The sequence below is a fragment of the Kocuria sp. LUK genome (assembly GCF_021012935.1).
Classification (GTDB): Bacteria; Actinomycetota; Actinomycetes; order Actinomycetales; family Micrococcaceae; genus Kocuria; species Kocuria flava.
This window is the reverse complement of record NZ_JAJMZI010000006.1, coordinates 57,672-115,115: the sequence shown is the minus strand read 5'-3', so window position 1 is coordinate 115,115 and position 57,444 is coordinate 57,672. Positions and strand designations below refer to the sequence as shown.

Genomic DNA, 57,444 nt, shown 5'->3' with positions numbered 1-57,444 from the left:
GCAGGAGGGCGACCCGCACCTGCGGCACGGACGACCACGTGGCGTCGCCGGCGACCGCGAGCAGGGCGTCGGCCGATCGGACCTCCCCGCCGAGCAGCAGGGCCAGCGCCCCCGCCCGGGCGCGGCGCCGGAAGAGGGCCTGCTCCGCGGTGCGCTCCGCGTGCAGGGACAGCAGGGCCACGGCCGTGGCGACCACGCCCGTGCGCAGGGGGTCGGCGGGGCCGGGCAGCACGACCACGAGGTAGCCGCGCGGCAGGTCGCCGACCCCCAGGGGGTGGACGAGCACGGTGCCGTCGGGCCCGGACTCGCTCAGGGATCCCCGCAGGCCCGCGGGCCGCAGCCGCGCCAGCAGCTCGGGGAGGCTCCGGCCCGAGGGCAGGGCGGGCGGTCCCGGCGCGGAGGCCTCGAGGACCTCGGCGTCCGGGGTGCAGACCCCCGTCCACCCGCCGAGCGCGCCCGCGAGCTCGCGCACCACCCGGGCCGGACCGCCGGCCCCCACGGCGGCGCGGGTGAGGGCCCGCTGCTGGGCGAGCATGGACTCCAGGGCGGTGCGCTCCTCGGCGGCCCGCATCTCCGCGGTCGCGCGGAGGATCCCCAGGAAAGGGGTCGCCTCGGGCACGCTGAACAGGGTCAGGCCGGAGGCCCGGCACGCGGCGGCGAGCTCCGGCGGCACGGCGGGGTGGGTCAGCCGCTCGCCGACGCCCAGCCCGAGGGCCACCACCCCGCGCGCGGCGAGCCGGTGGGCGTACCCGTCCCAGGACCGATCGCCGTGGCCCGTGCGGATGCCGGTCAGCAGCACGACCTCCCCGCCCTCGAGGAACGGGGTGGGGTCGGGCAGCTCGCTGGTCACCACCCAGCTGACGGGCAGCGAGGTGTCCGCCTCGACGACCGGCTCGAGCCCGAGCCCGGGCAGGCGCAGCACCTGCTCCACCGTGATCACCGGGGTGCACCTCCTCCCGGGCGCGAGCGGGCGCGCACCCGGGGCCAGCCTAGGCGCCGCCGGGCGGGGCGCCCGGCCCCGGGTGCCCGGCCGCGGTGCGGTGCCCGGCTCAGCCGCGGTCCCCGGTCCGGCCGCGGTCCCGGCCGCGCCGCCGCTCGACCTCGGCGACGAGCCGGTGCTCGGCGTCGGCGCCCGGGCGGATGCCGGTGGGGATGCGCAGCAGGAACACGAGCCCGAGCAGCCACCACAGCCCGAAGATCGTCCAGGCCGGGGCGCTGAGGAACGCGGGCATCCCGGGCAGGTAGAGGCTGATCAGCCCCAGGCACAGCACCACGGAGAGCCAGCCCAGGACCACGCCGCCGGGACCTCGCCCGCCGATCCGGAACGGCCGCTCCATCCCCGGCTCCCGCCGGCGCAGGAGCACGAAGACGACCGAGACCAGGGCGTAGGCGACCACGATCGAGGGCGAGCCGGAGTCCACGAGCCACCCCAGCATCTCGGCGCCGAAGAAGGGCGCCACGAAGGAGATGGCCCCCACGAACAGCAGGGCGTTGGCAGGAGTGCCGTACCGGGGGTGCAGCCGGCCGAACCAGGCCGGGACCATCCGGGAGTTCCCCAGCGCCCACAGCAGGCGGGACGCGCCCATGAGCAGGGAGTTCCAGGAGGTGAGGATGCCCGCGAGCCCGCCCGCGATGAGCAGGTTGGCCACGGCCGTGCTGCCGAACATGGCGCCCATGGCGTCGGCGACGGCGATGTCCGCGCCGGCGACGTCGGCGGCGGACATGGCCGAGGACGTGGTGAGCACGACCATGACGTACCACGCCGCGGCGAGCAGCACGGAGACCACGATCGTCCCGCCCAGCTGCCGGGCCGGCAGGTGCATCTCCTCGGAGACCTGCGGGATCACGTCGAAGCCGACGAACAGGAAGGGGACGGTGACGAGCACCAGGAAGAAGCCGGTGGTGCCGCTCGTGAAGAAGGGCTCCATGGTGGCGACCGAGCCCCGGGTGAACGCCCCGAAGAGCATCATCAGGCCCACGATCAGCAGGAAGAGGATCACGAAGATCTGCACCGTGGACGCGTGCTTGACGCCGCGGATGTTGATCGCGGTGATGAGCACGGCGGTCAGCGCCCCCACGAGGGCCCAGGTCAGGTTCACCTCGAAGCCGGCGACGGTCCACAGCGGGACCTGGCTCAGGCCGGGGAAGATGTACTGCACCGTGCGCGGGACCGCGACCGCCTCGAAGGCCACGATGGTGATGTAGCCGCCCGTGATGGCCCACGAGCCGACGAACGCCCACCGCGCGCCCATGCCCCGCAGCAGGTAGTTGTGCTCCCCGCCCGCGTAGGGCATGGCGGCGACCAGCTCGCCGTAGACGAGGCCGACGACGGCCATGATGAGCCCACCGGTCAGGAGGGCGAGGACGGCGCCCATGGTCCCGGCCTCGAGCAGCCAGTCGCCGGTGAGGATGACCCAGCCGAAGCCGATCATCGCGCCGAAGCCCAGGCCGATCGCGTCGAGCCGGCCGAGGACGCGCTTGAAGCCGTGGTCCTCGCGCTCGGGCGCCGCCGGCGGCACTCCTGCGGGGTCGATGGTGCTCATGGGCGGTTCCTCCCGTCCGGGGACGCCGTGGGGCGTCCGGCTCCTCGTGCCGGCGGGCTCTCCCGCGGCGCGTGAAACATAGACGGAAAATGTTTCGATCGTGTGAGCGGGCGGGCACGATCCGGCATCACGCCCTCGACGAACACCGGCGGGAGGCCTCGTCCGCGCCCCGGACCGGCCCCTAGGGTCGGGACCATGACCTACGCAACCGTCAATCCCGCGACCGGCGAGACCGTCGAGGAGTTCCCCACCGCGACCGACGCCGAGGTCCGCGACGTGATCGAGCGCTCCCACCGCGCCCACCTCTCCTGGCGCCGGACCCCCCTCGAGGAGCGCGCCGGGGCCGTGCACCGGCTCGCCGGGCTCTACCGCGAGCGCAAGCGGGAGCTCGCCGCGCTGATCACCGAGGAGATGGGCAAGCCGGTGCGCCAGGCCGTCGGCGAGGTGCTGCTCGTCGCCGACATCTACGACTTCTACGCCGAGCACGCGGCACGGTTCATGGCGGGGGAGCGGCTGGAGCCCTCGACCGGCGGCGACGCCGTGGTGGTGCTCGAGCCGGTCGGCACGGTCCTGGGGATCATGCCGTGGAACTACCCCTACTACCAGGTGGCCCGGCTGGCCGCGCCCAACCTCATGCTGGGCAACACGGTGGTCCTCAAGCACGCCCCCTCCGTGCCGCGCTCCGCCCGCGTGCAGGAGCAGCTGTTCCGGGAGGCCGGCTTCCCGGAGGACGTCTACCGCAACGTCTTCGCCTCCGACGAGCAGATCGCCGAGATCGTCATCCCCGCCCCCACGGTCCGGGGCGTGTCCCTCACAGGCTCGGAGCGCGCCGGCTCCGCGGTCGCCGCGGTCGCGGGCCGGCACCTGAAGAAGGTCGTGCTGGAGCTGGGCGGGTCCGATCCCTTCGTGGTGCTCGACGCCGAGGACCTGGACGCCGTCGTGGAGCGCGCCGTGCAGGGCCGTCTCGGCAACGCCGGGCAGGCGTGCACCGCCGCCAAGCGCTTCATCGTCCTGGAGGAGGCCTACGAGCCGTTCCTGGAGGCGTTCACCGCCGCGATGGGCGCCGTCGAGCCCGGGGACCCGCGGGAGAAGCGGACCGTGCTCGGCCCGCTGTCCTCCGTGGCCGCCCGCGACGGCGTGATGGCGCAGGTCGAGGACGCCGTGGCCAAGGGCGCGACCGTGCACACCGGCGGCCGGCGGCTCGACCGCCCCGGGGCGTGGATGGAGGCCACCGTCCTCAGCGGGGTGACCCCGCGGATGCGGGCCTGGGACGAGGAGATCTTCGGGCCGGTCGCGGTCGTGCACCGGGTCGCGGACGCCGACGAGGCCGTCGAGCTCGCCAACGGCTCGCCGTTCGGGCTGGGCGGGTCCGTGCACGGGGCCGACGTCGAGGCCGCGCGCCGGGTGGCCGAGCGGATCGAGTCCGGGATGGTCTTCGTCAACGAGCACACCGGCACCGCGCCCGACCTGCCCTTCGGCGGGATCAAGCGCTCCGGCGTGGGCCGCGAGCTGGGCCGCTCCGGGATCGAGGAGTTCGCCAACAAGAAGCTGATCCACACCCCGAAGCGCGGCTGAGCCCGGCCCCGCCGCCGGGGTGCCCCGCGCGGCGGGGGCGTCCCGGCGGCCCCTGGGGCGCACTAGGCTGGTGCGGGAACGACCGGCACGACGAGAGGACCGACCCGTGGACAACGTCGACAACCTGCCCAGCGCCTCGGTGGAGGAGATCCCCGAGGGCGCCGCGATCCTGGACGTGCGCGAGGCCTTCGAGTGGGAGGCCGGGCACATCGAGGGGGCCCACCACATCCCTCTCGGACAGCTGCCCGAGCGCTACGGCGAGGTGGACGCGGACCAGGACGTCTACGTGATCTGCCGCTCCGGCGGACGCTCCCTGAAGGCCACCGCCTGGCTGCAGCAGTACGGCTTCGACCCGGTCAACGTGCTCGGCGGGATGGGCGCGTGGGCGGACGCGGACAAGCCCATGGTCTCGGAGTCGGGCGAGACGCCGACCGTCCGGTGAGGTACGCCTACCTGGGACCCGCCGGGACCTTCACCGAGGCCGCGCTGCTGGGGGTGGAGGGTGCGCGGGAGGCCGAGCGCGTGCCCGTGTCCTCGGTGCCCGTGGCCCTCGCCGCGGTGCGCGCCGGCGAGGTCGACGCCGCGATGGTGCCCATCGAGAACTCCGTCGAGGGCGGGGTTACGGCCACGCTCGACGCGGTGGCCACCGGCAGCGAGCTGCGGATCGTGCGCGAGGCCCTCGTGCCCGTGCGGTTCGTGCTCGTGGCGCCCCCGGGGGCCGCCCTCGCCGACGTGCGCACGGTCTCCACCCACTCCCACGCCTGGGCCCAGGTCCGCGGCTGGATGGACCGGCACCTGCCCGGGGCCGACTACGTCCCGGCCTCCTCGACGGCCGCCGCGGCCCTGGCGCTGCTGCCCGGGACGCAGGACGGGCCGCGGGCGGCCGGCTTCGACGCGGCCGTGTGCTCCCCGGTGGTCGTCGAGCAGCACCCCGAGCTGACGGTGCTCGCCGAGGACATCGGGGACAACCGGGGCGCGGTCACCCGCTTCATCCTGGTCGCCCGCCCGGACGCGCCCCTGCCGCGCCGCACGGGCGCGGACCGCACGACCCTGGTCGTCCCGCTGTGGGAGGACCGGGCCGGCGCGCTGCTGGAGATCCTCGAGCAGTTCGCCACCCGGGGGGTCAACCTCTCGCGGATCGAGTCCCGGCCCACGGGCAACTACCTCGGCGAGTACTTCTTCAGCATCGACGTCGACGGCCACGTCCGCGACGCCCGGGTGGCCGACGCCCTCGTGGGGCTGCGCCGCGTGTGCCCCAGCACCCGCTTCCTGGGCTCCTACCCGCGCGCCGACCACAAGGACACCGGGGTGGCCGGGCAGCACTCCGACGGGGCGTTCCGCGAGGCCCAGGCGTGGGTCGCCGCGCTGCAGGGGCAGCGGCCCGCGTAACGGGGCGTCGCAGCCCGCCCCCCGGCTTGTTGGCCTTTGCGAACGCGGGCAGGATGGGCGGCACGGGCGCGACCGCGCCCGTGCCCCTGCCACCGGTGTCGACCGACCCCCCGGGTCGGGACCGGGCCCGACCCGGAGGTGCCGCCATGTCCGCTCCCGCCGTCCGCCGTCCCGCCCTGGCCCTCGCCCCCGTCCTGCTCGCCTGCGGCGCGGTGCTCGTCCCGCCGGCCGCGGCCGCGCCGCCGGCGGCCCCGGCGGCGGTCGTGCGCGCCGAGGTCGCACCGGCCCCCGGCGAGGACGCCGCCTCCCGCGGCGACGCGCCGGGCGCCGAGCGGGCCCGCACGGAGCCCGCCTCCCGGGTCACCGGGCCCCTGAAGTCCCCGGTCGCCGACCGCGGCCGCGGCCCGCTGGCCGTGGTCGCGCTGGCGGTGCTCGCCCTCATGGGCGTGTTCGTCGTGGGGCTCAGCCGCCGGCCCGCGCCCGCCGAGTGAGCCCGGCCCGCGCGCGGCCCGGCCCCTAGGAGGGGCGGTCGGCCTGCGAGGGCGGCACCCGGACCTGGAGGGCCCCGGGGCGGATCTCCGACTCGAAGGCCGTGAGCACGCCCGTGCCGTCCCCGTCCACCTGGGACTCGATCGGCTCGTGGAACTCCACGCGCACCTTCCGCGCGGCGAAGAACTCGATCACGGGCAGGTCCCGGCGCTGCCGGAAGACCACCTTCGCGGCCATCAGCGCCCACTCCAGGGTGCTGCGCGGGGACATCACGACGACGTCGAGGACGCCGTCGTTGATCTTCGCCTGGGGCACGAGCACCATGCCGGCGGTGAGGATGCCGCAGTTGGCGGCCATCACGGAGCGCACCCGGCGGCTCTGCCACTGCCCGTCGTCGATGCGGAAGCGCGCCCAGCGCGGCGGGGCGAAGAGGTGGCGCACCCCCGCCTCGCCGTAGGCGGCCCAGCCCACGAGCCGCTTGAGCTCGTCGCGGGTGTCCGTCATGATCTGCGCGTCGAAACCCGCACCGCCCATCACGCAGAACGCGTGGTCGGCCACGGTGCCGTCGACGAGCTCGGTGCGGAAGGTCGCCATGTCGATCGCCCGCTCCTCGCCGAAGAGCGCGATGTCCACGGTGCGGTGGGGGTCGCCGAGGTCCGCCCCGAGATTGCGGGCCAGCAGGTTGCCGGTGCCGAGGGGCAGCAGCCCCAGGGGGACGCCGGTGCCCATCAGCGTCTCGGCCACGGCGCGGACGGTGCCGTCGCCGCCGGCGGCGATCACGAGGTCCACCCCGTGCTCGAGCGCCTCCCGGGCCATCGAGAAGCCGGGGTCGTCCTCCTCCGTCTCGAGGAACACCGGGTCGGGGAACCCACCCTTGCGGCACGCGATGACGATCGCGTCCCGTGCGGCGCCGGCCTCCTCCTTGATCGGGTTGACGACGACGGCGACCCGCTGCGGGGCGGGGGGCGTGAGGTCCACGGACGGCTCCTCGGGTCTCGGGGCGGGAAGACCGCACGGGTGCGGCGGCAGGCCCAGCGTAACCCGGCCCGCCGGGCGGACTTCGGTACGCTGTCGGGGTGATCGACATCAACCAGCTCCGTGAGTACCCCGACGTCTTCCGCGACTCCCAGCGCGCCCGCGGCGCCGACGTCTCCCTGATCGACCGGATCCTGGAGGCGGACGTCGAGCGCCGCGCCCTGATCACCGCCGCCGAGGGGCTGCGCGCCGAGCAGAACGCGTTCGGCAAGCAGGTCGCGCGGGCCCAGGGGGAGCAGAAGCAGGCCCTGCTCGCCCAGGTCAAGGACCTCGCCGGGCGCGTCAAGGAGGCGCAGGCCGCGGCCGAGGCCGCCGGGGCCCGGCTGGAGGAGCTGGTCTCCGTCGTGGAGAACCTCGTGCTGCCGGGGGTGCCCGTGGGCGGGGAGGACGACTACACCGTGCTGCGCACCGTCGGGCAGCCCCGCGACTTCGCCGCGGAGGGCTTCGAGCCCCGCGACCACCTCGCGATCGGGGAGGCGGTCGACGGCATCGACATGGAGCGCGGGGCCAAGGTCTCCGGCGCCCGGTTCTACTTCCTCAAGCGCGACGTCGCCCGGCTCGAGACGGCCCTGCTGCTCATGGCCCAGGACCTGGCCCTCGACGACGGCTTCGTGCCGATGACCACGCCGAACCTCGTGCGCCCGGAGGTGATGAGCGGCACGGGCTTCGACGTCGCCCACTCGGAGGAGATCTACCACGTGGGCAAGGACGAGCTCTACCTCGTCGGCACCTCCGAGGTGCCCCTGGCCGGCTACCACGCCGACGAGATCCTCGATCTCGCCGAGGGCCCGCTGCGCTACGCCGGGTGGTCCTCCTGCTACCGGCGCGAGGCCGGCTCCGGCGGCCGGGACACCCGCGGGATCATCCGCGTCCACCAGTTCAACAAGCTGGAGATGTTCGTCTACTGCGCCCAGGAGGACGCCGCGGCCGAGCACGCCCGGATGCTGGCCCGGGAGGAGGAGATGCTCGCCCGCTGCGAGCTGGCCTACCGCGTCATCGACACCGCGGCCGGGGACCTCGGCGCCTCGGCGGCCCGGAAGTTCGACTGCGAGGCCTGGGTGCCGACCCAGGGCCGCTACCGCGAGCTGACCTCGACCTCGAACTGCACCACCTACCAGGCGCGCCGGCTCAACGTCCGGGAGCGGATGCCCGCGACCACCGGACCCGACGGCCGGCCCCGCAAGGGCGGGACCCGCGCGGTGGCCACGCTCAACGGCACCCTCGCCACGACCCGCTGGCTCGTGGCGATCCTCGAGACCCACCAGCAGCCCGACGGCTCGGTCCGGATCCCGGAGGCCCTGCGCCCCTACCTGCGGGGCCAGGAGACGATCCCCGTCCGGCGCTGAGCCGTCGCCGCGCGTTCGTCGCACGTTCACCGATCGCGGACATCCTGGCCACCCTGTCGGTGTGGTGTGGCACCATGTCCCGCATGACTCAGGAAAAGACCGCTGGCACCGAGGACCAGCACGAACTCGTCGGCATCAACTCCACCGTCCCGCTGCGGGTGGAGCACTCGGACGACCTCACCGAGCACGCCGGCGGCACCGCCGCGCCCACCGGGCACCGCTCCGCCGCCGACATCCACGTCCCCCTCCGGATCCACCCCGTGCGCACCAACGGATGGCGCAAGGAGACCGGGGTCAGCTACCTCGTGGCCCTCGACGTCGACGGCACCCTCGTCGACCACGACGGCCACATGTCCCCGGCCGTGCGCGAGGCCGCCCGGGCGGTGCGCGCCGCCGGCCACCACGTGGTCGTCTCGACCGGCCGGTCGAAGGGCGCCACCCTGCCCGTCGTCGAGCTCATCGGCCAGGAGAGCGGCTACGCCGTGTGCTCCAACGGCGGCATGACCCTCGAGCTGGACCCCGCGCTGCCCGAGTACCACCGGGTCCTTGAGTGCGTGTCCTTCGACCCCGGCCAGGCCCTCGAGGCCCTCGAGCGGCGCCTGCCCACCGCGAAGTTCGCCCTCGAGACCGAGGACGGCTCCTTCTACTCCACGGAACGGTTCCAGGACTCCTCGTTCGGCATCGAGGCCGTCGGCGTGGACCTGCACGAGCTCGCCGGGATGAAGGCCGTGCGCATGGTCGTCTACAGCACCGAGCACACCCCCGAGGAGTTCGCCCTCGCCATCGACGAGGCCGGCCTGCACGGGGTGACCTACTCCGTGGGCTGGAGCGCCTGGCTCGACATCGCCGCCAACGGCGTGAGCAAGGCCAGCGCCCTCGAGCAGGTCCGGCGCCGCCTCGGCGTGGACCCCGCCCACACGATCGCGATCGGCGACGGCCGCAACGACATCGAGATGCTCGACTGGGCCGCCCGCGGCGTGGCCATGGGCCAGGCCCCGGACGAGGTCGTGGCCGTGTGCCACGAGGTCACCCACAGCGTCTACGACGACGGCGCCGCCACCGTCCTGCGCACCCTGCTCTGAGCGCGCCCGGGCCCACGGTCCGGTCCGCGGCCGGCCCGGCGGATCCGGAAAGCGCACCCGTGCCGGTGTAACGTGGACCACCACGCCGGTGGACGAGCTGCCGGCCCCGAGGCGAGGAGCGGACCGTGCTCGAGTACGTCGCCGACCGCTGGGAGCAGATCCTCTTCGCGAGCTGGCAGCACTTCTCCCTGGTGCTCCAGTGCCTGGTCCTGGCGACCGTCCTCGCCGTGGCGGTCGCGGCCCTGTGCTACCGCTCCCGGCGGCTGACGAGCGTGGCCAACAACGTCTCCGCCGTGGGGCTGACCATCCCCTCCTTCGCGCTGATCGGCCTGCTCATCGCCCCGCTGGGCTTCGGGGTGGCCCCCGCGGTCGTGGTCGTCACCTTCTTCGCCGCCCTGCCGGTCCTGCGCAACGCCCTCGTGGGTCTCGCCGGGGTCCCGCACGAGACGGTCGAGGCCGCCCGCGGGCTGGGCATGAGCCGCGCGGCGACCTTCCTGCGCGTCGAGCTGCCCATGGCCTGGCCGGTGATCCAGGCGGGGATGCGCGTGTCCGCGCAGATGGTCATGGGCGTGGCCGCCATCGCCGCCTACGTCCTCGGTCCGGGCCTGGGCGGGTTCATCTTCTCCGGGCTCTCCCGCCTCGGCGGCGCCAACTCCCTCGCGTCGGTCGTCACCGGCGTCGTCGCCGTCGTCGTCGTCGCACTCCTCCTGGACGGGCTGCTCGTGCTGCTCGGCCGGCTCACCACATCGCGAGGTATCCGTGTCTGATCCCGTTCCCGCCACCGGCCGCGACTCCTCCGTCACCGGGGCCCGCATCCTCCTGGAGAACGTCTCCAAGCGCTACCCCGGGCAGGCCCGGGCCGCCGTCGACGGCCTGACCCTCGAGATCCCCGCGGGCAGCACCGTCATGCTCGTCGGGCCCTCGGGCTGCGGCAAGACCACCACGCTGAAGATGATCAACCGCCTGATCGAGCCCACCGGGGGGCGGATCGTCATCGACGGCCGGGACGTGACCGACATGAACGGCGACGAGCTGCGCCGCGGCATCGGCTACGTCATCCAGGCCGGCGGGCTGTTCCCGCACATGAGCGTGGCCACCAACATCGGCATGGTCCCGAAGATGCTCGGCTGGGACAGGCAGCGCATCGCCGCCCGCGTGGACGAGCTCCTCGAGCTCGTCTCCCTCGACCCGGCCGTCTACCGCGACCGCTACCCCCGGGAGCTCTCCGGCGGGCAGCAGCAGCGCGTCGGCGTGGCCCGGGCCCTCGCCGCGGACCCGCCCGTGCTGCTCATGGACGAGCCCTTCGGCGCCGTGGACCCGATCACCCGCCAGCGGCTGCAGGACGAGCTGATCAACATCCAGCACGAGCTGCAGAAGACCATCGTGTGCGTCACCCACGACTTCGACGAGGCCGTCAAGCTCGGCGACTGGATCGCGGTCTTCGACGAGGGCGCCCGCGTCGTGCAGTACGACGCCCCCGAGCGGATCCTCGCCGAGCCGGCGGACGAGTTCGTCGAGGACTTCATCGGCTCGGGGGCGGGGCTCAAGCAGCTGACCCTCACCCGCGTCCGGGAGGTCGACCTCGTCCCGGCGGTCACCACCCGCCCCGGCGAGGACGTCCGGGCCGTGCTGCGCCGGGCCGACGAGGCCGGCACCCGCGACGTCGTCGTCGTGGACGACCGCGGCCGGCCGCTGTCCTGGCCCTCCCGCCGGCAGCTGGAGCGCGTCGGGACCGTCCCGGGGGAGCGCAACGAGCGCCTGCCCCTCGTCGGCACGAACTCCACGCTCAACGACGCCCTGGACACGATGCTCGTCTCCAGCACGGGGGCCGCGCTCGTGGTCGGGGCGCGGGACCGCTTCGAGGGCGTCATCTACGTCGAGACCGTCATGGCGGCTATCACCGAGGCCCGCCGCTCCGTGGCCGCGGAGGACGCGCCCCTCGGGCACAACACGGGGGAGCTGCCCGCCGTCGACGCGACCCCGGGGGGTGGGGGCCGGTGAGCACCCGCACCGAGGGCCCCGCCGCCGCGGAGCAGGACCCCGCCGGCACCCCGGCCGGGGGCCGGGCCCCGGCGGACCCGGACCGGCGCACCTGGAAGGGCCTGCTCCTGCAGCCGCTGGCGATCCTCGCCGCGCTGGGCCTGCTCGTGCTGTGGCTGTCCACCGCGGAACTGACGGAGACGGAGGCCGTGACCCTCAGCCCCGCGTCGCTGTGGGGGCTGACCGTGGAGCACCTGCAGCTGACGGCCGTGGCCACGGCCGTGGTCCTGCTCATCGCGATCCCGGCCGGGATCCTGCTGACCCGCCGGCCGCTGCGCGTCCTCACCGGCCCCGTGATCGCGCTGGCCAACGTCGGGCAGGCCGCCCCGGCGGTGGGCCTGATCGTGCTGTTCGCCTTCTGGTCCGGCTTCGGCTTCCGGGCGGCCGTGGTCGCCCTGATCGTCTACGCGCTGCTGCCCGTCCTGAAGAACACCATGGTCGGGCTCGACGGCGTGGACCGCAGCCTCGTCGAGGCCGGGCGCGGCATGGGCATGAGCGCCGCCTCGGTCCTGCTGCGCGTCGAGCTGCCCCTGGCCGTGCCCGTCATGCTGGCCGGGGTGCGCACCGCGCTGATCCTGGTGGTCGGCACCGCCACCCTGGCCACCTTCGTCAACGGCGGCGGGCTCGGGCTGCTGATCACCACCGGGGTCAACCTCAACCTCGTGCGGGTGCTGGTCGCCGGCTCGATCCTCGTGGCGCTGCTGGCGCTGAGCATCGACTGGATCGGCCGCGTCGTCGAGCACGTCGCCCGCCCGAAGGGACTGCGATGAGAACCCCCCGCGCCGCCGCCGGCGCCCTGCTGGTCTCCGCCGCGGGCCTGCTCCTGAGCGGGTGCGGGCTCGAGCCCTCGACCGCGTACATCCCCGCCGCCGAGCCCGGCTCCATCCCGGTCGTCGAGGGCGCCGAGGACACCGAGGTCCGCGTGACCTCGAAGAACTTCACCGAGCAGCTGATCCTCGGCAAGATCGCGGTGCTCGCCGTCGAGGCCGCGGGCTTCGAGACCGAGGACATCACCAACGTCCCCGGCTCCCAGCCCGTGCGCGAGCTCATGCTCGCCGGGGACGCCGACCTGACGTTCGAGTACACCGGCACGGCCTGGCTGACCTACCTCGGGAAGGAGACCGGCATCCCGGACCAGCAGGAGCAGTGGCGGGCCGTGCGCGAGGCCGACCTCGCCAACGGGCTGACGTGGGGCGAGCCCGCCGCGCTGAACAACACCTACGCCATGGCCGTGCGCTCCGAGTACGCGCAGGCCAACGGCCTCGAGACGGTCTCGGACATCGCGCGGCTGCCGGTGGCCGAGCGCACCTTCTGCGTCGAGTCCGAGTTCAACTCCCGCAGCGACGGTCTCACCCCGCTGCTCGCCCACTACGGCCTGGACCGCGGCAGCGAGGTCCCCGAGGACAACATCGGCATCTACGACACCGGGGCCATCTACTCCGCCACCGACGCCGGCGAGTGCAACTTCGGGGAGGTCTTCTCCACGGACGGGCGCATCCCGGCCCTGGACCTGACCGTCCTCGAGGACGACCGCCAGTTCTTCCCCGCCTACAACGCCGCACCCGTCTACAGCTCGCAGCTGCTCGCCGAGCACCCCGGGCTCGAGGACGTCATGGAGCCGATCGCGGCGGCGCTCACCGACGACGTCATGCAGGAGCTCAACCGCCAGGTGGACGTCGAGGGGCGCGACCCGGCCGACGTCGCCTACGAGTGGATGGTGGCCGAGGGGTTCCTGGTCGAGCCCTGAGCCGTCCCGCCGGGGCCGTCGCCCGCCAGGCACAGCTCCAGCAGCCGGGCGGCCGCGGGGCGGGCGTCCTGCTCCTCCTGCCACAGCGACCGGGCCACGGCCTTCGACACCGCCTGCGGGGTGATCCCCAGCTCCGCCGCCACGACCTTCTGCTGCCCGCGCGCGCCGGGGACCAGCAGGTCCACGACCCGCCACTCCGCCGCGGAGCGCTCCACGACCAGCCGCCCCAGCAGCCGCAGCACCGCCTCGGCCCGGGCCGCGGCCGCGGCGTCCTCGGCGGCCACGCACACGGGCACCCGCCCGCCGGCGCGGGCGGCCCCGGCGGCCCGCCGGGCGTGGTCGACGCCCGGGCCGCCGGCCCGCAGCCCGCTGCGGCCCTGCGGGTCGGTCGCCGGCTCCAGGTGGACCGGGCCCACCCCGAGGCCCACGCGCGCCCCCTCCCGCAGCCCGGCCAGGGCGGCGGCCACGGCGGTGCCCGCGTCCTCGACCAGGCCCTGGACCACGTGCTCGCGCACCCGCTGGAAGGGGGCGGCGGCGTCCAGGCCGGCGAGCCGGCGCAGCAGGGGCGGGACCGGGTCGGCGGGCCCGCGGCGGTGCTGCTCCAGGGTCACGACGTACACCCTCCCAGTATCGGGCACGCGCGGGCGCCGTCCCGGCGGCGGGGCCGGGCTCACTCCCAGAACCGCGGCTCGATGTCCGTCCCGCGGGCGATCAGCTCGTCCTCGAGCGGCTCGCGGCAGATCAGCGGCAGGCGCAGGCACCCGATCCGGTCGTCGGGGCCGAAGTAGGCGCTGAGCCGGTCGAAGCCCAGGCGGAACAGGGCCAGCTCCTTGCACAGCTCGGCGACCTCCAGGACGTCGGCGTCCGCGCCGAGCACCCAGAAGGAGTCCGGGTCGGTGAGCTGCAGCAGGCCCACGGGCGAGCCGGCGTCGTCGTTCTCGGTGCCCGCCCACCCCGGCACGCGCAGCCACCCGCCCGGGGGCGCCGCGCCCAGGGCCGGGGCGAGGGGGTCGTACTCCCAGGCCCGGGCCCGCTGCAGCCACACCGGGGGAGCGGGCAGGTAGAGCGGGTCCTCGAGGTCCGCCGGCCATCGGGCGGTCGCGAACACCCCGGCGTCCACCCGGTCCCAGAACTGTGCGGCGGTCAGGTCCGTGCCCACGCTGTTGAGGGCCGCCCCCGGTTCCCCGGCGGACATCCCGTGCCAGTGCGTGGGACGGGTCTCCGTGCCCCCGGCGCGCAGCAGGGCGTCGAGCTCCTCGAGGTGGGCCGGCTCCCCCAGCACCACGGTGCGGGCCTCGAAGTGGAGGACGTAGGGCACCCGCGCGCCCCGCCGGGTGCTCACGGCGTCCCCGCGGGCTCCCCGCGCCGGCACAGCCGGGCGAACCGGCCCAGGACTCGCAGCCCCTCCGGGGTGGCCGGCAGGTGGTCGGTCAGGCCGGGGGAGCGCACGAGCACGGCGCACCACTGGCCCCGGGAGACGGCCACGTTGATCCGGTTGGGCATGAGCAGGAAGTCCGCCCCGCGACCGCTCGCGGCGCTCGAGGCGGCCATGGTGACGATGACGACCGGCGCCTCCTGGCCCTGGAACCGGTCCACGGTCCCCACGCGCACGCCCGTGCCGTCCGGCGCCCGCAGCCCGGCGCCCTCGAGGGCCCGGGCCACGAGCTCCACCTGGGCGTTGTAGGCGGCCACGACGAGCACGTCCTCGGGGCCCAGCGGCACGGGCGGCTCGTCGGGGCCCGGGTGCCAGGGGGTGCCCACGAACCCGCGGGCGAGCGCCACCACGCGCTCGGCCTCCTCGGGGGAGGCGGTGGCGTTGCCCGTGTGGGGCACGTAGCACGTGCGCAGGCCCGGGGCCACGCCGGTGAGGGCGCGGCGGGAGGCGGCCGGGGCGGAGCCGAGCCGGCCCGCGTAGGAGAGCTCGGAGACCGGCTCGCACAGCCGCGGGTGCATCCGCCAGGTGCGGTCCAGGAAGTACCCGTGCTCGGCGGGCAGGGTCGGGGCCCCGCGGGAGAGCCAGCCCAGGGCGGACTCGTCCACGGGCAGCGGGTGGGTGCCCTGGGAGACCTGCGGCAGCTGCTGGGGGTCGCCCAGCAGCAGCAGCCGGGGCGCGGCGCGGGCGACCGCGAGCGTGTTGGCGAGGGAGAACTGCCCGGCCTCGTCGACGACGAGCAGGTCCAGGGCGCCCTCGTCGAGGTTCTTCGCGCTGGAGAAGTCCCAGGCGGTCCCGCCCACCACGGCACCGCCCTCGTCGAGGAACCGGGCGAGGTCCTTGCCCGCCACCCGCTCCCAGGCCACCTCCCGCTCGGCGGTCTCACCCGCGGCGGGCTTCTTCGCGACCCGCTCCCCGGGCACCCCGCCGCGGCCGACGACGCCGGTCAGCAGGTTCTCGACGACCGCGTGGGACTGGGCCACGACCCCGATCCGCCAGCCCGCCGCCACGAGGCGGCCGATGACGTGGGCGCCCAGGAAGCTCTTGCCGGAGCCGGGCGGGCCCTGCACGGCCAGGCAGCCGCGCTCGAGCCCGCGCAGGGCGGTGACCGCGGCCGTGATCGTGCCGTCGGCCCCGGGCCCCGGCACGGGCAGGGGCCCGCCGGCCGGGCGCGGGGCCCGGCGCAGCAGCAGGTCCACCCCGGGGTGGTCGGGCAGCTGCGGCAGGGCGTCGGCGGTGCGGGCCGCCAGCGCCTGCAGCGACTCCTCGAGGGAGGCGGTGGCGACGGGCGTGGCCGGGGTCAGCGCCAGCGGCAGCCCGGCCCACGGCTCGGGGGCGGGGGCACCGCGGGGCCGGCGCAGCCGCTCCCGCACCACGACCACCGCGCCGCCGTCCGCGCGCTCCTCGACCTCCTCGACCCGGCCCGTCCACTCCCCGGCGCGCCCGCTCGCCCGGGCCGCGGCGTCCTCGGCCAGGTGCGCGGGCACCGGCGGGCCGTACAGCAGGAACAGCCCGTCCGTGCCGGGGCGCACGGTGGAGCCCTCGCCGAAGCGGCCCGACAGGCGCAGCAGCCGGGTCGGCGCGGCCCGGGGGCGGTCGGGGTCCGCGGCCCAGTCCCGGAGCACCTCGCCGCGGGAGACCACGAAGACGTCGCGGGTCTCCTCCCAGTCCTCGACCGGGGCCTCGAGCCGGTCGTAGTGCGACCACCAGTACTGCTTGCGCTCCCGGCGGTGGTAGCCGGTGGCCGAGGCGACCATCGCCACGGCGGTGCGTCCGGCCTCGCCCAGCGCCCCGGCGCACCCGGGGTCGTCGAGGGCCTCCCGCAGCCGCCGCTCGGGCTCGGGCAGCTGCTCCCCGGGCACGTCCCCGGGGGCCCCGAGGACCTCCTGGACCGGGCGCCCGGCGTGGTCGGCGGGGTCCGGGGAGATCCCCGCGAGCCCGAGCAGCCAGTCGCGCAGGCGCAGGGTCGAGAGGCAGTCGTAGGCGTTGTAGTCGGCGATCCCGGCCAGGATCCGCCGGGCCTCCTCCTCGCGCCCGGCGTCACGGGCCGCGCACCAGTCGGCGTGGGCGACCACGGAGGCCCCGGCGTCGACGACGTCGCCGGTGCGCAGCCGCTCGCCCATGTAGAGCGGCTCGAGCTGCTTGATCGAGTAGGAGCTCGCCGAGACCCGCAGGCTCGCCCGCACGGTGTCGTAGAGGTCCACGAGCACGCCCTCGCGCAGCAGCTCGTCCACGGCGTCCTCGCCCACGGCGTGGGCCAGGGACAGCCGGCGCAGCGCCGCCTTCTCGTAGTCGGCGTAGTGGTAGACGTGCATCCCGGGGTGCTCGGCGCGGCGCCGGGCGAGGTAGTCGAGGAACTCCCGCAGGGCCTCGCGCTCGCCGTCGCGGTCGTGGGCCCAGAAGGCGCGGAAGACCGGCTCCGCGCCGGGGGAGGGGGGCTGCTCGACGACGCCGAAGAGGTACTCCAGGCCCCAGGACGACGGGTCGTGCGGGTCCTGCCACAGCGGGTCGCCCTCGAAGTCGAAGAACACGTCCCCGGGGTCGGGCGCCGGCAGCCGCCGGACCGGCTCGCGGGAGACCACCCGCCACGCGACCCTCCGGCGCGCCCCGTCCCGTTCGTACTCCACGGCGCCGTCCTCGCGGCCCCGCCCCGTCTGCATCGCCGCCTGGTCCCGCAGCCGCCGCAGCGCGGCGGGCAGGCGGCCCCCGGGCGGATCGGGCAGGACGGCCAGCTCGTCGACCGTGCGCACGCCGTGCTGGTCCCGCAGGGTGCGCCGGGCGCGCCCGGACATCCCCGCCGTCAGCAGCAGGTCGCGGTGCCCGGCGACGGCCCGCGCGCAGTGCTCGCAGCGCCCGCAGCGGCCCACGGCGTCGTCGTGCCAGTCCACGGGCGACTCCTGGGCGCGGTGCGCGGCCGCGGCCGCGGCGAAGCGCTCGCGGTGCTCGCGGTGGACGGCGAGGAACTCGGCCACGGGGAAGGAGGCCTCGGTGCGGTCGCCCAGCACGAGCACGACCTCCGGGGCCACGGGGACCCCGGCGCGCTCGAGCTGGTCGGCGTAGGCGGCCAGCTGCAGCAGCGCGGTGACCTTGGCGTGGCGGGCGAGCTTGGTGTCGTGCACGGCGTAGGAGCCGTCGGGGCGGCGCACGAGGAAGTCCGCCCGGCCGTGGAGGGCGCCGTCGAAGAAGGAGGCCTGGAAGACCACGTCCGCGCCCGCGCGCAGTGCCGCGAGGGTCTCCTCGTGCTTGGCCACCAGCGCGGCGCGCTCGAGGGTCCGGGCCGGGCGCACCTCGTGCACGCCGCGGCCGGTGGCCGGGTCCCACCGGCCGTGGGCGGCCAGGTGCTCCTCGAGCACGCGCAGCTCGTGGGCGTCGCCGAGGGCGGCCGTGCGGGCGAGCATCGGGTCGCGCTCCTCGGCCCGGCGCGGGGCGCGGCCGAGCTTCTCGTCGAGCACGCTCAGCGACGCGAAGGGGCACTGGGCGGCGCGGACCAGGTCGCTCGCGGAGAAGACGAGGTCGGCCTCGGGGCCCAGCAGGAACATGCGCTTCCTTCCGACGGCGCCGGGTCGGTCCCGGGCTGCGCGTCCATCGAACCACAGGGGCCGGACGCCGCAAGGAGCCGGGGAGGGCGGCGGGCGGGGATCGGCCGGCAGGCGCGGGGCCTGCCGGCCGACTCCCGCGGCCCGGGACCCGGGCGGCGGGACCGACCGGGAGAGGTCGGGGGACGCGGCACGGGTGGGGGGACCCCCGCCGCTGCCGGGCACCGCGCGGGTGCGCACCGGCTGACCTCGATCCCGGTCCGCGGCCCCGGGACGCCGATGGGGGGATGCGTCCCCGGGGACCGCCGGGCCGGCGGCGCCGACCCGCTCCAACTCTATCCATCCACATGAATTTGCAACAGGGACGAGATGCGGGGAGGGGCCGGGGACCGTCCGGTCCCCGGCCCCTCCCCGGGCGTGCGCCGTGGCGCTCAGTCGGTGGAGGGAGCCTTCTCCTGCGCCTCGGCGGCGGAGTCGTAGGCGGACTGCTCGAAGCGCTCGAGGGCCTCGGTGACCAGCCGCTCGGCGGTCTCCTTGCCCTCCCAGCCCTCGCCCTTGACCCACTTGTTGGGCTCGAGGTCCTTGTAGCGCTCGAAGAAGTGCTGGATCTCCTTCTGCTTGAACTCGTCGATGTCGTCCAGGCCCTGGATGTGGTCGTAGCGCTTGTCCGTGGACACGCACAGGATTTTCGCGTCGCCGCCGGCCTCGTCGTTCATGTTGAACACGGCGATCGGGCGGGCCTCGACCAGCACGCCGGGGACGATGTCGAAGTCCAGCAGGACCAGGGCGTCCAGCGGGTCGCCGTCCTCGCCCAGGGTGTCCTCGAAGTAGCCGTAGTGGGCCGGGTACTGCATCGACGTGAACAGGACGCGGTCCAGGCGCAGCCGGCCGGTCTCGTGGTCGATCTCGTACTTCACGCGCGAGCCCTTGGGGATCTCGATGGTGACGTCCAACTCCATGGTGGTTCTCCTCGTGCAGGGAGTCCTCGTCCGGCGAGGACCCGGTGACAGCGGCCGGGCACGGCCGCACCACCCCGTCGGGGCGGTGGCAATCCGTCCCCACGATAGCGGCGCCCGCGCGGGCGGCGGTAACCGCACGCGCCCGGCCGCGGGCGCACAATGGGCCCGTGGCCCCCGACCCCCGACCCCGCCCCCGCGCCCGCACGCCCCGGGTGCTCGCCGTGCTGCTCGCGCTCGCGTGCGCCGCCACCGCCGCCTGGCTGCACCCGCACCTGGCCCCGGCCGGCGCGGAGGTGCCCGCCGCGCGCACCGTGCCGGCGGGCCCGCCCGAGCCCGCCGGCGCCACCCGTCCCGACCCCGGTGCGCCGCGGCCGGCCGCCGCCGACGTCACCGCCGCCGTCGAGCACGCCCTCACCGGGGTGCCCGCCGCGCGGCGCTCCGTGCTCGTGGCCGACGCCCTCACCGGCGAGCCCCTCGCCGCCCGGGACCCGGACGCCGCGCTCGTGCCCGCGTCCACCCAGAAGCTCGTCACGCTGCTGTCGCTGCTCACCCACGCCGGTCCCGGCGAGCGCCTGCGCACCCGGGTGCTCGCCGGGGACGCCCCGGGCACGGTCGTGCTCACGGGCGGGGGCGACGTCCTGCTCGGCGCCGGGTCCTCGGACCCGGGGGCCGTCGCGGGCCGGGCGGGGCTGCGCACCCTCGCCGAGCGCACCGCCGCCGCGCTCGCCGGGCGCGGGACCACCGGCCCCGTGACCGTCCGGTGGGACGCCTCCCTCTTCCCGGGGCCGGCCCTCAACCCCGCCTGGGCCGACGGCGACGTCGCCGCCGGGCGGATCGGGCCGACGACGGCGCTGGCCCTCGCCGGGGACACCCTCGGCGAGGGGGCCGGTGCCGCCGACCCCGCCGCACGGGCCGCCGCGGTCCTGGCCGCCGAGCTGGACCGGCTGCTGCCGGGCGGGGCCGCCCTGGCGCCCGGACCGGGGCCGGCCCCGCCCGGCGCCGCCGAGCTCGCCGCGGTCGAGTCGGCCGCCCTGGCCGAGCAGGCGGAGCTGATGGTCCGCGAGTCGCGCAACGACCTCGCCGAGGCCCTGGGCCGGGTCGCCGCGGTCGCGGCCGGCCTGCCCGGCAGCATCGAGGGCGCGCGCACCGCCGCCGAGCGGGCCCTGGCCGTCCACGGGATCCCCGCCGAGGGAGCCGTGCTCTCCGACGCCTCGGGGATGTCGCTGCAGGACCGGCTCCCGGCCCGCACCCTCGAGCACCTCGTGCGCGTGCTCGTCACCGACACCGGCGGCCGGCTCGCCCCGGGCGCCCGCGCCCTGCCCGTGGCCGGGGCCACCGGGACCCTCGCGGCGCGCTTCGACGACCCCGGCGAGCAGGCCGGCCGCGGCGCCGCCCGGGCCAAGACCGGCACGCTGTTCACCGTGGTCTCCCTCTCGGGGCACGTCAGCACCCGCGACGGGCGGCTGCTCACCTTCGCCGTGCTCCTGGACGGGGTCACCGACCCGGCCGCGGCCCGCGACGCCATCGACCGCGCCGTGGCGGCGCTCGCGGACCTGTGCGCCGCTCCGTGCACGGCCCCCTGACCGCCCGCCCCGCCGCGCCCTGCCCTCTCCCGCGAGATTCCACGGCCGCGCCGAGTCCCCACCACGGCTGCGGCAGCGGCGTGGGCCCCCGCGGCGGGCACGGGATCCCGCGGGAGAGGGCGAGCTCGCGGGCGGGGGTGGACGGGGCGGGGGTGCAACAGTCCGGCGGCCGAGGGGGTTGCCCGGGCCGGTGTGGTTGCATGAGGGCATGAGCGCTCCAGACCGCAGCCCGGACCCCGCCACCGGCCCCGCGACGGGAGCCGCGGGGACCTCCGCCGCGGACGGCGCGGCACCGGCGATTGTTCGCTGGGACCTCGCGGCGGAGACCGCCGCGCGGATCACCCCGGCCGGCCCCCGGCTCCCGGCCCGGGCGATGCGCTCCGCCGTCGCCTCCCTGCGCCGCCACGCCGAGGACTCCGTGGACCACGTCCACCGCATCTCCGGGCTGGACGCCGCCCGCGACCTGCGCGACTCCACGGTGCTGGTGGTGGACCGCGCCGGCTGGGCCAAGGCCAACGCCCAGTCCTTCGAGGTTCTCATGGAGCCGGCCGCCCAGGCGCTGCGCCGCCGCCGTCCCGAGCAGTTCGGGGCCGCCGCCACCGCGCTCGGCGGGACCGCCACGGCCGTGGAGATGGCCGGGGTGCTGGGCTTCCTCTCCGCGAAGGTGCTCGGGCAGTACGACCCCTACGCCGGGCTCGTCTCCGCGGAGGCCGCGGCCCGGCACCCGGGCGGGCGGCTGATGCTCGTGGCCCCGAACATCCTCACGGTGGAGCGCGAGCTCAACGTGGAGCCCGAGGACTTCCGGCTGTGGGTGTGCCTGCACGAGCAGACCCACAGGGTGCAGTTCGCGGCGGCGCCCTGGCTCCGCACCCACATGCTCGAGCAGATCCGCCTGCTCTCCGAGTCCGTGCTGGGCCGGCCCGAGGCCCTGGGGGAGCGGCTGGGCGAGGCCGTCCGCTCCCTCACGGCCCGCCGCCCCGCCGACGGCCCGGCCGAGGCCTCGCTGGGGCTGGTGGGGCTGCTCATGGGCCGGCGGGAGAAGGAGGTCCTCTCCCACCTCACCGCGGTGATGAGCCTGCTCGAGGGCCACGCCAACTTCGTGATGGACGGCGTCGACGCCTCGGTCGTGCCCTCCGTGCGCACCATCCGCCGCCGCTTCGAGCGGCGCTCCGAGCTGCAGGGGGCCCTCGACCGGTTCGTGCGCCGCCTGCTCGGGATGGACGCCAAGATGCGCCAGTACAGCGACGGCCAGCGCTTCGTGACGGCCGTCGTCGCAGCGAGCGGGCTCGCGGGGTTCAACCGGATCTGGGAGCGCGTCGAGCACCTGCCCTCCGAGGCCGAGATCCACGACCCGCAGCGGTGGATCGACCGCGTGCTGACTCCGGGGGCGCACCCCTCCTCTTGATCGCGACCTGGGAGTGTGCTAGGAATCCGCGACCCTGGTCTGACATGCAAATACATTGATTTGCGATCGCCCGGAAGGGGGTGCCACCGCCGGTCACGGCGCGCAACGCGGTAGGTGACAGAAGATTTCTGTGCCAAGATCTTTACGTGAGCACAGAGAACATCGAACAGCAGGTCCGGCTGTACGGCCAGCCGCTCTCGGAGCGGTTCGGCGCGATCGTCCAGGCCTACGGCATCACCCAGCGGCGGCTCGCCGAGGTCCTCGGCCTGTCCGCCCCCATGCTGTCGCAGCTCAACAGCGGCCGGCGGATCAAGATCGGCAACCCGGCCGTCTACGAGCGCCTCGTCATGCTCGAGCAGCGCATCGGCACCCCGGACGTCGAGGAGGTCCTCGCGCAGGTCGAGGCCTCCCAGCCCGTGCTGTCGACCACGCAGATCCAGGCGGGCATCCACAGCGAGACCAACGCCGTGGCCGCCCTCGCGACCGTCGTCCCGCAGCGTGAGCTCGAGGTCGCCGTGGACCTGCTGGGGGAGGGTGCTCCCACGCTCGCCAAGGTCGTGGGCCTGGCCGTGCGCGAGGCGGAGCACCGTCAGGCCGTGAGCGCCCGCGAGGGCGCCCGCGGGTGACGCAGTTCGGCCGCCGCGGCCGGCTGTCCCCGGACGTCGCCGCGGCACGGCGGCTCGTGCTCGACGCCGTCCGTGCGCACCCGGGGGCCGGCGGCGACCCGCTCGTGCTGGTCGCCTGCAGCGGCGGCCCCGACTCGCTGGCCCTGGCCGCGGCCGCGGCCCACTTCGCCCGCCGGGGCGTGCTGCGCGTGGGCGGGGTCGTCGTCGACCACGGGCTCCAGGAGGGCTCCGCCGAGGTCGCCGCCCGCACGGCGGAGACGCTGCGCGGGCTCGGGCTCGACCCCGTGCACATCACCGCCGTGACCGTCCGCCGCGGGACGGAGGGCCCCGAGATGGCCGCCCGCACGGCCCGCTACGCCGGGATCGCCGAGGTCGTGCGCCGCACCGGCGCCGCCGCGGTGCTGCTCGGGCACACCCTCGACGACCAGGCGGAGTCCGTGCTGCTGGGCCTGGCCCGCGGCTCCGGCACCCGGTCGCTGGCCGGCATGCCGCCGGTGCGCGAGCTCGACGGCGTCACCTACCTGCGGCCCTTCCTCGAGCTGACCCGCGAGCAGACGCTGGCCGTGTGCGCGGCCGAGCAGCTCGAGCCCTGGCACGACCCCACCAACGGCGACACCACGCTCACGCGCTCCCGGATCCGCCACCGGGTCCTGCCCGTCCTCAAGGCGGAGCTGGGGCCGGGGATCGCCCGTGCCCTGGCGCGCTCCGCCGCGATCCTGGGCCCCGACGCCCGCTTCCTCGACGAGGCCGGGGGCGAGCTGCTGGCCCGCGCCCGCGCCGCCGCGCCCCCGGCGCCCGGGCCGGGTGGACAGGAGCCGGGCGGTGCCCTCCGGCTCGACCTGGAGGTGCTGCAGGAGGCCCCCGAGGCCCTGCGCCGGCGGGCCCTGGCCGCGGCGGTCGTGGCCGCCGGCGGGCAGTCCCCGTCCCACGAGCGCCTCGGCGCCCTCGACGCGCTGGCCCGCGGCCGGGGCGCGGCGGGGCCGGTCCAGATGGCGGGTAAGGTGTCCGTGTGGCGCAGGCGCCCGCAGCCCGGCACCCGCGGGCCCGGGCACCTGGAGCTCGCCGGGCCGCGTCCCGGCGGGGCCGCCGCACCGGAATCCGGACCCGCATCGCACGAGGAGCGCCGTGAAGGCTGAGGACGTCCAGGGGGATCTCACCGAGGTCCTGTTCACCAGGGAAGAGATCGAGGCGAAGATCGCCGAGCTCGCGGCGGCCGTGGACGCCGACTACCGGGGCCGCGACGTCCTGCTGGTCGGCGTGCTCAAGGGCGCCGTGATGGTCATGGCCGACCTGTGCCGCGCCCTCAAGGGCCAGTACCCCATGGACTGGATGGCGGTGTCCTCCTACGGCTCCGGCACCAAGTCCTCCGGGGTGGTGCGGATCCTCAAGGACCTCGACACCGACCTCTCCGGGCGGGACGTGCTCATCGTCGAGGACATCATCGACTCGGGCCTCACCCTCTCCTGGCTGCGCGCCAACCTGGAGTCCCGCCGCGCCGCCTCGGTGGAGATCTGCGCGCTGCTGCGCAAGCCCGAGGCCGCGAAGACCGCGATCGACGTCCGCTACGTGGGCTGGGACATCCCCAACGAGTTCGTGGTCGGCTACGGCCTCGACTACGCCGAGAAGTACCGCAACCTCGACTGCATCGCCACCCTGGCCCCGCACGTCTACGAGTGAGCGCGCGGGCGCACCGCCCGCCGTCCCCGCCCGTGCCCCGGGCCGGGGCGGCGGGCGCTGTCCGCTGACAGGGAACTCCCCGGCCCTTCCCGGCCCCCGCCGGTGGGCGGGCTGTACATTGTAGGTCTGCGTCCCCTGGACCGGCCCCGGGCGGGCCCGAGGGGGCCGGACCCACCATCCACGGGAGGATCAACGGCTTGGCCACGGCGAAAAAACCCAACAACTTCTTCAGGGGACCCTGGTTCTGGGTGCTGCTGGCCGTCCTGGTGCTCTTCCCCCTCGTGGGCACCCTCACCACCGGCTCCTCGGGGCGGGTGGACACCAACGTGGGCCTGCAGCTGCTCGCCGACGGCAAGGTCTCCGAGGCCAAGATCTACGACGGCCAGCAGAAGGTCGAGCTCCAGCTCGAGGAGGACCTGACCGTCGAGGGCCGCGACCTCGGGCGCAGCGTCGAGTTCTACTACGTCACCCCGCGCGCCGACGACGTCGTCGAGGCCATGGACGCCGCCGACCTCGAGGGCTTCACCGACCAGCCCGTGGAGTCCAACTGGTTCACGAGCCTGCTCGGGTTCCTGCTGCCGTTCCTGATCATCCTGGCGATCTTCTGGTTCGTCTTCTCCCGCATGCAGGGAGGCGGCTCGCAGGTCATGCGCTTCGGCCGCTCCCGGGCGAAGATGTTCGACAAGGACAACCCCACCGTCACCTTCGCCGACGTCGCCGGCGCCGACGAGGCCGTCCAGGAGCTCGACGAGATCAAGCAGTTCCTCGTCGAGCGCGACCGCTTCACCGCCCTCGGGGCGAAGGTGCCCAAGGGCGTGCTGCTCTACGGCCCGCCCGGCACCGGCAAGACGCTGCTGGCCCGTGCCGTGGCCGGGGAGGCGGGCGTGCCGTTCTTCTCGATCTCCGGCTCCGACTTCGTGGAGATGTTCGTGGGCGTGGGCGCCTCCCGCGTGCGCGACCTCTTCCAGCAGGCCAAGGAGAACGCCCCCGCGATCATCTTCGTCGACGAGATCGACGCCGTCGGCCGCCAGCGCGGCGCCGGCATGGGCGGCGGCAACGACGAGCGCGAGCAGACCCTCAACCAGCTGCTCGTGGAGATGGACGGCTTCGACGCCACGACCAACGTCATCCTCATCGCCGCGACCAACCGCCCCGACGTCCTGGACCCGGCGCTGCTGCGCCCGGGCCGCTTCGACCGCCAGATCGGCGTGGAGGCCCCGGACATGAAGGGCCGTCTGCAGATCCTGCGCGTGCACGCCCAGGGCAAGCCGCTGGCGGACAACGTGGACCTCGCCGGCGTGGCCAAGCGCACCCCCGGCTTCACCGGCGCGGAGCTGGCCAACGTCATGAACGAGGCGGCGCTGCTCACCGCCCGCTCGCACGCCCAGCTGATCGACGACCGGGCCGTGGACGAGGCCATCGACCGCGTCATCGCCGGTCCGCAGAAGCGCAGCCGCATCATGAAGGAGCTCGAGCGCAAGGTCACCGCCTACCACGAGGGCGGGCACGCGCTCGTGGCCGCGGCCCTGCGCAACACCGACCCGGTCACCAAGATCACGATCCTCCCGCGCGGGCGGGCCCTGGGCTACACCATGGTGATGCCCCTGGACGACAAGTACTCGACCACCCGCAACGAGCTGCTGGACCAGATGGCCTACGCCATGGGCGGGCGCGCCGCCGAGGAGATCGTCTTCCGCGACCCCTCCACCGGCGCCTCCAACGACATCCAGAAGGCCACCGACACCGCCCGCAAGATGGTCACCCAGTACGGGATGAGCGCCCGCGTGGGCTCCATCAAGCTCGGCGGGGACAGCTCCGAGCCGTTCCTGGGCCGCGACGCCGCGGGCGGCGGGCGGGAGTACTCCGAGCGCACCGCCGCGATCGTGGACGAGGAGGTCCGGGCGCTGCTGGAGCAGGCCCACGACGAGGCCCACCAGATCCTCATGGACAACCGCGGGGTCCTCGACCGGCTGGCCCTCGAGCTGCTCGAGAAGGAGACGCTCAACGAGGCCCAGATCGCCGAGCTGTTCCGCGACGTGCGCAAGCGCGACCTGCGCCCGGTGTGGCTGTCCAAGGACACCCGGCCCGTCTCCGACGTCCCGCCCGTGGTCACCCCCGCGGAGCGGGAGGAGGCCCGGCGCCTCCACGTCCAGGACCCCTCGACCCTGGCCCCGCAGGACCAGGCCGCCGCCGCGAAGCCGGAGCACCCCCTCGAGGTCCCCGAGCGCGGGCACTCGGCGCCTCCCGGCGAGGACGGCGGGGCCGCCCGGGGCTCCGGTGCCGCGGGGGAGCACGGTCCCGGGCACGGGCGCGCCTGAGCGCCGCCTAGGATGGGGCGCGAGGCCGGGCGCGCCCGGCGACCAGCACTGCCCGGCGAGACCGCACAGCACCAGGAGGAGGGCGCGTTGCCCCACGAGGCCCGCACCGACGGAACCACCCCGCACGACCCGCGGCAGGAGGCCTTCGAGCCGCCCTATCCCGACCCGGACCCCGCCCTCGAGGCGGGGGCGGGCGCGGTCGACCAGGAGCGGGTCGCCGCCGCGGTGCGGGAGCTGCTGCTGGCCATCGGGGAGGACCCCGACCGGGAGGGCCTGCAGGGCACGCCGGGCCGGGTGGCCCGGGCCTGGGCCGAGATGTTCGCCGGCCTGCACCAGGACCCGGGCGAGGTGCTCGGGACGACCTTCGACATCGGCCACTCCGAGATGGTCCTCGTCAAGGACATCCCCTTCTACTCCACCTGCGAGCACCACCTGGTGCCCTTCCACGGCCACGCCCACGTCGGCTACATCCCCGGCCACGACGGCGCGGTCACGGGCCTGAGCAAGCTCGCCCGCCTCGTGGACCTCTACGCCCGCCGCCCGCAGGTCCAGGAGCGGCTGACCACCCAGATCGTCGACGCGATCGTGGAGCACCTGGCCCCGGCGGGGGTGATCGTCGTCGTGGAGTGCGAGCACCTGTGCATGTCGATGCGCGGGGTCCGCAAGCCGGGGGCGAAGACCGTCACCTCCGCCGTGCGCGGCCAGCTGCGCGAGACCGCCACCCGGGCCGAGGCCATGAGCCTCATCCTGGGCCGGTGACGGCCGTGACGGCCGTGACAGGCCCGGGCACCGCCGGCTGGGGCTCCTTCGAGGCCCTGCCCCGGGACCGGACCCTCGTGATGGGCATCCTCAACGTCACCCCCGACTCCTTCAGCGACGGCGGGGCCCACGACGGCCACCGGGCCGCGGTCGCCCACGGGCTGCGGCTGATGGCGGAGGGCGCCGACCTCGTGGACGTCGGCGGGGAGTCCACCCGCCCCGGCTCCGAGCGGATCGGCCCGGCCGAGGAGCAGCGCCGGATCCTGCCCGTCGTGGCCGAGCTCGCGGCCGCGGGCGCCGTCCTCAGCGTCGACACCTTCCACCCGGAGACCGCCGAGGCCGTCCTGGACGCCGGCGCGCACGTGATCAACGACGTCTCCGGGCTGAGCACCTCCGCGGAGATGATCGCCCTCGTGGCGGAGCGGCGGGTCCCGTACGTCCTGATGCACGCCCGCGGCACGCCCGGGACCATGGACTCCCTGGCCGTCTACGACGACGTCGCCGGGGAGGTCCTCGGCGAGCTCGGGCAGCTGCGGGCCCGGGTGCTCGAGGCCGGACTGCCGCCCGAGCTGCTGATCCTCGACCCCGGCCTGGGCTTCGCCAAGCGCGGGACGCAGAACTGGGCGGTGCTGCGGGCCCTGCCGCGGCTGCTCGCCACCGGCCACAGGGTCCTCGTGGCCGGGTCCCGCAAGCGCTTCCTGGGCGGGCTGCTCGAGGACGCCGGCGGGCCCCGGCCGGCGGGCGGGCGCGATGCCGCGACCGCCGCGCTCAGCGCCCTGGCCGCCCGCGAGGGGGCCTGGGCCGTGCGCGTGCACGACGTGCGCTCGAGCGCCGACGCCGTGGCCGTGGCCCACGCCTGGGTTGGGGTGGAGCCGCCCGTGCTGCGCCCGGGTGCGGAGGCGGACGCGTGAGCCGGCTGCCGCGGGAGGACCACGGCACGGCGCGCGGCGGGGACCGGGCCGGGCGCCAGCTCGCCCCGCCCGCCGCCGCCCGCCCGGCGGAGCGCCGCGACCGGATCAATCTCATGGGCGTCGGCGCGGTCGGCTACCACGGGGTGCTCGAGCAGGAGAAGCGCAGCGGCCAGCCCTTCTTCGTGGACGTCGTGATGTACCTGGACCTCGCCCCCGCGGGCACCGCCGACGACGTCGCCCGCACCGCCCACTACGGCGAGGTCGCCGAGCAGGTCCGGGACATCGTGACGGGCCCCAGCGTGGACCTGCTCGAGACCCTCGCCGAGCGGATCGCCGCACAGCTGCTCGGGGCCTTCCCCCTCGACGCGGTGGAGATCACCGTGCACAAGCCCAAGGCGCCCATCGAGGTCACCTTCTCCGACGTGTCCGTGACGATCTACCGGGAGCGCTGAGATGGGCGTGCGGGCCGTCCTCGCGCTGGGCGCGAACCTCGGGGACCGGGAGGGGACCCTGCGCCGGGCCGCCCTCGAGCTGGCCGCCCACCCCCGGATCCGCCTCGTGCGGGCCTCGCCCGTGGTCGCCACCGCGCCCGTGGGCGGACCGCCCGGGCAGGACGAGTTCCGCAACGCGGTCGTCGAGGTCGAGACCGACCTCGCGCCCCTCGAGCTGCTGCGCGCCTGCCAGGAGGTCGAGGACCGCCACCACCGCACCCGCGAGGTGCGCTGGGGGCCCCGCACCCTCGACGTCGACGTCGTCGACTACGGCGCGCGCCGCCTCGACAGCCCCGAGCTGACCCTCCCGCACCCCCGTGCCGCCGGGCGCGCGTTCGTGCTCGTGCCCTGGGCGCTCATGGACCCGGAGGCGGTCCTCGACGGGCGCCCGGTCGCCGAGCTCGCCCGCGCCGCCCCCGACCGGGACGGCGTCGGCCCCGGCACCGAGCCCCTGCTGCCCGCGGACCCGCCCGGGCCGCCGGGGCGCTGAGAGGGGGCCGGCCGTGCACGTGCTCACCGTTCCCGCCCTGCTGATGTGCGCCGCCGCCGCCGGTGCGGTCGGCTGGAGCGCCAACCGGGTCTCCACCGGCGCCGGCGGGCCCCTGCTCGTCCTGCCGTGGGCCTCGCTGGCCGCCTGCGCGGCCGTCGCCGTGGTCCTGCTCGTCCTCGGCCTGCGGGTCAGGCGCTACCAGGAGGGCCGGCGCCCGGAGCGTTTCGAGCCGGTCGTCGCCGCCCGCACCGCCGCCGGCGCCCAGGCCGTCGCGTGGGCCGGGGCGGTGCTGGCCGGCTGGCACGCGACCATCGCCCTCGAGCAGCTGACCCTGGTCGGCCTGCGCTCGGAGCAGGGCCCCCTGTGGGCGAGCCTGGCCCACACCGGCGCCGGGCTCGTGCTCGTCGTCGTCGGCTGGGTCGTCGAGGGCTTCTGCAAGCTCCCGCCCGACGACCCCGACGCCGAGGAGGCCGCCGAGTACGGTAGGGGGCGGGACAAGGAGCTGCCCGAGGGAGAAGGTGGTTATGCCCGTGGAATCCCCCCGCGACCCCGCGAAGGACCCGGCGGCGCCGGCTGAGCCGGCGCGCCCCGGCTCCGCGCCCCCCGGCCCGCTGCCGGGACGCACGGCCGGGGCCCCGGCGGGAGGGGACCCCGCGCCGCAGGAGCACGCGCCGGGAGACCGGGGGATCGACCCCGAGGGGATCGTGTGGACCCGGGTCTCGCCGCGCCACACCACCCTCGTGCTCGTCTCCGGGCTGGCCGCGACGCTGTTCTGGACGGCGGTCGTCGGCTGGCCGGCCGTGCTCGTGGCCACGGGCACGTGGTCGGCGCCCCTGCCCCTGCTGGCCCTGCCCCCGGCGGCGGTGCTGCTGATCGGGGCCGTCTCCCTGGCCCTGGCCCCGCGCCGGGTGCGCGCCATCGGCTACGCCGAGCGCGGGGAGGACCTGCTGGTGCGCCGCGGTCTGCTCTACCAGCGCGTCACCGTCATCCCCTACGGGCGCATGCAGTACGTGGACGTCTCGGTCTCCCCGCTGCAGCGGGCCCTCGGCCTGGCCACGGTCAGGCTGCACACCGCCGCCGTGGGCAGCCACGCCGAGATCCCCGGGGTCGAGCACGCCGAGGCCGCCCGGCTGCGCGAGCGGCTCACCGCCCGCGGCGAGGCCCTCCTGGCGGGCCTGTGAGCGGCGCCCCCGCCCCCGCGGCCGGGCCCGCCGCGGGGCACCCCGGCGAGGAGGCGGTCTGGCGCCGCGTCCACCCGCTCACCCCCGTGGTCCGGGGCTGGCTCGCGGTGCTCGTGCTCGGCGGCGCCTTCGTCAACATCGTCCTCGACGACCTCGTCGGGGGCTACCTCGGGGCGCCGGGACCGCGGCCGCCGGAGGACCTCGACCTGTCCCGGCTGGGCACGGGCTTCTGGCTCGCCGCGGCCGGGGGCGCGGCCCTGCTGCTCGGGGCCGCCGCCGGTGTCGTGCTCGTCGCGTGGTGGTTCACCCGCTTCCAGGTCGGCGCCGAGCACGTGCGGGTGCGCTCCGGGGTCCTGTTCCGCCGCGAGCGCCAGGCCCGCCTGGACCGGGTCCAGGCCATCGACATCCACCGTCCCTTCGTGCCCCGGCTGCTGGGGCTGGCCGAGCTGAAGTTCGAGGTCGCCGACGCGGGGGAGTCCGCCGTCTCCCTCGCCTACCTCACCCACGCCCAGGCCCGGGCCCTGCGCGCCGAGCTGCTCGGGCGCCTGCCCCGCCCCGCGGCCCCGGGCGGGCGGCGCCCTGCCCCCTGGGCGCACCCGCCCGCCGCCCCGGCCGGGGAGGAGGACGAGCACCCGGTGCTCGCCGTCCCCGCCGGCCGGCTGATCGGCTCCGTGCTCGCCTCGGGCACCGCCCTCGTGCTCGTCGCGCTGCTCGCGGCGGCCCCCGTGGCCCTGCTCGCCGACCCCGTGGCCGGTCCCGGGCTGCTCGCCGCGTGGATCCCCGGGCTGCTGAGCTTCGGGGCCGTCGCCTACCGGCGCGTCGAGCAGGGCTGGCGCTTCCGGCTGCTGCGCCTGCCCGCCGGCCTGCGCGTGCGCCACGGCCTGCTCGGGGTCCGCTCCCAGACCGTGCCCGTGGGCCGGATCCAGGCCGTGGGCGTGGACCGTCCCCTGCTGTGGCGGCCCTTCGGCTGGTACCGCGTGCGCGTGAACGTGGCCGGCTACGGCCCCGGCGCCGGCGACGAGGAGGCGCTGCGCTCGACCCTGCTGCCCGTGGGCACGCGCGCGGAGGTCCACGCCGTGCTGCGCCTGGCCCTGCCGGCCGTTCCTCCGGCGGGCCTCGCGGCGCTCGTGGACGAGGGGCTGCACGGGAGCGGCGGGCAGGGCCGCTTCACGACCTCCCCGCGCCGGGCCCGGTGGCTGGACCCGCTGACCCACCGGCGCACGGGCTTCGCCGCGGACGAGGCCGTGCTGGTCGTGCGCGGCGGGCGCCTGGCCCGCCGCGCCGCCGTGGTGCCGCACGAGAAGACCCAGTCGGTGGCCGTGCAGCAGGGCCCGCTCGAGCGCGCCCTCGCCCTCGCCGACGTGCACCTGCACTCGGTGCCGGGCCCGGTCTCCGTCGTCGTGCCCCACCTCGACGCCGCCGCCGCCCGGGGGCTCGCGGCCGCGCAGGCCGTGCACGCGACCGGCGCCCGTAGACTGGCCGACGCCCCGCGACCGCCCCGACCCCCGCAGGAGGGACCATGAGCGACCCGACCCACCGCCCGGGACGCCTCGGCATCGGGGTCGTCGGCGCGGGCAAGGTCGGCGCGGTGCTCGGCGCCGCGCTGCGCGCCGCAGGCCACGCCGTGGTCGGGGCCAGCGCCGTCTCCGAGGCCAGCCGCGAGCGGGCCGCGACCCTGCTGCCGGACGTGCCGGTGCTCGAGGTGCCGGACGTGGTCCGCCGCGCCGAGCTCGTGCTGCTGGCCGTGCCCGACGACGAGCTGCCCGGGCTCGTGCAGGGCCTGGCCGACGCGGGACTGTGGCAGGCGGGCCAGCTCGTCGTGCACACCGCCGGGCGCTGGGGCACCGACGTGCTCGAGCCCGCCCGCCGGGCCGGGGCGATCCCGCTGGCGATCCACCCGGCCATGACCTTCACCGGGCTCAGCCTCGACCTGGCCCGCCTGAACGACTGCTCGTTCGGGGTGACGGCCCCCGCCCCCGTGCTGCCCATCGCCCAGGCCCTGGTCGTCGAGATGGGCGCCGAGCCGGTCGTGGTGGCCGAGGCCGACCGCGGGCTCTACCACGCGGCCCTCGCTCACGCCGCCAACCACGCGATGACCCTCACCGGCCAGTCCGCCCAGGTGCTGCGCGAGATCGGGGTGGCCCGCCCCGAGCGGGTCCTGGGCCCCCTGCTGCGCGCGAGCCTCGACAACGCCCTCGCCGCCGGGGAGCGGGCCCTGACCGGCCCGGTCGCCCGCGGCGACGCCGGCACCGTGGCCGCCCACCGCCGCGCCCTCGACGAGTACGCGCGCGGGCACGCCGGCGACGACGTGCTGCTGGCGTACCTCGACCTCGCCCGCGTCACCGCGCGCCGGGCCCTGGACCGCGGCCTGCTCGAGCGCTCCCGCTACGACGCCGTGCTGGCCGCCCTCGAGCTCACCGGCGCCCCCGGCGAGCCCGACCCCCGCCCCGCCGACGGAGAGGACACCCCGTGAGCCCCGCCCCCCGCGTCTGCCACGACCCCGCCGAGTTCCGCACCGCCCTCGCCGAGCGCCTGGCGGCGGCGGGCGCGGGCCCCGCCTCGCTGGGGCTGGTGCCCACGATGGGCGCGCTGCACGAGGGCCACGGCCACCTGGTGCGCCGGGCCAGGGCGGAGAACGACGTGGTCGCCGTCTCGATCTTCGTCAACCCGCTGCAGTTCGGCCCCGGCGAGGACTACGAGCGCTACCCGCGCACCCTCGAGGCCGACCTCGAGCTGCTCGCCCGGCACGGGGCCGACCTCGTGCTCGCCCCCGGGCTCGAGCAGATGTACCCGGGCGGGGAGCCGCTCGTGCGGGTCACCGCCGGGCGGCTGGGCACGGTCCTCGACGGCGCCAGCCGGCCCGGGCACTTCGACGGCGCCCTCACCGTGGTCAACCGGCTGCTCAACCTCACCGCCCCCCGCGGCGGGGGAGCCTTCCGCGCCTACTTCGGGGAGAAGGACGCCCAGCAGCTGCTGCTCGTGCGGCGGATGGTCGCGGACTTCGCCCTGCCCGTCGAGGTCCGCCCCGTGCCGATCGTGCGGGACGCCGACGGGCTCGCCCTGTCCTCCCGCAACCGCTACCTCGACGACGACGAGCGCCGCGCCGCCCTCGTGCTCCCGCGCACGCTGGCCGCCCTCGCCGCGGGGGAGGTGGACCTGCCCGCCGCGCGCGCCCGGATCGACGCCGAGGACGGGGTGCGGCTGGACTACCTCGTCGTCGTCGACCCCGCGACCCTCGAACCGGCCGAACCGGGCCCCGGCGCCCTCGCGCTGGTCGCCGCCCGCGTCGGCACGACCCGGCTGATCGACAACCGCGCGCTCTGACCCCCGCTCCCGGCCGGGGCGCGGGGGCCGCGGGCCCCGCGCTATCCTGGTCGACTGTGACCGACGCGCAGAACAGCACCCCGACCGCCGAGACGACCGCCGAGCCGACCCCGGGGACCGCCTCCCCCCGGCCCGCCGAGGACCGCGCCCGGGAGGCGGCCGAGCAGGCGGAGCTGAGCGAGCAGATGCAGTTCCGCCTCGCCAAGCGCGCCCGCCTGCTCGAGGAGGGGCGGGAGGCCTACCCGGTGGGCGTCCCCCGCACCCACACCCTCGCCCAGGTCCGCGAGACCTGGGGGGACCTGGAGGCCGGCGAGGAGACCGGGCAGTTCACGGCCGTCGCCGGGCGCGTGGTGTTCGTGCGCAACACCGGCAAGCTGTGCTTCGCGACCCTCCAGGAGGGCGACGGCACCCGCCTGCAGGTCATGCTCTCCCGGGCCGAGGTGGGGGAGGAGGCCCTGGCCGACTGGAAGGCCCTCGTGGACCTCGGCGACTTCGTGGCCGTGCACGGCGAGGTCGTCTGCTCCCGGCGCGGGGAGCTGTCCGTGATGGCGGACTCCTGGACCATGGCCGCCAAGGCGCTGCGCCCGCTGCCGACCCTCCACCACGGGCTCAGCGAGGAGACCCGCGTCCGGCAGCGCTACCTCGACCTCATCGTCCGCCCGGAGGCGCGCGACGTGGTGGTCAAGCGCGCGCGGATCATCCAGACGGTGCGCTCCACCCTCGTGGAGCAGGGCTACGTGGAGATCGAGACGCCCATGCTCCAGCTGGTCCACGGCGGGGCCACCGCGCGTCCCTTCGAGACCCACCTCAACGCGTTCGACCAGGACATGACCCTGCGCATCGCGACCGAGCTCTACCTCAAGCGGGCCGTGGTCGGCGGGATCGAGCGGGTCTTCGAGATCGGGCGGGTCTTCCGCAACGAGGGCGTCGACTCCTCGCACAGCCCCGAGTTCACGACCCTGGAGGCCTACGAGGCCTACGCCGACCAGTTCACGATGGCCGAGCGGATCAGGCAGATCATCCTCGCGTGCGCCGACGCCCTGGGCGTGGACACGATCGAGACCGAGCGCGGGACCATCGACCTGCGCGGGGAGTGGCGGTGGCTGTCCGTGTACCCGGCGCTGTCGGAGGCCGTGGGACAGGAGATCACCCCGGCGACCCCCGAGGACGTGCTGCGGCGGATCGCCGAGGAGCACGGGGTCGCCGTGAGCCCGCTGTGGGACGCCGAGAAGCTCGTGCTCGAGCTCTTCGGCGAGATCGTGGAGCCCACCCTGATCCAGCCGACCTTCGTGTGCGACTACCCGCCCTCGGCGCAGCCGCTGGCGCGCCAGCACCGCTCCGAGCACGGGCTGATCGAGGCCTGGGACCTCATCATCGGCGGCATGGAGCGCGGCACGGCCTTCTCCGAGCTGATCGACCCCGTGGTCCAGCGCGAGCGGCTCACGGAGCAGTCCCGGCTCGCCGCGGCCGGCGACGCCGAGGCGATGCAGCTCGACGAGGACTTCCTGCGGGCCCTCGAGCACGGCGCCCCGCCCATGGGCGGGCTCGGGCTGGGCCTGGACCGGCTCATCATGCTCTTCACCGACCTCGGGATCCGCGAGACCATCCTCTTCCCCCTCATGAAGCCCGAGCAGGACTGAGCGCCCGCCCGTCCAGCCGCCCCCCAGCACCGCGAGGGAGAATCACGTCCATGGAATACGTCGCCGTCCTGCTGCCGTCGATCTGTCTCGGCATCATCTTCTGGTTCGTCCTGCGCTGGATCATGCGCGGGGACCGCACCGAGCGCGCCGTGCAGGCCCGTTCGCAGGAGGACGCCGCGCAGTGGTACGAGCAGCTCAAGGCCCGCGACGGCGAGGACCTGCCCTTCGGCCGGCCCGACCGGCCGCGGCGCCGTCCCCGCGGCTGAGCGCCTTTCCGTCATTCCCATTCTTTTTCACGGTCGGCATTTCCGCCCGGAAATGACCGTCCCGCGTCTCGGTGACGATTTCCCGTCGAATATGTAGGATGAAACCGGCGACACCGGCAACGGTGTTCGCGGCGCCGCGTCGGAAATGCCCGGGGAGCCTTCCCGGTCCGTGCCGGAACGGCGACGGGGGATTTCCGCACCATTCCCGGCGGCCGTGAGGAAACGCCGGGACGACGAAGCGCCGAAAGGCTGAAGGGAAGACGCACCGATGGCACAGACCGTGAAGATCATCCTCGAGGACGACCTCGACGGGGGCCCGGCCGAGGAGACCGTCCGCTTCGGCCTCGACGGCGGCCAGTACGAGATCGACCTCTCCGAGGAGAACGCGGCCCGGCTGCGCGAGGCCATGCGCCCGTTCATCGCCAAGGCCCGCCGCGCGCAGGCCAAGCAGGGGGGCAAGCAGGCACGCACCGGCACCGCCCGCCCGGCCGGGCGCGGCAACCCGGACACCGCCGCCATCCGCCAGTGGGCCCGCGACAAGGGCTACGAGGTCTCCGACCGCGGCCGGATCCACCAGGACATCCAGAAGGCGTACTACGAGGAGAACTCCTGAGCGCCGAACAATTCCGGGCAGCCGCCCGCTGAAATGCCGCCCCGGGGCGGGACCGGTCCTCCGGTCCCGCCCCGGCGCATTTCCCGGATATCCCGCGGCGTTCCCCGTGGGCCTTTCCGGGGACGAGGCCCGGGGCATTTCCCGGGCGGCGGGACAATTCCTTTCCGGTGCCGGGCGGGAAACACGGTCGGCCGGTCGCGGCGGTCGGCGCCGGGACGCGAGGACGGCCCCGGCACGGGGCGCCCGCGCACCGGGCCCGTCGGGACGTCTCGCCGGTGGCGAACAGCCCCCCGCGGGCCCGCCCCGGTGCGTAGCATCGGGTGCAGATCATCGACGGAGGAGTATCCACATGTTCGAGCGTTTCACCGACCGCGCCCGCCGGGTCGTGGTGCTGGCCCAGGAAGAGGCCAGGATGCTCAACCACAACTACATCGGCACCGAGCATCTGCTGCTGGGGCTGATCCACGAGGGCGAAGGCGTCGCCGCGAAGGCGCTGGACTCCATGGGGATCACCCTCACCGGCGCCCGCGAGCAGGTCCAGGACATCATCGGGCCGGGCCAGCAGGCCCCGTCCGGGCACATCCCGTTCACCCCGCGGGCCAAGAAGGTCCTCGAGCTGTCCCTGCGCGAGGCGCTGCAGCTGGGCCACAACTACATCGGCACCGAGCACATCCTGCTCGGCATCATCCGCGCCGGCGAGGGCGTCGCCGCCCAGGTGCTCACCAAGCTGGGCGCCGAGCCGCAGAAGGTGCGCTCCACCGTGCTGGAGCTGATCTCCGGCTACCAGGGCGGCGGGACCCCCGAGAAGGAGGGCGCCGGCGTGCGCTCGGCCGGGCAGTCCGAGGGCGTGCCCGCCGGCTCGGCCGTGCTCGACCAGTTCGGCCGCAACCTCACCGCCGCGGCCCGCGAGGGCAAGCTGGACCCGGTCATCGGGCGCTTCCGCGAGATGGAGCGCGTGATGCAGGTCCTGTCCCGGCGCACCAAGAACAACCCCGTGCTCATCGGCGAGCCCGGCGTCGGCAAGACCGCGGTCGTCGAGGGCCTGGCCCAGGCGATCGTGCGCGGCGACGTGCCGGAGACGCTCAAGGACAAGCACCTCTACACCCTCGACCTCGGCTCCCTGGTGGCGGGCTCCCGCTACCGCGGCGACTTCGAGGAGCGCCTGAAGAAGGTGCTCAAGGAGATCCGCACCCGCGGCGACATCATCCTGTTCATCGACGAGATCCACACCCTCGTCGGGGCCGGTGCCGCCGAGGGCGCGATCGACGCCGCCTCGATCCTCAAGCCCATGCTCGCCCGCGGCGAGCTGCAGACGATCGGCGCGACGACCCTCGACGAGTACCGCAAGCACATCGAGAAGGACGCCGCGCTCGAGCGCCGCTTCCAGCCGATCCAGGTCGACGAGCCCTCCGAGGCCCACGCCGTGGAGATCCTCAAGGGTCTGCGCGACAAGTACGAGGCCCACCACCGGGTCTCGATCTCCGACGAGGCCCTCGAGTCCGCGGTGCACCTCGCGGCCCGCTACGTCTCCGACCGGTTCCTCCCGGACAAGGCCATCGACCTCATCGACGAGGCCGGCGCCCGCCTGCGCATCAAGCGGATGACCGCCCCGCCGGAGATCAAGGAGCTCGACGACCGGATCACCGAGGTCAAGCGGCAGAAGGAGGCCGCGATCGACGGGCAGGACTACGAGCTCGCGGCGTCCCTGCGCGACACCGAGCAGAAGCTGATCACCGAGCGCGAGGACAAGGACCGTGCGTGGCGCGAGGGCGGCGACGAGCTGGCCGAGGTCACCCCCGAGGTCATCTCCGACGTCCTCTCCGCCTCCACCGGCGTGCCGGTCTACAAGCTCACGGAGGAGGAGTCCGGCCGCCTGCTGCACATGGAGGACGAGCTGCACAAGCGGATCATCGGCCAGGACGACGCCATCAAGGCGCTGTCCCGCTCGATCCGGCGCACCCGTGCGGGCCTGAAGGACCCCCGCCGCCCCGGCGGGTCGTTCATCTTCGCCGGCCCCACCGGCGTGGGCAAGACCGAGCTGGCCAAGGCGCTCGCCGAGTTCCTGTTCGGGGACGAGGACGCGCTGATCACGCTCGACATGTCCGAGTACCAGGAGAAGCACACCGTCTCCCGCCTCTTCGGGGCCCCTCCCGGCTACGTCGGCTACGAGGAGGGAGGCCAGCTCACCGAGAAGGTGCGCCGCAAGCCGTTCTCCGTGGTGCTCTTCGACGAGGTCGAGAAGGCCCACCAGGACCTGTTCAACTCACTGCTGCAGATCCTCGAGGACGGCCGCCTCACGGACTCCCAGGGCCGCGTGGTGGACTTCAAGAACACCGTGATCATCATGACCACGAACCTCGGCACGAAGGACATCTCCCGGGCGGTGCCCGTGGGCTTCCAGACCGGGATCGACGACGTCTCGAACTACGAGCGGATGCAGGCGAAGGTGCAGGAGGAGCTCAAGGAGCACTTCCGCCCCGAGTTCCTCAACCGCGTGGACGAGATCATCGTCTTCCCGCAGCTGACCCAGGAGCAGATCGTCCAGATCGTCGACATGTTCGTCGGCCGCCTCCAGGAGCGGCTGCGCGACCAGGGCATGTCGATCTCCGTCTCGGACGCCGCGAAGGTGCTGCTCGCGCAGAAGGGCTACGACCCCTCGATGGGCGCCCGCCCGCTGCGCCGCACCATGCAGCGCGAGATCGAGGACCCGCTGTCGGAGAAGATCCTCTTCGGGCAGATCAGCTCCGGGGAGAAGATCAGCGTGGACGTCGAGGGCGAGGGCGAGCAGCGCTCCTTCGTCTTCACCTCGACCCCGATGGCCGACCTCACCGACGACGGCCTGGACGAGACCATGACCGGTTTCGAGCAGGCGGAGCTGGGCCGCGGGGACGGTCAGTCCCCGGCCTGACCCGGCCCCGGGAGGAGCAGCCGAGGGCCCGTGCGCACCGTGCGCACGGGCCCTCGGCCGTGCCCGGGGAGCGCGTCCGGGCCCCTCCGGCGTCCCCCGAAGTGGGGGCCGTCGCAGGTCGTCATCGCGTCCGGACCTGCGGGTTCACGAGCGTACACTCGGGACGTGACCGACCTCCGCCTGCGCCCCGCCCGCACCTCCGACGTCCCCGGGATCAAGGAGCTGGTGGCGCCGCTGGCCCTCGCCGGGGTGCTGATCAACAAGGACACGGTCGCCTACTACGAGGGCATCCAGGAGTTCCTCGTCGTCGAGGCCCTCGACGACGACGGCCGGGTCCACCTCGTCGGCTGCGGGGCGCTGCACGTGATGTGGCAGGACCTGGCCGAGGTCCGCACCCTCGCGACCTCCGAGGCGTGGCGCGGCCGGGGGGTGGGGGCCACCGTCCTGGCGGGGCTGGTCGAGCGGGCCCGCGCGCTGGGGGTCTCCCGCGTGTTCTGCCTGACCTTCGAGGTCGAGTTCTTCGGCCGGCACGGCTTCGAGGTGATGGCCAACCAGGAGCAGATCGACCCCGACGTCTTCGCCGAGCTGCTGCGCTCCCACGACGAGGGCGTGGCGGAGTACCTCGACCTCGCCCGGGTGAAGCCCAACACCCTGGGCAACACCCGGATGCTGCTCCAGCTCAGCCCGGAAGGCTGACCCCGCGCGCGTCCTCGGCCGCGAGCCCGTCCGCCAGCAGCCCCTCGAGGGCGCGGCGGCGCTGCTCCGGCGGGGCGTCCAGACCGTGCAGGCGCTCGAGGGCCCGCAGCCCCTCCGCCGGGAGGTGGACGAGGTCCGCCGGGTCCGCCGGGTCCAGCAGGTGCCGGGCCGGGACCGGCTCGGTGCCCGCCCGCAGCACCGCCAGCAGCGCCCCGCGCACCTGGCGGTCCGTGCCGTGCCAGGCCTGTCCCCGCGGGGTCTCCTCCGGGGCCGGGCGCCCCGCCGCGACCCACGCGCAGGCCCCGAGCAGCGGGCAGGCGGCGCACCGCGGGGCGCGGGCCGTGCACACCAGCGCCCCGAGCTCCATGACGGCCTGGTTCCAGGCCACCGCGAGGTCGTCGTCGGCGGGCATGAGCTCGTCGGCCAGGCGCGCCTCCGCGGCCGTCAGGGAGCGGGAGGGCAGGCCCCGCCCGGAGACCGCCCGGGCGTGGACGCGGCGGATGTTGGTGTCCACGACCGTGCGGCGGTCGCCGAAGGCGAAGACGGCCACGGCGGCGGCCGTGTAGGTCCCGACCCCGGGCAGCGCGAGCAGCGCCGCGTGGTCGGCGGGCACCTGCCCGCCGTGGCGGGCGACGATCTCCGTGGCGGCGGCGTGCAGCCGCAGCGCCCGGCGCGGGTAGCCGAGCCGGCCCCACGCCCGCACGGCCTCCCCGGCGGGCTCGGCCGCCAGGTCCTCGGGCCGGGGCCAGCGCTGCAGCCACGACCGCCACACCGGCAGCACCCGCGCCACCGGGGTCTGCTGGAGCATGAACTCGCTCACCAGCACGCCCCACGGCCCGCAGCGGGGGTCGCGCCAGGGCAGGTCGCGGGCGGCGCCGGCGTACCACCGGACCACGGCCTCGTGCAGGCCCGGCAGGTCGGGGTGCGCCGGGGCGGGGGAGGGCGTCGGGGCAACGGAGCTCATCCTCCCCACTGTAGCCTTGGGGGCATGGCGCAGAAGGGTTCCGGCAGCAGGTCCGGGGGAGGCAGCGGGCGCGGCCCGGACGGCGGCGCCCCGCGGGTGTCCGCGGAGGTCTACCGCCGCCGCCGGATCGTGGCCGCGGCCGCCGCGGTCCTGCTCGTGGTCCTCGTGGCCGTCGGCGTCGTCTCGGCCGTGGCCGCCCTCGTGGGCCCCGAGGAGCCGGCGGAGCAGGCCGCCCCGGAGGCGGTCGCGTCGGCCGGACCGACGTCGACCGAGCCGTTCGCCGACTTCACCCCGCGGCCGGAGAAGTCCTCCTCCGCCTCCCCGGGGGCTTCGGAGAGCCCCTCCGCGGCCCCGGCCGAGGAGTGCGGGGCCGAGCTCGCGGTGCGGGCCTCCACCGACCGCGAGAGCTACCCGCAGGACCTCGAGCCGCAGCTCGAGCTGACCCTGGAGAACACGGGGGAGGACCCCTGCCACGTCGACGCGGGCACGGCCCGGATGGCGTTCGTGGTCCGCTCGGGGGAGGACACGGTCTTCGACAGCCGGCACTGCCAGGTCGGCGGCGAGGAGCAGCGGGTCACCCTCGAGCCGGGCCGGGAGCAGGTGGCCCGCCTGACCTGGGACCGGGTGCGCACCCTCGAGGGCTGCGCGGCGGGCGGGGAGCCGGCGCTGCCGGGCCACTACCGCCTGGAGGTCTCCCTGGGGGAGCGCACGGGCGAGCCCGCGGCGTTCGTGCTCGAGGAGTGAGCCGCGGGGCTCACATGAAGCGCTCGAGCAGGCTCGTCTCGGCCATCCGGGACAGCGACTCGCGCACCGTGCGGGCCCGCTGCTCGCCGATGCCCTCCACGGCCTTGAGGTCCTCGAGGTTCGCGGCCATCAGCGACTGCAGGCCGTCGAACTGGCGCACGAGCCGGTTGGCCACGGCCCGCGGCATGGACTTGATGCCCTCCAGCAGGCGGTAGCCGTGCGGGTGCAGCTCGGTCTCGAGGCTGCCCGGGGTCTCCACGAGCCCCACGCACCCGGCGATGCGCTGCAGGTCGATCAGCTCGGTGGGCGTCAGCTGCGCGAGGCGCCCGAGGGCCTCCTCGACGTGGCCCGCCGGGACGTCCTCCGGGAGGTAGTCGCGCAGCACGACGTCGGGCCCCGGTCCGGTGCCGGCGGTGAGCTCCTCGAGCTGCAGGGCGATCAGCCGCCCGTCCACGCCGAGCTCGAGCACGTACCAGCCGATCTCGGCGGAGATCCGCCGGACCATCTCCATGCGCTGCAGCGTCAGGGCCACGTCCCGCACCGTGACGGAGGCCTCGATCTCCAGGGACGAGAGGTTGCCGAGGACCTGCTCCATGCGGTTGCTGTAGTGCTCCAGGGTCTGCAGGGCCTGGTTGGCGCGGGCCATGATCGACTGGGAGCCCTCGACGGCGTAGCGGGTCTCGCCCACGTAGATGGTGATGACGCTCATCGACTGGCTCACCGAGATCACCGGCAGGCCCGTCTCCTTCGCGGTGCGCTCGGCGGAGCGGTGGCGGGTGCCCGACTCGGTCGTGCCGATCGAGGCGTCGGGGACGAGCTGGACGCCGGCCTTGAGGATGCGGGTGGCGTCCTTGTCGCAGACGATGGCGCCGTCCATCTTGGCGAGCTCGCGCAGCTTCGGCGCGGAGAAGTCGGTGTCGATGTCGAAGCCGCCGGAGCAGATCGCCTCCACGGAGCGGTCGAAGCCCAGGACGACCAGCCCGCCGGTGCGCCCGCGCAGGATCCGCTCGAGGCCCGCGCGCAGCTCCGTGCCCGGGGCCAGCCGTGCCAGGGTTCTGCGCAGTGCGTCCTCAGGGGTCTTCGCCACGGTCCTCATCATACGGCCGCGGCGGTCTCCCGCCTCTGCCGCGGGCCCGCCCCGGCACCGGGGAAGAGCAGCTCCATGGCGTCGGAGATCGTGGTGACCTCCCGCACCGAGAACCCCTCCGGGACGGGGCCGGGACCGGTCGGGCTCGCGGGCACGACCGCGTGGGTGAAGCCCAGGCGGGCGACCTCCTGGATGCGCCGGCCGATCCCCGGCACGGGGCGCACCTCCCCGGCCAGGCCCACCTCCCCGAAGCACACGAGCCGCTGGGGGAGGGGCCGGTCCTGCGCGGCGGAGGCCAGGGCCATGGCCACGGCCAGGTCGGTGGAGGGCTCGGTCAGGCGCACCCCGCCCACGGTGGAGACGTAGCAGTCGAGGTTCGCGAGCCCCACCCCCGCCCGCCGCTGCAGCACGGCCAGCAGCATGGCGACCCGGGAGGACTCCAGGCCCGCGGTGGCCCGGCGCGGCTGGGCGGTCGAGGAGCGGTCCAGCAGAGCCTGCACCTCCGCCAGCAGCGGGCGGCGGCCCTCGAGGGTCACGGTCAGGCACGTGCCCGAGACCGGCAGGGCCGTGCGGGAGACGAACAGCCCGGAGGGGTCCTCGACGCTCGCGATCCCCGTCTCCGTGAGGTCGAAGCAGCCGACCTCGTCCGTGGGGCCGTAGCGGTTCTTCACCGCGCGCAGCAGCCGGATCCGCGAGTGCTTCTCGCCCTCGAACTGGCAGACCACGTCCACGAGGTGCTCGAGCAGCCGCGGCCCGGCGATCGAGCCGTCCTTGGTCACGTGGCCCACGAGCAGGGTCGTCATGTTCCGCTGCTTGGCGGCGGCGATGAGGGAGGCGGTGACCTCCCGGACCTGGGTGACCCCGCCCGCGGAGCCCTCGACCTCCGCACTGGCCAGGGTCTGCACCGAGTCCACCACGAGCAGGCGCGGGGCGATGCGCTCGATCTGGCCCAGGGCGGTCGCGAGGTCCGTCTCGGCCGTCAGGTACAGCGTGGGGGCCACGGCCCCGATCCGGTCCGCCCGCAGCTTCACCTGGGCGGCGGACTCCTCGCCGGTGACGTAGAGGACGTCGCGGGGGGCGTCCCCCGGCCCTTCGGCGAAGCGGGCGGCGACGTCGAGCAGCAGCGTGGACTTCCCGACCCCCGGCTCCCCGGCCATCAGCACCACCGCGCCGGGGACGAGCCCGCCGCCCAGGACGCGGTCCAGCTCCGGCACGCCGGTGGGCATCGAGGTGGCCACGGTCGCGTCGACCTGCGCGATCGGGCGGGCCGGCTCGGCGATGGAGCGGGCCGCCGTGGTGCGCGCCCGGTGCTCGCCGACCTCCTCGACGGTGCCCCAGGCCTGGCACTCCCCGCAGCGGCCCACCCACTTGGCCGTGGCCCAGCCGCACTCGGTGCAGCGGTAGGACGGGGTGTTGCGTCGGGTCCGTGTGCTCATGGCGCCAGGCTACCGATCCGGGCGGACACGCTGGGCGGGCAGGCGCCGCCGCCTCAGCCCCGGTCCCAGCCCTCGAGGCGGACCAGCTGGGCGCGGGCCTCGTCGTGGGTCATGCCCGCGGCCTCGAGCAGGTCCACGACCATGGGGCGCGTGTCCAGGACCAGGGTCTCGCCCTCCATGGTGCGCACGCCCATCCGGCCCGGGTGCAGCCGCCCGGCCACGTCCGCGAGCTCCGTGCGCGCCCGGCGCAGGTAGCTCTCCCGCGAGCCGGGGGAGGCCGAGGTGAGCGCGTGGCCCAGCGTCGTCACGGCGTCGCCGAGGTCCTCGAGGGCCCCGGTCAGGGACGCGACGGCCTCGTCGGAGAGGGTCACGTGGTTGAGCACGGACGCGGTGCGGCGGGCGAGCACGCGGGCGTTGCGCACGGCCAGGTCCAGGTAGTGGATGGAGTGCTCGAGGTGCTCCACCTCGGTGCGCCGGCCCCGGTACAGCGGCGAGGCGCGCACGATCTCCAGGGACGCCTGGAGCCCGGTGGTCACGGAGTCGATCAGCGGCTGGGTCTGGCGGGCGCGCACGAGGGCGTGCCACGCGGCCCGCGCGTCGTAGTCGGAGACGGCCCGGGCGGTCTCGCGCAGCACCCCCGCGAACTCCTCGACGAGGCGGCGCAGGTCCTCCCGGGGCTGCCGCCGCGGGTCGGCGGGCACGAAGTAGGCCATCGCGAGCGCGCACAGCCCCCCGACGACCGCATCGGTCGAGCGGGCGAAGACCCCGTCGGCGGACGGCGGCAGGAGCACCACGAGCACCGACTGCAGGCCCATCTGGGTGGTGAACAGCGTGCCGTTGTCCAGGAAGCGGGCGAGCAGGATCGAGGTCGTGAGCACCACGGCGGCCTGCCACACGCCGGTGCCCAGCACGTGGATCAGGGCGTCGCCCACGGCGATGCCGAGGGTGCAGCCGATCGAGACCTCCAGCACCCGGCGGTAGCGCAGCCCGCCCTTGGCGAAGCCCAGGGCGACCAGCGCGGCCGTGGCCGCGAAGATCGGCCCCGAGTGGCCCAGCAGGTGCTCGGCGATCACGTAGGCGCCCACGCTCGCGACCGTCATCTGGAAGGTCTGCAGCAGCCCGGAGCGCACCCGGGCCAGGCCCACCCGGGTGCGGGTGCGCACGGCGCGGGAGATCGCCCGCACGGGCCGGCTCGGCTGCATGCGGCCATCCTAGCGACGCGCCCCGGGGCCGCCCCGCCGGCCGCGACGCGCCCGGGCCCGGAGGTGCGGGAGGACCACGGGAGGAGCACCACAGCGCAGGACACGCCGGAGTTCACCCGGCGTTCACCTTCCCGGGCCACTCTGGCCACCTGCGCTCCCTAGCGTCTGTCCCCGAGGGGTCCGCCGGGAAGCCGCAGCGGACCTCGCACCACGGACCGGCTCTCTCCCGGACCGTGCCGGACAACTGCCCCGCGGCGCGGGGCACCACTGTGATCTGAAGGGGCTAGCACCAGTGAAGGTTTCCCACCTCGGCCGTTCCGCCGCCGTCCTCGCCATCGGCACCCTCGCCCTGACCGCGTGCGGGTCCGACAACGCCACGGGCGGGGGCTCGGGCGCCGAGACCTCGGCCGCCGGCGCCGGCGTCTCCGGCACCCTGACCGGCATCGGCGCCTCCTCCCAGCAGGCGGCCATGACCGCCTGGCAGAACGGCTTCCAGGAGGCCAACCCCGAGGCCCACGTCCAGTACTCCCCGGACGGCTCCGGCGCCGGCCGCGAGGCCTTCACCGCCGGCGGCGCCGACTTCGCCGGCACGGACGCCTACCTCGACGAGGAGGAGTACGAGGCGTCCAAGGAGGTCTGCGGGCCCGACGGCGGCTTCCACGTCCCGGCCTACATCTCCCCGATCGCGGTCGCCTTCAACCTCCCCGGCGTGGACACCGTGAACATGGACGGGCCGACGATCGCGAAGGTCTTCACCGGCGAGATCACGACCTGGAACGACCCGGCGATCGCCGAGCAGAACCCGGGGACCGAGCTGCCCGACACGCCGATCACCGTGGTCCACCGCAACGACGAGTCCGGCACCACCGAGAACTTCCAGGAGTACCTGGCCGCGGCCGCCCCCGAGGTGTGGACCGAGGAGGTCTCCGGCAACTGGCCCTCGCAGTGGGCCGCCGAGAACAACAAGGGCACCGCAGGCGTCGTGCAGTCGACCAGCGCCACCGAGGGCGCGATCACCTACGCCGACGCCTCCGCCGTGGGCGAGCTCGGCACCGTGGCCGTGGGCGTGGGCGAGGAGTACGTCGAGTACTCCGCCGAGGCAGCCGCGAAGGCCGTGGAGTCCTCCACCCCGGTCGAGGGACGCGCCGAGCACGACATGGCGATGGACCTCGAGCGCGACACCACCGAGTCCGGGGCCTACCCGATCGTGCTGGTGTCCTACCACCTGTACTGCTCGCAGTACGATTCCCAGGAGACCGCCGACCTGGCCAAGGCCTTCGGCGAGTACGTGATCAGCGAGGACGGCCAGCAGACGGCCGCCGACGCGGCCGGCTCCGCGCCGATGTCCGAGAACCTCCGCACCCAGGCGCAGGAGGCCCTCGAGAGCATCACCGCGGCCGGCTGACGCCGTTCCGACGATCCCGTCCGGCGCGGGACCGGGCCCCTGGGCCCGATCCCGCGCCGGACGGGACATTTCTGTGTGAGGAGCCTCCGGCGTGAGGCACGTCACCGGACCAGGCGCCGGGAGCGATCCCGCCCGGTGCAGCACGTTCCAGGCCACGAAGGGGCGCACGACATGTCCACCACCGTCACCACCGAGCAGCCCAGCGCGCTCGCCCAGGAGAGCCCCGGCGGGGGCCGCGCCGGCGACTCGGTCTTCGCCGGGCTCAGCCTCGGCGCCGGCATCCTGATCCTCGCCTCCCTGGCAGCCGTCGCGCTGTTCCTCTTCCTGGAGGCCCTGCCCACGTTCCAGGCCCCCGCCGAGGAGATCTCGGGCGGGGCCGGCTTCTGGTCCTACATCTGGCCGATGGTCATCGGCACGGTCATCGCCGCCGTCATCGCCCTCGTGATCGCCACCCCGATCGGGGTGCTCGTGGCGCTGTACATCTCCCACTACGCGCCCGCCCGGATCGCGAAGCCGGTCGGCTACGTCATCGACCTGCTCGCCGCGATCCCCTCGGTGATCTACGGCGCGTGGGGCACCACGGTGCTCGCGGGCGCGCTCGTGCCGTTCTACGACTGGCTGGCCGAGAACCTGGGGTTCATCCCCCTCTTCGCGGGCCCGGCCTCCCAGACCGGCAAGACGATGCTGACGGTGGGCGTCGTGCTGGCCATCATGATCCTGCCGATCATCACCGCGATGACCCGCGAGATCTTCGTCCAGACCCCGAAGCTCCACGAGGAGGCCGCCCTGGCCCTGGGCGCCACCCGGTGGGAGATGATCCGGATGACCGTGCTGCCCTTCGCCCGGCCCGGCATCATCTCCTCGGTCATGCTGGCACTGGGCCGCGCCCTCGGCGAGACCATGGCCGTGGCCCTCGTCCTCTCGGGCGGGCCGCTGACCGCCTCGCTGATCCAGTCGGGCAACCAGACCATCGCCGCGGAGATCGCCCTGAACTTCCCCGAGGCCTACGGCCTGCGCCTCTCGGAGCTCATCGCCGCCGGCCTCGTCCTGTTCCTGATCACCCTGGTCGTGAACATGGCGGCCCGCGCCATCATCGCCCGCTACAAGGAATTCTCGGGAGCCAACTGATGTCGACCGCACCCCTGCACCAGCAGACCTCGTCGCCGGGCGCCGCCGGCCGCCGCGCGAAGCTCACGCGGAACCAGCGGCCGGCCTGGCTCGTGCCCGCCATCGCCGTCGCCGCCGTCGTCGTGGGCGCGGCCCTGGCCGCGCTCGTGGGCTTCTCCACGGCCCTGTGGGCGGTCTTCGCCGCCGTGCTCTTCCTCGTCGCCGCGCCCCTGGCCGTCACGGCCGTGGAGGGCCGGCGCAAGGGCGCCGACTCCCTGACCACGTACCTGGTCCACACCGCGTTCGTGCTGGCCGTCATCCCGCTGGTCTCCGTGATCTGGACCGTGCTGGCCAACGGCGTCCCGGGCCTGACCTCCAACCTGCTGCTGACCTCCATGAACGGGGTCACGGGCGCGACCGACAACGCCGCGGCGGCGGGGGGGACCCCGGTGCTCGGCGGGGCGTACCACGCGATCGTGGGCACCGTCTCGATCACCTTCTGGGCCACGCTGATGTCGGTGCCCATCGGGCTGCTCACCGCGATCTACCTCGTGGAGTACTCCCAGGGCGGCTGGCTGGGGCGGGCGATCACGTTCTTCGTGGACGTGATGACCGGCATCCCCTCGATCGTGGCGGGCCTGTTCGCGGCCGCCCTGTTCGGCCTGATCCTCGGCCCCTCGACCCGCTTCGGGTTCGTGGCCGCCGTGGCGCTGACCGTGCTCATGATCCCCACGGTCGTGAAGAACACCGAGGAGATGCTCAAGATCGTCCCCAACGAGCTGCGCGAGGCCTCCTACGCCCTCGGGGTGCGCAAGTGGCGGACCATCACCAAGGTCGTCATCCCCACGGCGATCTCCGGCATCGCCTCGGGCGTGACCCTGGCGATCGCCCGCGTGATCGGCGAGACCGCCCCGCTGCTCGTGACCGCCGGCTTCGCCACGGCCATCAACTGGAACTCGTTCTCCGGCTGGATGACCACGCTGCCGACGTTCATCTACTACCAGATCATGACCCCGACCTCCCCGACCAACCCCGATCCCTCCGCCCAGCGGGCGTGGGCCGCGGCACTGATCCTGATCCTGATCGTCATGCTGCTGAACCTGGTCGCACGGCTGGTCGCCCGGGCCTTCGCGCCCAGGACCGCCGGGCGCTGACCCGGCCGGCCCCCGTACGCACCGTCGCGAGAAAGAAGCAAGGAACCCACATGTCCAAGCGAATCGACGTCGAGCACCTCAACGTCCACTACGGCACCTTCCTGGCGGTCGAGGACGTCAGCATGGGGATCGACGCCCGGTCGGTGACCGCGTTCATCGGTCCCTCCGGCTGCGGCAAGTCCACCTTCCTGCGCACGCTCAACCGCATGCACGAGGTCATCCCCGGCGCCCGCGCCGAGGGCAAGGTCCTGCTCGACGGCGAGGACCTCTACGGCCCGGGCGTGGACCCCGTGGTCGTGCGCTCCATGGTCGGCATGGTCTTCCAGCGGCCCAACCCGTTCCCCACGATGTCCATCCGGGACAACGTGCTGGCCGGGGTCAAGCTCAACAGCAAGCGGATCTCCCGCGGGGAGGCCGACGACCTGGTCGAGAGCTCCCTGCGCGGGGCCAACCTGTGGAACGAGGTCAAGGACCGCCTCGACCGTCCCGGCTCCGGCCTCTCCGGCGGCCAGCAGCAGCGCCTGTGCATCGCCCGGGCGATCGCGGTCAAGCCCGACGTGATCCTCATGGACGAGCCGTGCTCGGCCCTGGACCCGATCTCCACGCTGGCGATCGAGGACCTGATCAGCGAGCTCAAGCAGGACTACACGGTCGTGATCGTCACCCACAACATGCAGCAGGCCTCCCGCGTGTCCGACCGCACGGCCTTCTTCAACATCGCCGGCACCGGCAAGCCCGGCAAGCTCATCGAGTACGGGCCCACCTCGGAGATCTTCTCCAACCCGCAGGAGAAGCAGACCGAGGACTACGTCTCCGGCCGCTTCGGCTGAGCCCGGCCCGCCCGCACGACGACGGCGCCCGCCGCACCCCTCGGGGGAGCGGCGGGCGCCGTCGTCGTCCTGCGGGGCGCGGCCCCGCAGGCGGCCCGCGCGCGGGGCGCGGCCGCGGAGGGGTCGGGTCAGAGGAGGGGGGAGAGGGCGAGCAGGAGGACCGCGCCGACGAGCCCGCACACGGGGACCGTCAGCGCCCACACGACCAGGACCCGGGTGAGCACGCGGGCGTTGACGGTGCGGAAGCGCTGCTGCATCCCGGCGCCCAGGACCGCGGCCGCCGTGGTCTGGGAGGTCGACAGGGACACCGGGACCACGGTGCCGCCCAGGAACAGCAGGGAACCGGCCACGCCCTGGGCCACGGCCCCGCGGAACGGGTCGATGGTGATCATCCGCGACGAGAGGGTGTAGGCGATCCGCCAGCCGCCGAAGAGGGTGCCCGTGGCCAGCCCCGCCGCGACGAGCAGCACCAGCCACGGCGCGGTCCCGCCCTCGATCGGGGAGGGCAGCCCGGCGCACACGAGCAGCGTGGCGAAGACCCACTCGGCGCGGCGGCCGTGCATGATGCCGTGGCCGAAGGAGACGGCGGCCGCGCCGGTGGCGAGCACGAGGCGGGAGCGGAACGCGGTCGTGTTGACGTCCGCGTGGCGGTGCATCCGCAGCAGCGGCACGGCGAGCAGCCACGCCAGTCCGCAGGCCAGCGCGGGGGCCACGACCAGCGGGACGAGGACCTGGACGAGGGCGGTCGGGGTCAGGGGGCTCGTGGCGACCAGGCCCACGGCGTGCCCGCCCAGCAGCGCGCCGATCAGGCCGCCGAACAGGGCCGTGGTCGAGGAGGAGGGCAGGCCCCACCACCACGTGAGCAGGTTCCAGGCCACCGTGGTGGCCAGCGCGCACACCACGGCCGCGGAGCCGACCACGTCCTGGGGCACCGGTGCGCCCACGATCGCCCAGTCCGAGAGCAGGTAGGCGGCCGCGCCCACGCCGGCCACGTTGACCAGGGCGCTGAGCACGACCCCGACCTTCGGGGTCAGGGCGCGGGCGCGCACGGGCAGGGCCACCGCGTTCGGGGCGTCGTGGAAGCCGTTGACCACCGTGTAGGCCAGGGCCAGGACGAGGCCCAGGACGGTGAGGAGGATCAGCACGGCGGGTCAGGACTCCGCCACGACGATGCGGCCCACCTCGGTGGCGACCTGCCCCAGGGCCCTGGCGGCGCCCACGAACCGCTCCACGGCGCGCTCCCGGCGCAGCGCCTGGTGGGCGTTGTGGTGCTCCAGCAGGTGCGCCAGGTGCAGGTGGTGGATGCGCTCGGCCTGCTTGCCGAGCCGCAGCATCTCGTACCAGTAGTCGTCGAGGCCCTCGAAGCTGCCGAGGTCGCGCATGGCGCGGGTGGTCAGCTCGGACATCCGCACGATCACCCCGAGCTGGTCGGTGGCGTAGGAGGGCGGGCGGGTGAGCCCGTAGGCCACGTGCGCCTCGGCCACGGCCAGCAGCTCCTCGGCGGCCCGGTTGAGCCACTCGCCCAGGATGTAGACGTCCTGGCGGGGGAGGGGGATCGCGAAGGTCGAGCGCACGGTGGTCATCACCGAGAAGAACAGGTCGGTCGAGCGGGTCTCGCACGCGCGGATGCCGTCGAGCACCCCCACCGCGTGCTCGGGGCTGCCCAGCAGCTCCGAGAGCAGCCGCACCGCCTCCGTCACCTGCCCGGACATCTCGGCCAGCAGGTCCAGGACCTGCTCGTCCTCCGGGAAGATGCGAAGGGCCATCGGGTACCGTCCTGGGCGTCGTGCCGGGGCGCGCAGGGGCGACCGGCCGGGAGGGGAGGGGCGGTGCCGGACCGGGAACGCCTCTCGGCGGAAGGCCGCTCGCAGCGGCTCAGTGTTGGAGCCCGGGGTTACCGCGGCCCGGCACCTGCGTCCATGGTAGTCGACGGCTCCGGAGGGCCAAGCCGGCAGGGCGTGGCCCCGCCCACGCCCGCGGGGCGCCCGGTCCCGGGCCGCTCAGTCGAGGTGGCCGTGGCGCCAGGCCCGCGCGGCCGCCTCGAGCTCCTCGGCCGTGCGCTCCAGGCGCTGGGTGAGGGCCACGGTGCCCGGGCCCGCGGCCCGCGCGGCGCCCGGGCGCCCGGGGACGACGACGGGCAGCTGCCCGGTGTCGGCGAGGCGGATCCGCCCCAGGGCCGTCACCCGGCAGAAGGCGGCGAAGCGCTCGAGGGCGACGTCGAACTCGCCGTTGAAGGCCCCCGAGAGGATCGTGTCGGCCATCTCCGTGACCTCCTCCGCCCCGGGCGGCTCGGCCACCCCGGCCACCACGTGGGAGACCTGCGCCGTGCCGCGCCCGGCCGCGAAGTACCGGCCCATCCGCACGGGGTCCTTGCGCACGGACGCGCGCAGGGCGTAGAGCCGCCACAGCGCACCGGGCAGGGAGACCGCGGGGGCCTCGGCCCACATCTCGGCGATGCCCTCGAGGCCCTGCTCGTCGGTGAGCTCGATCAGCCGGCGGGAGATCTCCGGGTCGTCGCTGGCCCTGCCCCGGGAGACCAGGGCGTGGGCCGCGAGGTGGGCGGCCTCGGAGACGCGCGCCGGGTCCGGGCCGCCCTCGTAGGCGTCGAACTTCTCCGGGGAGAACTTCACCGGCTTGTGGTGGCGGGGCACGTCGCTCATGTCCACCAGGGTACGGCCGGGGCCCCGGGGCGGCCACGGCCGCCCCGGCTCACCAGTCGGTGGCGGAGGCGTGCACGGCGGCGTCCCGCCACTGCTGGTCGGCGCGCTCGTAGCCGTCCCGGGCCAGGGCCTGCCACAGCCGCAGGGCCAGCGGCGGGTCCTCCTGCTCCAGGGCGGCGAGCGCGTCCGGGTCCAGCACGCGGGCGGTGACGTCGGTGATCGCGCTCAGCGTCACCCGCTGCCGGTCGCCGGAGCCCAGGGCGAGCTCCCCGAAGCTCGTGCCGGGACCGAGGATCTGCAGCTCCACCCGCTCGCCGGCGGGGGTGCGCAGGGACATCGACACGTCCCCGCTGACCACGAGGTGGATGCCCGCGAACCGCTGGCCCGCCCGCAGGATGTTCTCCCCGGCCGACCACGTGCGCTCGGCGGTGCGCGCGCGCACGGCGGCGGCGTCCTCGGGGGAGAGCCGGGAGAGCAGCTCGGACTCCGCCGGCTTCACCCGGGCGGGCGTGCACTCCGGGCCGCCGTGCTCCTCGAGCAGCCGGTCCTCGACCCACTTGATCGCCGCGGCCCGGCTCGGGAAGACCTCGAGCGGGGGCCGGCCCCCGAAGGTGCCCACGAGGTCCTCGTCGGTGGCCACGACCACCACGGTCCGCCCCGCCTCGTGCAGCTCGGCGCGGGTGCGGGCGAGCAGCGGCAGGGCGTAGTCGGCGATCACGTCGACCCGGCGCAGGTCGACCACCACGTAGGAGGCCTCCACCGCGACCTCCCGCACCCGCCGCACGGCCGCCTCCGTGCCCGCGAACAGCAGGTCGCCCTGCAGCTCGACCACGACCGCGTCCTTGCCGTGGGCCTCCAGCACCGCCTCCGCCTCGGCGTTGCGGCGCACCAGCGAGGGGGACTGGTCGATCGGGTAGTCGGCGCGCACGGTCGAGCGGGAGACCCGGGCGGTGTGGGTGAAGTGCAGGTCGAGGTCCTGGGACAGGCGCTCGCAGGCCAGCACGCCGCGCACGCTGTTGCCGTGCCGGTCCAGGGGCGGGGAGAATGTGGCCACCGCGAGCTCGCCCGGCAGCACCGCCACGATGCCGCCGCCGACCCCGGACTTGGCGGGCAGCCCGACCCGGACCATCCACTCCCCGGCGTCGTCGTACATCCCGCACGAGCTCATCACGGACAGCACCCGCGAGACCGTGCGCGGGTCGAAGACCTCCTCGCCCGTCAGCGGGTTCGTGCCGGCGTTGGCGAGGGTCGCCCCCATGAGGGCCAGGTCCCGGCACGTGACGAGGATCGAGCACTGGGCGAAGTAGTCCTCCAGGGCCTGCATCGGATCGCCCTCGATGATCCCCGCCGCGGCCAGCAGGTAGCCCAGGGCCCGGTTGCGGTTCCCGGCGGCGGACTCCTGCTCGAGGACCTCGGGGCTGATCGAGAGGTCCCGGCCCGCGCACCGGGAGTAGGCCGCGCGGATCCGGTCCCGGCGCAGCTCCCGCTCGCTGTCGGGCACGAGCCAGGTCGAGGCGATCGCCCCCGCGTTGATCATGGGGTTCGCGGGCCGGCCCGTGCCCGGCTGCAGGGAGATCTCGTTGTAGGCGTCGCCGCTGGGCTCGACGTCGATCCGGTCGTGCACGGCCTCGGCGCCGAGGTCCTCGAGGGCCAGCGCGTAGGTGAACGCCTTGGAGATCGACTGGATGCTGAACTCGTCGCCGGTGCAGCCGGCCTCGTAGACGTGGCCGTCCGCGGTGGCGATGACCACGCCGAAGCGCTCCGGGTCCGCCTGGGCGAGCGCGGGGATCGAGGTGCTGGGCTCGCCGCCGCGCGCGTCGCGCAGCTGCGCCACGACCTGCTCGAGGTACTCGGTGATCGCGGAGGGGCCGAACAGGCGCTGCTCCTCGCCGGAGCGGTCCTCGGCGGGGGCCCCGCCGTCGCGGGGGCGGGTGCTGTCCTCGGTGCGGCGGTCCGGCACGGTGGTTCCTCCGAAGGGGCTTCCGGTCGGTCCCGCCGGGGCTCCGGCGGGACGGCGGCCCGCCGTCGAGGGGCGGGGCGGACGACGCCGGTCCCACTCTAGGCCAGCCGGCCGCGCGCCCTCCCGGGGCGGGCGCCGGGACCTGCTGGGCGCCCGGGGCCGTGCGGTACAGTGGTGCCCGCTCCGCGGCGGTCCGCCCGTCCCGGGGCGCGGGCCTCTAGCTCAGCTGGTAGAGCAGTGGACTTTTAATCCATGGGTCGTGGGTTCGAGCCCCACGGGGCCCACCGCGTGCGGCGACGGCCGCGGACCGGCGAGGTCCGCGGCCGTCGCCGTGCCCGCTCCCGGGCGGCCCCGGGGCTCAGCGCACCCGGATCGAGTCGATCGCCGCGTGCGCCTCGGCCGTGAGGTTCTCCGGCAGCGGCGCGCTCTTGACGGCCTCGGAGGAGGCCCGCTGGCCCTCCTCGCTCACCACGTAGTGGCCGAAGGCCTGGGCGAGCTCCACGAGGGCGGGGTCCTCGTAGCTGGTGCAGTAGATGTGGTACGACGCCAGGACCACGGGGTAGGCGCCCGGGACGTCCGGCTCCCGGTCGATGTCCAGGGCGATGTCGTGCTCGGCGGTGCCCTCCACGCGGGTGGCCGCGCCCACGGCCCTTCCGGCGGCCTCGCCCGAGACGGCCACGTACTCGTCGCCGACCTTCACCCGGGCCTTGCCCAGGGACTCGTCGACGAGGGAGTCGTCGGCGTAGGTGACCGCGCCCCGGGTCTCCCCGGTGAGGCTGACCACGCCCGCGTTGCCCTGCGCGCGCTCCGTGGGCAGCTCCGCGGGCCAGCTGCCGTCCTCCTCGTCCGGCCAGGCCTCCGGTGCGACGGCGTGGAGGTAGTCCGTGAAGTTCTCGGTGGTCCCGGAGTCGTCCGCGCGGGCGATCGGGGTGATGCGCAGGTCCGGCAGGTCGGCCTCCGGGTTCTGCCGGGCGATCGCCGGGTCGTCCCACCGGTCGATCCCGCCGCGGAAGATCTGCGCGATCGTCGTCGCGTCGAGGTTCAGCTCCTGGATCCCGGGCAGGTTGAAGGCGACGCTGATCGGGGAGATGTAGACGGGGATGTTGAGCGCCCCCTCCGGGCCGCAGAACTGCCGCACCTCCTCCTGCTCCTCGGCGTCCAGGTAGGCGTCCGAGCCGGCGAAGTCGGTGCCTCCGCCCACGAGCGCGCTGCGGCCCGCGCCGGAGCCGGCGGAGAGGTACTGCACGCGCGCGTCCGGGTGCTCGGACTCGAAGCCGCTGCGCCAGGTGAGCATGGCCGCGTTCTGCGCGGAGGAGCCCACGCCCGTGAGGATCCCGGAGAGGTCGGAGCCGCCCTGCTCGGCCGCCCGGCGCTGCTCCTCGCCCAGCGGGTAGTCGGACCCGCAGCCGGTGAGGGCCAGCAGGGCCGCGGCCGGCACGGCGGCGGCACGGAGGGCGCGGGTGCGCAGGAGGCGCCGGGGCGCGCGCTGGGGCTCGGTCACGGGTGGAACTCCTCGGGGACGGGGGAGACGGGCCGGGTCGGTCGCCCAGCCTACCCGGCGGGCGGCGGGCCCACGACGGCGGGGGGCCGCCGGCGGCCCGGCCGGTCACTGCACCGGCGCGTCCGGGGGCGGCAGCCGGTGCTCCCGCTGCTCCTCGACACCGGCCACGCCCTCGACCCCGCGCACCGCCGGCAGGCGCGCGGCGGGCAGCTCGCCCGTGACGAGCCCCAGCACGGCCAGGACCTGGTCGACGTGCATGCCCTCCGCGCGCAGGTGCGTGCACACCGACTCCATCGCCGTGCGGTGGGCGTCGTCGACCACGACCGTGACGCGCACCGTGGCGCGCGCCGCGGGGGCCCCGTCCTCCGGCCGCCGCCCGCTCACCGCGGCGCCACCACCAGGCCGGAGCCGACGTCCACGGACGGTGCGGGCAGCCGGTGGGCCTCCTGCACGAGCACGGCCCACAGCTCCCGGCCGCGCCGCCCGGTGGCCTCGGCCCACAGGGCGGCGACCCCGGCGGCGTGCGGGGCCGCCATGCTCGTGCCGCTGATCGTGCGGTGGCGCTCCGGCATCGGCCACGCCGAGCGGACCTCGAGCCCGGGGGCGGCGAGGTCCACGTGCCCGCCGCGCACCGGCAGGCTGCGGGCGGAGAAGAAGGCGGGGTCGAGCTGGTGGGTGAGCGCCCCGACGGCCATCACGTGCGGGCTGTTGGCGGGGGCCCCGACGAAACCGGGGTCGCCGTTGACGCGGTCGGCGTTGTTGCCGGCCGCGGCCACGAGCAGCGTCCCCCGGTCCAGGGCCCGCAGCCCCGCGGCGGTGTAGGTGGGGGAGACCTCCCGGACGTCGGAGCCCAGGGACAGGGAGACGATGTCGCACCGTTCGGCCAGCGCCCACTCGATGCCGGCGAGGACCTGGGCGTCGGCGCCCGAGCCGTCGTCGGCGAGGACCTTGCCCGCGAGCAGCACGGCGCCGGGGGCGGTGCCGTAGCGGGGGCCCTCGGCGGGGGCGGCCGGGCCGGCCACGGTCCCGGCGCAGTGCGTCCCGTGCCCGTGGCCGTCCTGGGCGCTCTCCCCGGGGACGAACGAGCGCGCCGTGACCTCCCGCCCCGCGACGTCCGGGTGCCCGAGGTCCAGCCCGGTGTCGAGCACCGCGACCCGCACGCCGGCGCCGGTGAACGGCGAGCCCACCGCCTGCACGGCCTGCAGCCCCCAGGTCGAGGCGTGGTCGTCGCGGAACACCGGCGGCAGCGGCACGGGCGGGGACGGCTCGGACGGGGGCGTGCCGGGCGGGGGCTGCCCCGGGCGCCCGGGCGGGGCGGCCCGGCCCAGGAGCC

The 57,444-nt window shown here is 75.3% G+C and carries 53 protein-coding genes and 1 tRNA gene (2 of these 54 running past the window's edge); 36 read left to right on the top strand and 18 right to left on the bottom strand.

The genetic code is table 11. The features are described 5' to 3' along the window. Both LQU92_RS12035 and LQU92_RS12030 read right to left on the bottom strand, forming a co-directional pair. A protein-coding gene (locus LQU92_RS12035; RefSeq protein WP_230780971.1) for a PucR family transcriptional regulator crosses the window boundary here: on the bottom strand, window positions 1-940 show its 5' portion. 668 nt of this gene lie to the left of the window's left edge; only the first 940 of its 1,608 coding nucleotides appear in the window; it begins with the start codon at window positions 938-940; its stop codon lies off the left edge, out of view. 109 nt (window positions 941-1,049) lie between these two features. Beyond that, the gene (locus LQU92_RS12030; RefSeq protein WP_230780969.1) at window positions 1,050-2,543 is read right to left on the bottom strand and encodes an APC family permease; all 1,494 of its coding nucleotides are present in this window, start codon (window positions 2,541-2,543) and stop codon (window positions 1,050-1,052) included. A 195-nt stretch (window positions 2,544-2,738) separates the two neighbouring features. Between LQU92_RS12030 and LQU92_RS12025 the strand changes: the two genes are divergently transcribed. From LQU92_RS12025 to LQU92_RS12010, 4 genes are all read left to right on the top strand, one after another. Continuing rightward, a complete protein-coding gene (locus tag LQU92_RS12025) occupies window positions 2,739-4,118 on the top strand; it encodes an NAD-dependent succinate-semialdehyde dehydrogenase (RefSeq protein ID WP_230780968.1) in 1,380 nt (459 codons plus the stop codon). Window positions 4,119-4,224: 106 nt separating this feature from the next. After that, complete coding sequence (locus LQU92_RS12020; RefSeq protein ID WP_230780967.1) at window positions 4,225-4,560, top strand: rhodanese-like domain-containing protein; 336 nt, start codon at window positions 4,225-4,227, stop codon at window positions 4,558-4,560. After that, window positions 4,557-5,507 (top strand): prephenate dehydratase, encoded by a 951-nt coding sequence (gene pheA / locus LQU92_RS12015; RefSeq protein WP_230780966.1) that lies wholly within the window; start codon window positions 4,557-4,559, stop codon window positions 5,505-5,507. Before LQU92_RS12020 ends, pheA begins: the two co-directional genes overlap by 4 nt. A gap of 146 nt (window positions 5,508-5,653) precedes the next feature. Beyond that, window positions 5,654-5,998, top strand: coding sequence for a hypothetical protein (locus LQU92_RS12010; RefSeq protein WP_230780965.1), 345 nt, complete (start codon window positions 5,654-5,656; stop codon window positions 5,996-5,998). 25 nt (window positions 5,999-6,023) lie between these two features. Here LQU92_RS12010 and LQU92_RS12005 read toward each other — a convergent pair whose 3' ends face one another. Then, window positions 6,024-6,974 (bottom strand): diacylglycerol kinase family protein, encoded by a 951-nt coding sequence (locus LQU92_RS12005; RefSeq protein ID WP_101850777.1) that lies wholly within the window; start codon window positions 6,972-6,974, stop codon window positions 6,024-6,026. Between the two features lie 98 nt (window positions 6,975-7,072). Between LQU92_RS12005 and serS the strand changes: the two genes are divergently transcribed. From serS to LQU92_RS11975, 6 genes are all read left to right on the top strand, one after another. After that, window positions 7,073-8,377 (top strand): serine--tRNA ligase, encoded by a 1,305-nt coding sequence (gene serS / locus LQU92_RS12000; protein ID WP_230780964.1) that lies wholly within the window; start codon window positions 7,073-7,075, stop codon window positions 8,375-8,377. Window positions 8,378-8,451: 74 nt separating this feature from the next. Beyond that, window positions 8,452-9,459 (top strand): HAD family hydrolase, encoded by a 1,008-nt coding sequence (locus tag LQU92_RS11995; RefSeq protein ID WP_101850775.1) that lies wholly within the window; start codon window positions 8,452-8,454, stop codon window positions 9,457-9,459. A gap of 125 nt (window positions 9,460-9,584) precedes the next feature. Then, a complete protein-coding gene (locus LQU92_RS11990) occupies window positions 9,585-10,226 on the top strand; it encodes an ABC transporter permease (RefSeq protein ID WP_101850774.1) in 642 nt (213 codons plus the stop codon). Next, entirely contained in the window at window positions 10,219-11,460 is a 1,242-nt protein-coding gene (locus LQU92_RS11985) for an ABC transporter ATP-binding protein (RefSeq protein ID WP_230780963.1), read from the top strand. Before LQU92_RS11990 ends, LQU92_RS11985 begins: the two co-directional genes overlap by 8 nt. A 116-nt stretch (window positions 11,461-11,576) precedes the next feature. Then, on the top strand, window positions 11,577-12,269 hold the full coding sequence (locus LQU92_RS11980) for an ABC transporter permease (protein WP_374229707.1): 693 nt from the start codon (window positions 11,577-11,579) through the stop codon (window positions 12,267-12,269). Then, entirely contained in the window at window positions 12,266-13,246 is a 981-nt protein-coding gene (locus LQU92_RS11975; protein ID WP_101850771.1) for a glycine betaine ABC transporter substrate-binding protein, read from the top strand. Before LQU92_RS11980 ends, LQU92_RS11975 begins: the two co-directional genes overlap by 4 nt. Here LQU92_RS11975 and LQU92_RS11970 read toward each other — a convergent pair. From LQU92_RS11970 to LQU92_RS11955, 4 genes are all read right to left on the bottom strand, one after another. Next, window positions 13,204-13,866 (bottom strand): hypothetical protein, encoded by a 663-nt coding sequence (locus tag LQU92_RS11970; protein WP_101850770.1) that lies wholly within the window; start codon window positions 13,864-13,866, stop codon window positions 13,204-13,206. The two genes, LQU92_RS11975 and LQU92_RS11970, sit on opposite strands and share 43 nt — an antisense overlap. Window positions 13,867-13,916: 50 nt before the next feature. Then, window positions 13,917-14,588 carry a hypothetical protein gene (locus LQU92_RS11965; RefSeq protein WP_143709835.1) on the bottom strand — a complete coding sequence of 224 codons (672 nt, stop codon included), beginning with the start codon at window positions 14,586-14,588 and terminating at the stop codon, window positions 13,917-13,919. Continuing rightward, on the bottom strand, window positions 14,585-18,217 hold the full coding sequence (locus LQU92_RS11960; protein WP_230780960.1) for a bifunctional RecB family nuclease/DEAD/DEAH box helicase: 3,633 nt from the start codon (window positions 18,215-18,217) through the stop codon (window positions 14,585-14,587). Before LQU92_RS11960 ends, LQU92_RS11965 begins: the two co-directional genes overlap by 4 nt. Window positions 18,218-18,645: 428 nt before the next feature. Next, on the bottom strand, window positions 18,646-19,173 hold the full coding sequence (locus LQU92_RS11955) for an inorganic diphosphatase (RefSeq protein ID WP_101850768.1): 528 nt from the start codon (window positions 19,171-19,173) through the stop codon (window positions 18,646-18,648). A gap of 167 nt (window positions 19,174-19,340) precedes the next feature. On the opposite strand from LQU92_RS11955, the gene LQU92_RS11950 reads away from it, so the two are divergent. From LQU92_RS11950 to LQU92_RS11855, 20 genes are all read left to right on the top strand, one after another. Then, window positions 19,341-20,756 carry a D-alanyl-D-alanine carboxypeptidase gene (locus tag LQU92_RS11950; protein WP_230780958.1) on the top strand — a complete coding sequence of 472 codons (1,416 nt, stop codon included), beginning with the start codon at window positions 19,341-19,343 and terminating at the stop codon, window positions 20,754-20,756. Window positions 20,757-20,964: 208 nt separating this feature from the next. Then, entirely contained in the window at window positions 20,965-22,161 is a 1,197-nt protein-coding gene (locus LQU92_RS11945) for a zinc-dependent metalloprotease (protein ID WP_101850766.1), read from the top strand. A 146-nt stretch (window positions 22,162-22,307) separates the two neighbouring features. Further along, window positions 22,308-22,787, top strand: coding sequence for a transcriptional regulator (locus LQU92_RS11940; RefSeq protein WP_058858092.1), 480 nt, complete (start codon window positions 22,308-22,310; stop codon window positions 22,785-22,787). Beyond that, entirely contained in the window at window positions 22,784-23,923 is a 1,140-nt protein-coding gene (tilS, locus tag LQU92_RS11935) for a tRNA lysidine(34) synthetase TilS (protein WP_230780955.1), read from the top strand. The genes LQU92_RS11940 and tilS overlap by 4 nt, the downstream gene beginning before the upstream one ends. Beyond that, entirely contained in the window at window positions 23,913-24,464 is a 552-nt protein-coding gene (gene hpt, locus LQU92_RS11930) for a hypoxanthine phosphoribosyltransferase (RefSeq protein WP_101850764.1), read from the top strand. The genes tilS and hpt overlap by 11 nt, the downstream gene beginning before the upstream one ends. A 197-nt stretch (window positions 24,465-24,661) precedes the next feature. Next, on the top strand, window positions 24,662-26,782 hold the full coding sequence (gene ftsH, locus LQU92_RS11925; protein WP_101850763.1) for an ATP-dependent zinc metalloprotease FtsH: 2,121 nt from the start codon (window positions 24,662-24,664) through the stop codon (window positions 26,780-26,782). Window positions 26,783-27,007: 225 nt separating this feature from the next. Further along, the gene (gene folE / locus LQU92_RS11920; RefSeq protein ID WP_230781133.1) at window positions 27,008-27,541 is read left to right on the top strand and encodes a GTP cyclohydrolase I FolE; all 534 of its coding nucleotides are present in this window, start codon (window positions 27,008-27,010) and stop codon (window positions 27,539-27,541) included. A gap of 5 nt (window positions 27,542-27,546) precedes the next feature. Further along, the gene (gene folP, locus LQU92_RS11915; protein ID WP_374229703.1) at window positions 27,547-28,452 is read left to right on the top strand and encodes a dihydropteroate synthase; all 906 of its coding nucleotides are present in this window, start codon (window positions 27,547-27,549) and stop codon (window positions 28,450-28,452) included. Further along, window positions 28,449-28,904, top strand: coding sequence for a dihydroneopterin aldolase (folB, locus tag LQU92_RS11910; RefSeq protein ID WP_083529287.1), 456 nt, complete (start codon window positions 28,449-28,451; stop codon window positions 28,902-28,904). The genes folP and folB overlap by 4 nt, the downstream gene beginning before the upstream one ends. Before the next feature lies 1 nt (window position 28,905). Then, window positions 28,906-29,433: a 2-amino-4-hydroxy-6-hydroxymethyldihydropteridine diphosphokinase gene (gene folK / locus LQU92_RS11905; protein WP_230780951.1), complete on the top strand. Its 528-nt coding sequence runs from the start codon at window positions 28,906-28,908 to the stop codon at window positions 29,431-29,433. A 13-nt stretch (window positions 29,434-29,446) separates the two neighbouring features. Further along, complete coding sequence (locus LQU92_RS11900; RefSeq protein ID WP_230780949.1) at window positions 29,447-30,010, top strand: DUF3180 family protein; 564 nt, start codon at window positions 29,447-29,449, stop codon at window positions 30,008-30,010. Then, window positions 29,964-30,614 carry a PH domain-containing protein gene (locus LQU92_RS11895; protein ID WP_308071631.1) on the top strand — a complete coding sequence of 217 codons (651 nt, stop codon included), beginning with the start codon at window positions 29,964-29,966 and terminating at the stop codon, window positions 30,612-30,614. The genes LQU92_RS11900 and LQU92_RS11895 overlap by 47 nt, the downstream gene beginning before the upstream one ends. Beyond that, entirely contained in the window at window positions 30,611-32,137 is a 1,527-nt protein-coding gene (locus LQU92_RS11890) for a PH domain-containing protein (RefSeq protein ID WP_230780947.1), read from the top strand. The genes LQU92_RS11895 and LQU92_RS11890 overlap by 4 nt, the downstream gene beginning before the upstream one ends. Then, on the top strand, window positions 32,134-33,087 hold the full coding sequence (locus LQU92_RS11885; RefSeq protein WP_230780945.1) for a Rossmann-like and DUF2520 domain-containing protein: 954 nt from the start codon (window positions 32,134-32,136) through the stop codon (window positions 33,085-33,087). The genes LQU92_RS11890 and LQU92_RS11885 overlap by 4 nt, the downstream gene beginning before the upstream one ends. Continuing rightward, window positions 33,084-33,938: a pantoate--beta-alanine ligase gene (panC, locus tag LQU92_RS11880; protein ID WP_230780943.1), complete on the top strand. Its 855-nt coding sequence runs from the start codon at window positions 33,084-33,086 to the stop codon at window positions 33,936-33,938. The genes LQU92_RS11885 and panC overlap by 4 nt, the downstream gene beginning before the upstream one ends. A gap of 173 nt (window positions 33,939-34,111) precedes the next feature. After that, window positions 34,112-35,578 (top strand): lysine--tRNA ligase, encoded by a 1,467-nt coding sequence (gene lysS, locus LQU92_RS11875; RefSeq protein ID WP_230781131.1) that lies wholly within the window; start codon window positions 34,112-34,114, stop codon window positions 35,576-35,578. Between the two features lie 50 nt (window positions 35,579-35,628). Beyond that, entirely contained in the window at window positions 35,629-35,844 is a 216-nt protein-coding gene (locus tag LQU92_RS11870; protein WP_101850756.1) for a hypothetical protein, read from the top strand. A 268-nt stretch (window positions 35,845-36,112) separates the two neighbouring features. Continuing rightward, window positions 36,113-36,457 carry an Lsr2 family protein gene (locus LQU92_RS11865; protein ID WP_230780941.1) on the top strand — a complete coding sequence of 115 codons (345 nt, stop codon included), beginning with the start codon at window positions 36,113-36,115 and terminating at the stop codon, window positions 36,455-36,457. Window positions 36,458-36,806: 349 nt separating this feature from the next. Next, entirely contained in the window at window positions 36,807-39,365 is a 2,559-nt protein-coding gene (locus LQU92_RS11860) for an ATP-dependent Clp protease ATP-binding subunit (protein WP_230780939.1), read from the top strand. Window positions 39,366-39,530: 165 nt separating this feature from the next. Next, complete coding sequence (locus LQU92_RS11855; RefSeq protein WP_101850754.1) at window positions 39,531-40,061, top strand: amino-acid N-acetyltransferase; 531 nt, start codon at window positions 39,531-39,533, stop codon at window positions 40,059-40,061. On the opposite strand, the gene LQU92_RS11850 is transcribed toward LQU92_RS11855, so the two are convergent. Beyond that, window positions 40,045-41,025, bottom strand: coding sequence for an A/G-specific adenine glycosylase (locus LQU92_RS11850; RefSeq protein ID WP_230780937.1), 981 nt, complete (start codon window positions 41,023-41,025; stop codon window positions 40,045-40,047). The genes LQU92_RS11855 and LQU92_RS11850 overlap by 17 nt on opposite strands. A gap of 24 nt (window positions 41,026-41,049) precedes the next feature. Between LQU92_RS11850 and LQU92_RS11845 the strand changes: the two genes are divergently transcribed. Further along, window positions 41,050-41,769 (top strand): hypothetical protein, encoded by a 720-nt coding sequence (locus LQU92_RS11845; RefSeq protein ID WP_230780935.1) that lies wholly within the window; start codon window positions 41,050-41,052, stop codon window positions 41,767-41,769. 10 nt (window positions 41,770-41,779) lie between these two features. Here the strand turns inward: LQU92_RS11845 and disA are convergent, their stop codons facing one another. The 3 genes from disA to LQU92_RS11830 are packed head-to-tail and all read right to left on the bottom strand — an operon-like array spanning window position 41,780 to window position 45,494. Next, complete coding sequence (gene disA, locus LQU92_RS11840; RefSeq protein WP_058858106.1) at window positions 41,780-42,856, bottom strand: DNA integrity scanning diadenylate cyclase DisA; 1,077 nt, start codon at window positions 42,854-42,856, stop codon at window positions 41,780-41,782. Between the two features lie 8 nt (window positions 42,857-42,864). Continuing rightward, entirely contained in the window at window positions 42,865-44,292 is a 1,428-nt protein-coding gene (radA, locus tag LQU92_RS11835) for a DNA repair protein RadA (RefSeq protein WP_230780933.1), read from the bottom strand. Window positions 44,293-44,345: 53 nt separating this feature from the next. Continuing rightward, window positions 44,346-45,494 (bottom strand): aromatic acid exporter family protein, encoded by a 1,149-nt coding sequence (locus LQU92_RS11830; RefSeq protein ID WP_101850750.1) that lies wholly within the window; start codon window positions 45,492-45,494, stop codon window positions 44,346-44,348. Between the two features lie 292 nt (window positions 45,495-45,786). Between LQU92_RS11830 and pstS (LQU92_RS11825) the strand changes: the two genes are divergently transcribed. From pstS (LQU92_RS11825) to pstB, 4 genes are all read left to right on the top strand, one after another. Next, window positions 45,787-46,899 (top strand): phosphate ABC transporter substrate-binding protein PstS, encoded by a 1,113-nt coding sequence (gene pstS / locus LQU92_RS11825; protein WP_230780931.1) that lies wholly within the window; start codon window positions 45,787-45,789, stop codon window positions 46,897-46,899. A gap of 171 nt (window positions 46,900-47,070) precedes the next feature. Then, window positions 47,071-48,027 (top strand): phosphate ABC transporter permease subunit PstC, encoded by a 957-nt coding sequence (gene pstC, locus LQU92_RS11820; RefSeq protein ID WP_101850748.1) that lies wholly within the window; start codon window positions 47,071-47,073, stop codon window positions 48,025-48,027. Continuing rightward, complete coding sequence (gene pstA, locus LQU92_RS11815; RefSeq protein ID WP_101850747.1) at window positions 48,027-49,160, top strand: phosphate ABC transporter permease PstA; 1,134 nt, start codon at window positions 48,027-48,029, stop codon at window positions 49,158-49,160. Before pstC ends, pstA begins: the two co-directional genes overlap by 1 nt. Before the next feature lie 50 nt (window positions 49,161-49,210). Beyond that, window positions 49,211-49,990 (top strand): phosphate ABC transporter ATP-binding protein PstB, encoded by a 780-nt coding sequence (gene pstB, locus LQU92_RS11810; protein WP_101850746.1) that lies wholly within the window; start codon window positions 49,211-49,213, stop codon window positions 49,988-49,990. Between the two features lie 128 nt (window positions 49,991-50,118). Here pstB and LQU92_RS11805 read toward each other — a convergent pair whose 3' ends face one another. The 4 genes from LQU92_RS11805 to glsA form a co-directional block, all read right to left on the bottom strand. Continuing rightward, window positions 50,119-51,135, bottom strand: a complete 1,017-nt coding sequence (locus LQU92_RS11805) for an inorganic phosphate transporter (protein WP_101850745.1) — start codon at window positions 51,133-51,135, stop codon at window positions 50,119-50,121. A gap of 6 nt (window positions 51,136-51,141) precedes the next feature. Then, complete coding sequence (locus LQU92_RS11800; protein ID WP_230780929.1) at window positions 51,142-51,756, bottom strand: DUF47 domain-containing protein; 615 nt, start codon at window positions 51,754-51,756, stop codon at window positions 51,142-51,144. Window positions 51,757-51,990: 234 nt separating this feature from the next. After that, on the bottom strand, window positions 51,991-52,650 hold the full coding sequence (locus tag LQU92_RS11795; RefSeq protein ID WP_230780927.1) for a hypothetical protein: 660 nt from the start codon (window positions 52,648-52,650) through the stop codon (window positions 51,991-51,993). 49 nt (window positions 52,651-52,699) lie between these two features. After that, window positions 52,700-54,610, bottom strand: coding sequence for a glutaminase A (glsA, locus tag LQU92_RS11790; protein WP_230780925.1), 1,911 nt, complete (start codon window positions 54,608-54,610; stop codon window positions 52,700-52,702). Window positions 54,611-54,821: 211 nt separating this feature from the next. Between glsA and LQU92_RS11785 the strand changes: the two genes are divergently transcribed. Continuing rightward, window positions 54,822-54,894 (top strand) — tRNA-Lys (locus tag LQU92_RS11785). 74 nt (window positions 54,895-54,968) lie between these two features. Here LQU92_RS11785 and pstS (LQU92_RS11780) read toward each other — a convergent pair. The 3 genes from pstS (LQU92_RS11780) to LQU92_RS11770 form a co-directional block, all read right to left on the bottom strand. Then, window positions 54,969-56,111 (bottom strand): phosphate ABC transporter substrate-binding protein PstS, encoded by a 1,143-nt coding sequence (gene pstS / locus LQU92_RS11780; RefSeq protein WP_230780921.1) that lies wholly within the window; start codon window positions 56,109-56,111, stop codon window positions 54,969-54,971. A gap of 105 nt (window positions 56,112-56,216) precedes the next feature. After that, the gene (locus LQU92_RS11775; RefSeq protein WP_230780919.1) at window positions 56,217-56,495 is read right to left on the bottom strand and encodes a hypothetical protein; all 279 of its coding nucleotides are present in this window, start codon (window positions 56,493-56,495) and stop codon (window positions 56,217-56,219) included. Continuing rightward, window positions 56,492-57,444 carry the 3' portion of a S8 family serine peptidase gene (locus LQU92_RS11770; protein ID WP_230780917.1) on the bottom strand. Its footprint extends 388 nt past the window's final position, so only the last 953 of its 1,341 coding nucleotides appear in the window; its start codon lies beyond the right edge, outside the window; the stop codon is at window positions 56,492-56,494. Before LQU92_RS11770 ends, LQU92_RS11775 begins: the two co-directional genes overlap by 4 nt.

Coding starts and splice junctions, on each gene's coding strand:
- LQU92_RS11830 (WP_101850750.1), bottom strand. CDS start 45,494: ATGCAGCCGAGCCGGCCCGTGCGGGCGATCTCCCGCGCCGTGCGCACC.
- LQU92_RS12025 (WP_230780968.1), top strand. CDS start 2,739: ATGACCTACGCAACCGTCAATCCCGCGACCGGCGAGACCGTCGAGGAG.
- LQU92_RS11955 (WP_101850768.1), bottom strand. CDS start 19,173: ATGGAGTTGGACGTCACCATCGAGATCCCCAAGGGCTCGCGCGTGAAG.
- pstB (WP_101850746.1), top strand. CDS start 49,211: ATGTCCAAGCGAATCGACGTCGAGCACCTCAACGTCCACTACGGCACC.
- LQU92_RS11860 (WP_230780939.1), top strand. CDS start 36,807: ATGTTCGAGCGTTTCACCGACCGCGCCCGCCGGGTCGTGGTGCTGGCC.
- LQU92_RS11800 (WP_230780929.1), bottom strand. CDS start 51,756: ATGGCCCTTCGCATCTTCCCGGAGGACGAGCAGGTCCTGGACCTGCTG.
- LQU92_RS11945 (WP_101850766.1), top strand. CDS start 20,965: ATGAGCGCTCCAGACCGCAGCCCGGACCCCGCCACCGGCCCCGCGACG.
- LQU92_RS11885 (WP_230780945.1), top strand. CDS start 32,134: ATGAGCGACCCGACCCACCGCCCGGGACGCCTCGGCATCGGGGTCGTC.
- LQU92_RS11975 (WP_101850771.1), top strand. CDS start 12,266: ATGAGAACCCCCCGCGCCGCCGCCGGCGCCCTGCTGGTCTCCGCCGCG.
- LQU92_RS11865 (WP_230780941.1), top strand. CDS start 36,113: ATGGCACAGACCGTGAAGATCATCCTCGAGGACGACCTCGACGGGGGC.
- LQU92_RS11795 (WP_230780927.1), bottom strand. CDS start 52,650: ATGAGCGACGTGCCCCGCCACCACAAGCCGGTGAAGTTCTCCCCGGAG.
- LQU92_RS11995 (WP_101850775.1), top strand. CDS start 8,452: ATGTCCCGCATGACTCAGGAAAAGACCGCTGGCACCGAGGACCAGCAC.
- LQU92_RS11870 (WP_101850756.1), top strand. CDS start 35,629: ATGGAATACGTCGCCGTCCTGCTGCCGTCGATCTGTCTCGGCATCATC.
- LQU92_RS11850 (WP_230780937.1), bottom strand. CDS start 41,025: ATGAGCTCCGTTGCCCCGACGCCCTCCCCCGCCCCGGCGCACCCCGAC.
- pstA (WP_101850747.1), top strand. CDS start 48,027: ATGTCGACCGCACCCCTGCACCAGCAGACCTCGTCGCCGGGCGCCGCC.
- LQU92_RS12030 (WP_230780969.1), bottom strand. CDS start 2,543: ATGAGCACCATCGACCCCGCAGGAGTGCCGCCGGCGGCGCCCGAGCGC.
- LQU92_RS11845 (WP_230780935.1), top strand. CDS start 41,050: ATGGCGCAGAAGGGTTCCGGCAGCAGGTCCGGGGGAGGCAGCGGGCGC.
- radA (WP_230780933.1), bottom strand. CDS start 44,292: ATGAGCACACGGACCCGACGCAACACCCCGTCCTACCGCTGCACCGAG.
- pstC (WP_101850748.1), top strand. CDS start 47,071: ATGTCCACCACCGTCACCACCGAGCAGCCCAGCGCGCTCGCCCAGGAG.
- folK (WP_230780951.1), top strand. CDS start 28,906: ATGGGCGTGCGGGCCGTCCTCGCGCTGGGCGCGAACCTCGGGGACCGG.
- LQU92_RS12010 (WP_230780965.1), top strand. CDS start 5,654: ATGTCCGCTCCCGCCGTCCGCCGTCCCGCCCTGGCCCTCGCCCCCGTC.
- LQU92_RS11960 (WP_230780960.1), bottom strand. CDS start 18,217: ATGTTCCTGCTGGGCCCCGAGGCCGACCTCGTCTTCTCCGCGAGCGAC.